Here is a 57,671-nt window from a genome sequence, read left to right as displayed (position 1 = left end):
GCAGCGCACCATCGACCTCGAAGTCCATGCGGATGGGAAGGGAACACCGCTCGGAGACCCCGCTGAGTGCTTCCTTCAGCCCCAGGCTGTCCAGGGCGGAGGGATAGATCCGCCAGGTCGCCTCCCGGAGTTCGGTGATGACCTCCTGGGACTCCTGGTGAGCCTGGTGCAGCAAGGCGTCCACCTGCTCGGGGTTGCGGCCGCGGCTGCGGCGCGCCCGGCCGAGCAGCATGGCGAGTGCCACCAGGCGCTGCTGGATGCCGTCGTGGAGATCGCGCTCGATGCGGCGGCGCTCGGCGTCGACGGCTTGGAGGACCGCGGCCCGGCTGGTGGCCAGCTCGTCGATGCGCTGCCGCAGCAACTCCCGCTCGGACGGCCCGAAGCACTCACGGGCCAGCCGGGCGTCCAGCACCGCGAGAGAGTAGATGCCCTGCACGTCCAGGAACAGCAGCACACCGCCGAGCAGTGCCTGGGTGAGGAGTTCCTGCAGGTCGAGGCGGCCTTGGACCAGTCGCATGGCCAGCACCGCGGCGAGGATGACACCGAACCCCAGCAGACCGACGACGATGGTGCACAGCACCCCCGTATAGCTGCGGATCGCCAGATAGCGCAGGACCTTCTGGTCGGACGACTTGTAGTGCTCGGGGAAACGATCGCCGAAGAATACGAAGCGGCGCGCCCGGTCCAGCCCCGCGAGCCGACGGGCCCCGGAGGCGAGCGTGGCCAGGGCGCCGGGCCGGGTGTGCGGCCATAACAGAAAAGAGGCCATGACCGTGCCGACGATCAGCAAGTAGAGAAATCCGAGCATGGCCGTGCAACAGCCGAGGAGTGCTCCCGGAATCTTGCGCGGCCACGAGGATCCCGCCGCCCCTCTGCCGCCGTCGTTCTGACCGGGCGAGCCGAGAAACAGGTGATGGGTGGCGAAATTCGGCAAATCCCCCTGCACGGGGGCCAAGCGTAGCCCGGCCGCACAGCCCGGGCAAGATCGCCCGGGCTGCGGCGCGAGCGGAGCGGAGGGGCCGGGGTGCGCGCCGTGGCTCATGAAGCGGGGCTCTGCCTGCCGCGACCGCGGAAGCGCACGACCACGTAGACCACGATGGCCACCACAACCGCGACCAGGACCACCTTGGAGAGGACACCGACGTAGGTCTCCACCTCGTCCCACTGATCGCCCAGCCAGTAGCCGGCCATCACCAGCACCGTGTTCCAGACCAGGCTGCCCAGCGTGGTCAGCAGGGCGAAGACCGGCAGCGGCATCCGCTCGACCCCGGCCGGAATGGAGATGAGGCTTCGGAAGATCGGCACCATGCGGCCGATGAAGACCGCCTTGGTGCCGTGCCGCTCGAACCATTGCTCCGTACGATCCAGGTCGGACGCCTTCACCAGCGGCAGCTTCGCCCAGATGGCGTGCATGCGCCGGCGGCCGACGAGCATGCCGATCCAGTACAGCACCAGCGCGCCCACCACCGAACCGAGCGTGGTCCAGAACAGCGCCGAGGCCAGGCTGATCACGCCCTGCCCGGCCGCGAACCCGGTCAGGGGCAGGATCACCTCGCTGGGCAGCGGCGGGAAGAGGTTCTCCAGCGCGATGGCCAGACCGGCTCCCGGCCCGCCCATCGCGTCCACGAGGTCCGCGGCCCAGCCGGCGATGCCGTCCGAGGGCTCCTGGGGCAGAGCCAGGGTCATCAAGTGCATGCGTGGTCTCCAACATGGCGGTCAGGCGCCGGAGCGCTGCGCGGCCCCGACGCCTGTCAATCTAGAAACCGCCGACCAGCGAAGACATGGGGATTGCCGCCCAACCCGGTGGTGTTCCCCGCAGCGCTTGCCCTGCGGGAAACCGCAGATCAGGCTGGTGCCAGGCCATTCGGGCAGACCAGGCGCGCGGCAGCCGGCCCCCGCCGGGCCGGCTCAGAGCGATTGTCGTCGCCGCACCCCCCTTCCCCCGCGCCGGACGCCACGGTCACATCAGGGGACACCGGCAACGCGCGCGGCACCGTACGCCCTGAACCCACCACAACGGCGTCGGAACGCCGCGTCACGGTCCGCGCATAGTGCTTCCACTAGTTGTGCCGACAAAACATCATCTCTTTCCATTCGCGTTGTTAGCGTGTTTGTCCATGGAAGGCTTCCGGTCGGCGGACTCCCATCGGCGCCCAGCGCACCGCCGGATGTACCTGGCCGACATTTAGACCCCGAGGCCTGGGCCGAATTCCCGACTGCGACCACTGGCGGACCCCGAAACCGTGGCCGGCCGGGATCCGTACGCCCCGCCGGACCGGACCTCGCCACGCCCGTTCCTGAAGCCACATCACCCCGAACGACCGCGGTACGCACAACGACAAGACGCACACTCTCTCGACCCTGCCGAGGAAGAGCCATATGAGTGAGCGCCTGCTGCACCCACGCTCGCCTTCTGCGGCTTCCCGGCCGCCGGCTTCCTCGCCCGCGGCCTGACCGAGCACGAAATCCTCGGCATCGCCGGGTCGCGCTGGCTGTTCGTGATCGGCGCGCTCGGCACGGGCGCGGTGTTCCTGTTGCGGCGCACCCCCGAGTCGCACCGGTGGCTGGACTCCGTCGGCCGCACCGGAGAAACCGGACTCTCGTGACCGGGCTCGAAGCCGAGGCCCGCGACGCACGGCTTCGAGATGGAGGACGGGGCCGAGGTCCCCGCCGAGGCCGCCCGCGTCCACATCGAGGCGTTCCAGGGCCAGATGATCGAAACGTGGCCGGGCGTCGACCGCGTTGAGCACGTCATCGGCCTATGACGGACATCCGCGCGATGACCTTCCACCGCAAGCCCATTTTCCGGGCTCATGCGCGTTGCGGGGGCCCGAAGCGAACGGCGACCCCGGGGGCGTACAGCACACTCACCGGCGGGCCCGTCATGGGCGGCAGGCCCCGCGGTGGTGATCAGGCCGTCGTCGAGTTCGAGCAGCTCGGCCCGGTGCAGTGGCCATGGTGCGTGGTCGTTCGGCAGGTGCACCGTGCGGCCGTGCCAGGAGAACGTGCAGCCCCACCGGGCGGTCAGGAACCGTTCCAGCCGTGTGGGCTCCGTGATGGCCCCGCCTATCCTCACCACGGCCCGGCTCGTGCGACCCCGGACCGCAGGGCGCCGTCGCAGGCCGCAGCTGTAGGTGATCACGTTGTTCTCGCGACGCAGCCGCATCGTGGACCATCGATAGGGCAGCCGGACGGTGAGCCGGCCCACCAGCGCGGGGAGCAGCCGGGCCGCGTCGAGGGACTGGAACACCACACCGCGCCGGCCCTGCTCGTCCACCGAGTACAGCCGCACGTTCGTCTCGCAGAACGTGCCCAGTTACGGCAGACCGGGCCCCGGCCCGAAGCCCACCCCGCGCACCAGGAACGGGACCATCCCGACATAGCAGACATCGTCGAGGGTGTCCGGGCGCGTACCGGCGGGCAGCAGCGGGGCCACCCGATCCGGCTCCACCGGCCAGCGCAGGAAGGTGAGTTCATCCCAGCGCTGGACCAGTGTCGGCCGTCGTACGGGCCGTGGCGTGGACAGGGTGATCGGCTCGATCTCCATGCCCGGCGTCCTAGCCCAGGAGTCCCGGCCACCCGTCAGACGGGTCCCGGTTTCCCCGGGCGGGCGGCCGGCTCAGGAGAACTCGGCGCGCACCGCCGCCGTGTGTTCGCCGAGCCCCGGCACCGGCCGCATAGGCGCTCTGCGACCCGCCACCTCCACCGGCGGCAGCAGACCGCGCAGCGGTCCGACCGGGGAGCCGAACTCGCCCCAGCGGTCGCGGGCGTCGAACTGGGGGTGGGTACCGAACTCCGCGATGTCGCGTAGCCGGGCATTGGCGATACCGGCCCCGTCCAGCAGCGCGATCAGCCCCTCGGCGGTGTGGTCCGCGAAGCACGACTCCAACTCAACCGTCAGTTCCTCGTCATGGGTACGGCGCAGGGGATTGTCCGCGAAGCGTGGGTCCCGGATCAGCTCCGGACGGCGGAGCACCCGCTCGCACAGGGCGGCCCATTCACGATCGCTCTGCACACTCAGGAACACCTGGGCGCCGTCCCCGCAGCGGTAGGCGCCGTACGGTGAGATCGACGGATGACGCGAGCCGCTGCGCACGACCCCGGCACCGCCGTACGCCTGGGCGAAATAGGGGTGGCCCATCCACTCGCCCAGCGCGTCGAGCAGGCTCACGCTCAGGTCGGTCCCCGCACCGGTGCGCTCCCGCTCGTAGAGCGCGGTGAGGATGCCGGTGTAGGCGTACATCCCGCCCGCGATATCGGCGATCGAGATCCCGGGGCGGGCCGGGGCCTCAGGGCTGCCGGTGATCGACAGCAGTCCCGCCTCGCACTGGATGAGCAGGTCGTACGCCTTCTTCTCGCGGTACGGGCCGCTGTCCCCGTACCCGGAGATCGCGCAGGTGATCAGGCGGGGATGGGCGGGCCGCAGCGTCCGCGCTCCCAGGCCCAGCCGGTCCACGGCCCCGGGCGCCAGATTGTGCACGAAGACATCGGCGCTGGCGAGCATCGCGTCGAGCAGCGCCCGGTCGGTGTCGTCCTTGACGTCGAGGACGACGCTCTCCTTACCGCGGTTGATCCAGACGAAGTAGGCCGACGCGCCCTTGACCTCGCGGTCGTAGTCACGGGCGAAGTCGCCGCGCCCCGGCCGCTCCACCTTGATGACCCTGGCTCCCAGATCGGCGAGCTGACGGGTGGCGAACGGGGCGGCGACGGCCTGCTCCAGGGCGACGACGGTGATGCCTTCCAACGGCTGCGCGGGCACGGGCGGCTCCTTCGCTTCGATGCGGGTAGCCCCTGTCTACCGTTCCTACGGGCTGAGCGTGAGTTGCACGGGCTCAGCCGGACGCTCCGAACGGTGTTGAGTGTCCTGGTCGCCCGCGTTCGCACCGCACTCAGGGCCTGTGGATCGTGTCCGTGGTCCGGGGCTGCGGGGGCGGGGTTCCTCAGGCCCTCGGGTGCCGCCTTCGGCCTGGGCGGTCCGATGCCCCGCACGATCGCTCGGGTCGTGTGGGGGCGGTGCCGTCCGTCGCCGGATGCGGTGTCCGAGGGCGCGTCGTCCGATCGCGACACTCGCCGCGTCGTGACGGGTGGTCTTGCGTTTGGTGCTGGTGAGGGGCCTCTGCTGCCCGGTCCCCATGGTCCTCGGCGCACTCGGTCCCCTGCTGGCGGCCGGAAACACCGTCGTCGTCAAGCCCTCGGAACGCTCCCCGCTGTCGACCGTACGGCTCTTCGAACTGCTGAACCTGCCGTCGGGGGTGGTGAACCTGGTCCTCGGCGACGCGCGCGCTGGAGTACCCCTGGCCGAGCATGAGCAGATCGAGCTGGTGCACTTCACCGGATCTGTCGAGGCGGGCCGCAAGGTCGGCGCGGGTACCGGTCGGCTGCTGCACCGCGCGGTGCTCGAACTGGGCGGGAAGGACCCCGTCGTCATCGACTCGGGAGTCGACCCCGCCACGACGGCAGCGGCCGTCGCGATGGGCGCCTTCCTCAACACCGGCCAGATCTGCACGTCCATGGAACGCATCTACGTGCATCAGGACATCGCCGACGAGTTCATTGACGCCTTGGTGCAGGCGGCCCAGCCGTACACCGTGGGCGACGGTCACGACGAGGGAGTCATGATGGGCCCACTGGTCGACGAGCGTCAGCGAGACGTCGTTCGCAGGCACGTCGCGGACGCGGTCGCGTGGGGTGCGACGATCCGCGCGGGAGGAGTCGAGCCGGACGGCAAGGGCTCCTTCTACCCGGCCACGGTCCTGGCCGATGTCGACGAGTCGATGCTGGTCATGAACGAGGAGACCTTCGGCCCGCTCGCCCCCGTCGTGGTCGTCTCCTCCTTCGAGGAGGGCCTCGAGCACGCCTCCTGGTCTCGCTTCGGCCTCGCCGCGACGGTCTACACCAACGACCCCGACCACATAGCCGCAGCCGCTCAGATCCCCGCGGGCGTCGTCTGGGTCAACCAGTGGCAGGGCGGTGGTCCCGAACGCCTCTACGAGCCGGCCGGCGACAGTGGCATGGGCGCCACGGGGGCAACCGCGGCCTATGACGCCGCCACCCGCCCGGCCTCCGTGCACATCGCCGCGTGGCCCGCGTCGGGAGGACCCCACCGATGAATCCCAAAAGCATCATCGAGCGGCGGATCCGGACGGCCGAACACGGCCTGGTGGATCTGTCCCACCGGATCCACGCCCACCCGGAACTGGCCTTCCAGGAGATCCGTGCCAGTGACTGGGTCGCCCAGCACCTGAGCGAAGCCGGATTCGAGGTCGAACACGGCTGCTACGGCCTGCCCACCGCGGTCCGCGCCACCGTGGGCTCCGGACCGCTGCACATCGCCGTCTGCGCGGAGTACGACGCGCTGCCGGAGATCGGCCATGCCTGCGGACACAACGTGATCGCCGCCGCCGCGGTGGGTACGGGCCTCGGGTTGGCCGCCCTTGCCGACGACCTCGGAACGAAGGTCACCGTGCTGGGAACTCCGGCCGAGGAAGGCGGCGGCAAGGTTCTGATGCTCGAAGCCGGAGCCTTCGACGGGCTGGACGCCGCCATGATGGTGCATCCCGCGGCCGTCGAGATGGAAGCCATGCCCGGCTCGGCCGTCTCCATGTTCGACGTGTCCTACCGCGGCACACCGGCACACGCCGGCGCCTACTCCGAACGCGGTGTCAACGCCGCCGACGCCATGACCGTCGCCCAGGTGGCCATCGGACTGATGCGCCAGCGGACGACAAGCACGGACCGCATCCAGGGCATCGTCACTGAAGCCGACAGCGCAGCGAACATCATTCCGGGCGCCAGCCGAGGCCGATGGATCGTCCGCTCGGACACCGTGGAGACCCTCCCGCCTCTCGCAGCACGCGTACAGCGCTGCTTCGAAGCCGGGGCACTCGCCACGGGATGCGAGCTGTCGATCGCCCCGCTCGGCCCCGACTACGCCGATATGCGACCCGACGCCCGGCTCCTGGCGCTGTACCGGGCCAACGCCGAGGCCGTCGGCCGAACCTTCCCGGACCTGCCCGGCGGCGCGGCCGTTGGAGCCGCTACTGACATGGGCAACGTGTCCCACGTCGTGCCCACCATCCATCCCATGCTCGGACTGGACTGCGCACCTGCGGTCAACCACCAGCCCGAGTTCACCGCCGCGTGCGTCACACCGGCCGCCGACCGCGCCGTCCTCGACGGCGCCATCGCGATGGCCTGGACCGCCGCCGACCTCGCCGCGCCCCCAGGGGATCGGATCGTGACGAGCGACCGGAAGTCATAACCGCAGCACGCTCAAGGGGCCGAACCGGGAAGGCCGTCGTTTCTCCTGGGTGCGGCCCGGATATGGGTCGCCGACGACGATGACGGCGTCGAGGCCGACCAGCCCGGCGTCGATCCAGGGACTGTTCCCGAGTAGTCACCGAGCAGGGCGCAAACCGTGGCTTCGCCCAGATCAGTGCGGTACGCGGCGTTGGACAGCGTCTGGTTGGTCGTTGCCGAGGTGGTCCGGTCCCACGTGGTAGCCACTCGGCCTCGACGCCGTCGATGTCAACCCTGTGCCGCTCGAAAAGTCATCGCTGCATGCATGCCGCGTATCTGTACTCGTTGATGAGGCCGCCGAGGATCCGGGTGCGCGGGGCTTTGCTGGTGCTGAGGGCATGCGCCGCGACAGGTTGTTCGTGGGCGTCGGGTGGTAGCCGGTTGCGGGCCTGGTGGGTCGGTGCTCGTTGTAGTGCTGCTCGTAGGCTGCGAGGATGCGGCGGGCGTGGGCCTCACCCTCACCCTCGGTGGTGGTGCCTGGTCGCGGGTCTGCGGTAGCGGTGCTGAGGCGCGATCCAGATTCGTCGGAGTTCGGCGGTCTTCGGATGTCGAGAACGTGCCACCGGCTCCGTCCCAGGGACATCAGCGGCCACCACCGGCCGCAGGAGGAAGAAGGAGAAACCGGCATGGCGATTCAGCGGATGGACAACGTCGGCATCGTCGTCGAGGACTTGGATGCCGCCATCGCGTTCTTCGTGGAACTCGGTATGGAGCTGGAGGGCAGGGCGGAGGTCGAGGGCCTCGTCGCCGACCAGTGCACCGGACTCGACGGCGTCCGCTGTGACATCGCGATGGTCCGGACCCCGGACGGTCACAGCCGGCTCGAGCTGGCGAGGTACCGCAGCCCCGCGGTGATCAGCGTCGGGCCGCGCAACCGGCCGCACAACATTCTGGGCACGCACCGCGTCATGTTCGCCGTCGACGACATCGAGGACACCGTTGCCCGCCTGCGCCCTCACGGCGCCGAACTCGTCGGCGAGATCGCCCGGTTCGAGGACAGCTATCTGCTCTGCTACCTCCGGGGCCCGGAGGGCATCATCGTCGGACTGGCCGAGCAACTGCCCTGAGAAGGGGGAACCGGACCATGCAGCCGAACGGATCATCGAGGTTCGGAACCGCCCGATCGGCCAGGAGTTGCTGGCCCGTGACGTGACCCGCCTGGCCTGCGTCGCCAAGGACGGAACCCCGCGCAGCGTACCGATCGCCTTCACCTGGACCGGGTCGCACATCGTCATGTGTACGACATGTGTACGACGGAGAACGCGCCCAAACTCCCGTGGCGACCCTCGCGCACAGGCTCCTGGAACTGAGAGCTCGGATATCGCAGCGTTGAGGGCTCAGCGGGCAATGTTTGGTGGTCGAGGGTGCTTCTGAAGAGTTGAGGTTCCCCCTGGCCGGACCGGCTGTTCCCGGCGCGGCCGCTTGGCCTTCCAGGCGTCGGCGTCACAGGCCGAGCCGACCGTCTATGAAGGATTCCGGCATCAAGGGCGCAGCCACCGCTGAGCGGTGGCCAGCGTTACCTCGATGTCGTCGCTCCAGGAGCAGACCTCCAGCCACGAGAGGTAGCCGCCCTGTGCGAAGACCAGGACCTCGCCGGGGCACTCGCCGTCTTCCGTGAAGATCTGGGCCTCGGCCGCCACCCCAGTGCCCGGGCCGGATGGCGCCGGTTCCACCGCTTGTGCGTCGAGATCGAAGTACGCGGTGCCGCACCCACACGTGCAGCGTTCTCGTACGCGGATGTGCGGCACCTGCCGGCGAAGTGCGAGGTGGACTGGATCGTCCTCGCCGAGAACGGCCTCCAACACGAGGGCTACATCGGCGGGCAGTGTCTCGGTCACCTCGTCACCGTATCCCCTGCCCAGATGCGTTCACATGCGGCCCAGTGAGAATCCGTCAGCATGAACGAGAACCAGTGAGGATCCGCCAGCTCCCAGGCGACAGGACATGCATGTCTCAGTGCCACGTCGGACCCGAGCGGGCAAGCCGGTCAAGCGTGGCGGCAGCCTGCTGGGCGACAGCGGTGAACCGCTGGAAGCGTGGTCGGCGGTCGAGCGGCTGGCCGGCGGGTGAGCCGGCCGGGGCCATGACCCTGTCGGAAGTGCCGCCCCCGGCCGCGTGGCCCCGCCGGGCGCACGGGCTGGCCTGAAACCGCTATCTCGACCGCAGGGGCCTTCGGGTGGTGAGCGTAACGGAGGATAAAGAGCCGTCTGACGCGCTTAAAAGGGAGAAGGTCGCTGGGCGTGAGGCTCCCTTGTGAGGCCCCTGGAATCCATGCTAGAAAACGGTTACAGCTATCGAGCCGCCCGCTGAGAGCCGCCTGGAGGATGCGATGGACTCCCGTACGCAGGGACCGGTCGTCCACATCACCTTCGGACGGCCGGAGAAGCTGCACGCGATGGATGCCATGGGCTGGACCGAGCTGGCCGATATGTTGCGTCGGGCGAGTGTCGATCCACTGGTGCGCGCGGTCGTGCTGCACGGCTCGGACCGTGCCTTCTGCGCCGGCAACGACATCGGTGAGTTTCTCCGGCTGTCCACCGTCCGGGAGGCCCGCGACTACTTCCTCGGCCTGGTGGTTCCCGCGATGGAGGCCATCGTGCACTGCGAAGTGCCGGTCGTCTCCGCGGTCCGCGCGGGTGCCATCGGCGGTGGCGCCGAGATCGTACTCGTCAGCGACCTCGCCGTAGCCGGGACGAGCGCCACCTTCCGGCTCCCCGAAGCCCGGATCGGCGTCTGGCCGACCGTCTTCGCCGCCGCGGCACCCTACACCCTGGCCCACAAGCCGGCCGGGCTGCTCGCTCTGACGACCGTGGAGGCCGACTCCGGGACCGCCCTGCGATGCGGCCTGGTCCACGAGGTCGTCGAGAACGATCTCGTGGACGATGCCGCGCACCGCCTCGCCCTCACGATCGCCGAGGGAAGCCGGGACGCCGTCCGCCGCACGAAGCGGTTCACATCGGCGCGATTGCGCACCGAGGGCATGGCCGCCGTGCGGGCCGCGCTGGCCGAGCTGTGCGATGAGACCCTCCTCGGCCCCGACGCGACCGAGGGCGTCCGTGCCTTCCGGGAGAAGCGCAGGCCCGGCTTCGCGGCCTCCGCCTCGGCCGACTGACCCCAGGAGCCCCTTGTGACTCATACCCTTCATCTCCCGGTATCCGGAGGAACCTCGCCCCATGTCGTCTGACCTCGATGATCCGCGGCTCATTGAGGGAGAGGCGCCTGCCCTCCGGTGATGTCCCCCATGACAGCCCCGGGACCGCAGGAGTCGCGCCCGGTCCCGGGGCGGGCACCGGTCCTGCCCCGCAGTGGTGCGGACGGCGGGACCGGTGCCATCCCCCTCCATGCCCTGAGCGGACTGCGCGTGCGGGACTCATCCGTCTGCTTCACCTTCGTGCCGGGCACCGGGGCGGTGGCGCGCAGCATCCTCGCGGCCCCGTTCGGCGGATGGACGGTATTCCGGCCGGTCCGGGCGCGACCGGGTTCGGTGCGGAATCTGCCCCGGCGGTGAATGGCCGACCCGCTCCCCGGCGGGACGATCGGCCCGAAGTGATCTCGACCCATCAGGAGTTCTCATGAACACCATTCCCTCACGTGTGCTGTCGGACGGCGCATCGATTCCCGCCGTCGGGTTCGGCACCTACCCCCTGTCCGGATCCGATGCGGAGTCGGCGGTGCGGGACGCGATCGCAGCCGGTTACCGCCTGATCGACACCGCCGCCAGCTACGGCAACGAGGCCGAGGTCGGCCGGGCCGTCGCCATGAGCGGTGTGCCGCGTGAGGAGGTGTTCCTCATGACCAAGTTGCGCGGCCGGGACCAGGGGTACGAGCGGACCCTCGCGGCCTTCGAGGAGTCGGCCGCGCGACTCGGTGTCGATTACGTCGACATCTACCTGATCCACTGGCCCCTGCCCCGCCTGGACGCGTATGCCGACTCGTGGCGTGCCATGATCAAGCTCCGCGAGGAGGGGCGGATCCGGTCGATCGGGGTCAGCAACTTCACGCCGGTCCATCTGGACCGGCTGAGCGAGGAGACCGGGGTGGTGCCCTCGGTCAATCAGATCGAACTGCACCCGAACTTCACCCAGCCGGGGCAGCGGGACGCCGACGCCGCACGCTCCATCGCCACCATGAGCTGGGGTCCGCTGGGGCGGGGGAGCGGTATTCTCGGCGACCCCGTCGTGACCGGGCTGGCCGGCGCCCACGGTGTGACACCGGCCCAAGTGGTCCTGCGCTGGCACTTCCAGCTGGGCGCGATCCCCATCGCCAAGTCGGCCACGCCCGAGCGTCAGCGCGCCAATCTGGACGTCTTCGGCTTCGACCTGACCGCGGATGAGGTGGCCGCGCTGAGCGGTCTGGAGCGCGGGCGGCTCGGCGGTGACCCGGACACCTACGAGGAGTTCTGACACCTCGTACAGCAATGCGATGGCGCCGGATCCTGGATCCGGCGCCACCACTCGTATCGGATCAGCGAGCGTCTTCGACGATCATGTCCGAGCCGTACTCGGCGATCATCACGGTCGGCGCCTGGGTGTTGGAGCTGACGATACGAGGCATGATCGAGGAGTCCACCACCCGCAGCCCTTGCAGCCCGTGCACCCGCAGTCGTGGTGAGACAACCGATTCGTCCGAGACCCCCATGGCACAGGTGCCGACGGGATGGTAAGCGGTCCTTCCGTGTCCGCGTACGAAAGCGATGTAGTCGTCCTTGGTGCGCACCGGACGGCCCCCGGCCAGGTGCTCGGCCTTGATGTGGGGCGCCATCGACGGCTGTCCCATGATCTCGCGGCTCTGCCGGACCCCCTCGACCGACATTTCGAGGTCGTAGTCGTCGGCCAGGTAGTTGGGGTCGATCGAGGGCGCCCGGCGCGGGTCGGGTCCCGCCACCCGCACCGTGCCACGGCTGCGCGGCCTGAGGAAGTAGGAGTTCAGGGTGCAGCCGTAGCCGGGGCGCACCGCGGCGATCCCCGCCTCGACCCCCGCGGCCGGGAGGAAGTGGAACTGCAGGTCCGGCGTCGGCTCCCGTTCGTTGCCGTAGGCGAAGCCACCCGCCTCCACGACGGTGGACGCCAGCGGCCCGCGGCGGAAGGCGGCGTACTGCACGGCGGCGGCCGCCGTGGCGGGCAGAGGCCGCTCGTAGCGGTCCATGCTCTGGTAGGAGGTCAGTTCGTAGACGATGTCGAGATCACAGTGGTCCTGGAGGTTTTTGCCCACGCCGGGCAGCGCGTGGACGACCTCGATGCCGGCCCGCTTCAGATCCGCCGGGTCGCCGATGCCCGACAACTGGAGGATCTTCGGGGAGCCGAACGCGCCCGCAGCCACGATCACCTCTCGACGGGCGGTGTAGCGCCGCGTCGTGCCGCCCTCGACGGTCTCGATCCCAGTGGCCCGGCCCTGGTCGGTGACCACGCGCCTGACCAGGACACCCGTCTTGACCACGAGGTTCTCCCGGCGGCGGGCGGGGCGGAGATAGCCCACCGCGGCACTGCACCGGCGGGAGTGGCGGGTGGTCGTCTGGTAGAGCCCGACCCCGTACTGCTCGGCGCCGTTGAAGTCGCTGTTGTAGGGCAGTCCGAACTCCTGACCGGCCCGGACGAACGCCTTGGACAACGGATGCGGATTGACCAGGTCCGACACTGAGAGAGGGCCTTCGGTACCGTGCAGGGGGCCGGACAGCCGCTCGTTGCGCTCGGACCGCACGAAGTACTTCTGCACCTCCTTGGCGGACCAGCCCTCGCATCCGTGGACCTGCGCCCAGTCGTCGTAGTCCTGGGCGACACCACGGGTGAACACCTGGGCGTTGATCGAGCCACCGCCGCCGATGACCTTGCCCTGGGCCAGGGGTATTTCACGTCCGTCACAGTGTTCCTGGGGTTCGCTGACGAACCCCCACTGGTAGGGACCGGCGGTGAGCTTGGCGAAGCCGGCCGGTACATGGATGAAGGGGTGCCGGTCCGGACGCCCCGCCTCGAGGAGCAGTACCCGTACGGACGCGTCCGCGCTGAGCCGGCCGGCCAGCACACACCCCGCCGTCCCCCCGCCCGCGATCACATAGTCGAACGAGCCATCCTGCTGTGCCACAACAACACTCCTGGTTTCGGTCTCCGGTGAGCGGCTGCCCGTGCCTCTACTGGGCGCCGCCACGGAAGAACGGTGTGCGCTTGCCCGACCGGATCTGGACGGTCTTCACCTCGGTGAACTCCTCGAAGCCGGCCTGCCCCATCTCGCGGCCATAGCCGCTGCTCTTGACACCACCGCCCGGCAACTGGGGCGCGCCGTCGATGGTGGTGTTCACCCAGACCGTGCCGCTGCGCAGCCGTCGGCCCAGCGCCAGCGCGGTGTCGATGTTCTTGCTCCACACCGAGTTGGCGAGCCCGTACTCGACGGCGTTGGCGAGTTCCACCGCCTCGTCCTCCGTGCGGAACCGGCTGATGGCCAGAACCGGCCCGAAGACCTCCTCGTTGAACAGGCGGGAGGCGGGCGACACCTGGTCGATGATCGTGGGGGCCATGAAGTACCCCGCGCCGAGGCCGTCCGCGGTGAGCCGGGTGCCTCCGGCCACCACCCGGGCCCCCTCGGCCCGGGCGCTGTCCACGTAGTCGAGGACCTTGTCCAGATGAGCGGCGTGGATCAGGGCCCCGATATCGGCGTCCTCGTCGAGCGGAGCTCCCACCCGCAGCGTGCCCACCCGGTCCACCAGTGCCTGGATGAACTGGTCGGCGACGTCCTGGTGAACCAGCAGGCGCGCCCCCGACACGCAGCACTCGCCCTGGTTGAACAGCACCGCGAAGAGCACGCCGTCGACGGCGTCCTCGAGATCGGCGTCGGGGAAGACCACGCTGGCCGCCTTGCCACCGAGCTCCAGCGAGAGCCTCTTGAGGTTGCCCGCGGACGCCTCGACGACGGAGCGTCCCACCGCGGTACTGCCGGTGAACGACAGCACGTCCACGTCCCTGGACTGTGCCAGATGGTGGCCCACGGTCGATCCGGGTCCGGTGACGACGTTGAACACACCGCGGGGAAGACCCGCCTCGGCCGCGAGCCTCGCGATCTCCAGCGTACTGCCCGAGGTCAGCTCGGACGGCTTGCACACGGTGGTGCACCCGGCCGCCAGGGCGAACGGCAGCTTCTGCATGAGCAGCAGCAGCGGAAAGTTCCAGGGAGTGATCATGGCGACCACTCCGCACGGTTCGCGGGTGACCAACCCGGTGAAGTCCTGCCCGAGATTGGTGTGCACCTGACCGTGGCTGGTCACCGCCAGGGCGGCCGCGTATTCGGTGAGCGCGATGCTGGTGGCGACGTCACCGCGGGCGAGCCGGATGGGCTTGCCCGACTCCTCGGCGTCGATGCGGGCGAGTGTCTCCTGATCGCGGCGCATGAGAGAGGCCAGGGCGCGCAGTACCGCGGCACGCTCCTGCCCCGAGCGGTTCGGCCAGTCGCCCTGGTCGAACGCGCGGCGCGCCGCGGCCACGGCCGCCTGCGCCTGGGCGAGGTCGCCATGGGTGAACCGGGCGACCACCTCCTTGGTGCCGGGGTTCTCGCGCGTGAGGAACTCCGCCGACGGCTGGACTTCCTCACCGTCGATGAAGATGCCGTAGCTGCGGACAGGGCGCCCGGTGACCGGTGCTGTCATAGGGCCCTCCTAGAGAGCGTTTACTCAGATCTTGGTGAGCTGGTCGTCACGCTAACAGCGGCGTAAACTGCTCACAAGAGAAACTGCATCGTCAATCCAGGAAACGTTTTCTCGCTGAGGTCGACAAGACTCACGCCATGTGACGGCCGATGTCCGGACGGCGTCGGCGCATCTCGCGGGCGCGAGCTGGGTCCGCCAGGACCGGGTGTGCCACGATCTTCAGGGAGGAGCCGGCCGGGTCGGCGGAGCGCGGCAGGCTCCCGGAGAGGGAGCGATGGGGAGGCGTAGGTGAAGGAGCGACGTCGCGTCACGATCAGGGACGTAGCGGATGCCGCAGGTGTGTCGGTCGCGACGGTGTCACGGGTCATGAGCGGCTCGCTCACGGTCAATCCGGAGATGGCGGAGCGGGTGCGCCGCGCCACGGACGAACTGGAATACCGGCCCAACGGTGCGGCACAGGGGCTCGCCTCGGGGATGCACCGCAGTGTGGGCGTGGTCCTGCCGGACCTGTCCAACCCCTATTTCCACGGCATCATCAAGGCGACCAACGTGGGTGCGGCCCGCGACCGCTACCGCATGCTCGTCACCGAGTGGCAGGATCCCGGTGAGGAACTGGGCGTCTGCCTCGACGTGCTCTCCCGGGTCGATGGCCTCGTGGTGCTCTCGGCCAGAATGGAGGCCGAGAGCCTGCGGGACCTGGCGGCCCGCAGGGTCCCCACGGTGCTGGTCAACCGCGTCGAACTCGGAGTCGACCTCCCCATGGTCGCGGTGGACAACTTCTCCCCGATGCTCGAGCTGTGTCAGCACCTGGCCTCTTTGGGCCATCGCCGCGTGGTCTATCTGGCCGGTTCGCCGAGCGCATGGCAGAACCGTGAGCGATGGAAGGCGGTGCAGCAGGCACGTATTCTGGGGCTCGACCCGGTCATGGTCGCCTCGGACGGCACTATCGAGGCCGGCTACGAGGCGACCGACGAGGCGCTCAGCCATGACCCGACGGCGCTGATCGCCTTCAATGACCTGGCCGCGCTCGGGGCCATCGCCCGGCTGCGTGAGCTGGGTCTGAGAACACCCGAGGACATCTCGGTGACCGGCTTCGACGATGTGGCCCTGGCCCGGTACGCCGATCCAGCCCTGACGACCATCGTCAGCCCCAAGGCGGCCCTGGGCGAGCAGGCATGGGTGATGCTCGAGGCCAGTCTGCGCGGTGAGCGGCTGGAGCAGCCGCCGTTGCTGTCGGCGACCTTCGTACAGCGTGCTTCCACCGGTCCGGCCAAGGGATCCCGCGCGTGAGTGAGGGCCCTCCGGTGTCCGGAATTCATCAAGCCCCACGAAAACCTCCATGAGGGCCTCAAGGAGGAAGAAGGCGAGGTGAGCGGAGGAGCCCATGGTCGCCGTCGGCACCATGGCCACCTACCCGGAGTTCACCCCGGCCGCCGAAAGCCTGGCCGCGGGCCGGGGAATCATCTACGAGGTGACGGACGCGGCCTTCGACCGCTGGGCGGCCTTCGACCCGCCCAGGGCCGAGCGGGCACGTTTCTACGGGACGCATTCGGTGATGGCGGTGCCGATGCGGGCCCGCGGCGTCACCCTCGGCGTCGTGGTGATCACCCGCCATCGGCGTCCGGAGCCCTTCGGCCCGGACGATCTGCTGCTCGCCGAGGAGATCATCGCCCGGGCGGCCGTCTGTGTGGACAACGCGCGTCGCTACACCCGCGAGCGCGGGACCGCCATCGCTCTCCAGCGCAGCCTGCTGCCCCGGCGGCTGCCGCGCCAGTCGGCGGTCGAGGTCGCCTCCCGCTACCTGCCGGCCGGGGAACTGACCGGCGTGGGTGGCGACTGGTTCGATGTGATCCCGCTCTCGGGTGCCCGCGTGGCACTGGTCGTCGGGGATGTGGTGGGCCACGGCATCCACGCCTCGGCCAGCATGGGCCGGCTGCGGACGGCGGTGCGGACGCTGGCCGACATCGACCTGCCGCCCGATGAGCTGCTCACCCATCTCGACGACCTGGTCACTCGAGTCTCCGACGAATCGGAGGCTGCCGGGGGCACCGATGACGACGGAGGCACCGGCGCCACCTGCCTCTACGCGGTCTACGACCCGATCTCGCGCCGGTGCTGCCTCGCTCGCGCCGGCCATCCGCCACCGGCCGTGGTGGCCGCGGACGGCACCGTCGACTTCATCGATCTTCCCGTCGCCCCGCCCCTCGGACTGGGAGAGCTGCCGTACGAGTCCACCGAGGTGGAACTGCCCGAGGGCAGCCTCCTGGCCCTCTACACCAACGGCCTGCTCGGCGCCCGGAGCCGTGACGTCGACAAGGGGCTCGACGCCCTGCGGGACGCGCTCACCCGGCCCGCCGAACCACTGGAAGACCTTTGCGACACCGTATTGCGGGACCTGGTTTCCGATCGCCCCGCCGATGACGTCGCCCTGCTCATCGCCCGGCCCCGGGCCCTGGACGCCGACCAGGTCGCGTCCTGGGACCTGCCCCCGGACCCCTCGGTCGTCGCCCCGGTGCGCAGGAAGGTCTCGGCCCAGCTCGCCGCCTGGGGCCTGGACGACGCGGTCTTCACCACCGAGCTGGTGGTCAGCGAGCTGGTCACCAATGCCATCCGGCACGCTCGGACCCCCCTCCGGCTGAGGGTGATCCACGACCGCAACCTCATCTGCGAAGTGTCCGACGGCACCATCACCGCCCCCCATCTGCGCCGTGCCCGCGCCTTCGACGAGGGCGGACGCGGCTTGCTCTTGGTCGCCCAGCTCGCCCAGCGCTGGGGGACCCGTTACACCCGCAACGGCAAGACCATCTGGGCAGAGCAATTCCTTCCCGCCGGCTGAGCGCTGCCCCCTCGCGCCTCGGCTCCTCCAGGAAAAGTCTCGCGTTCGGGGTTGACGCGGTTTTCCGGATGGGACTAGAAAACGGTTACAGGCAAATGAACCACCGCTTGGTCGACGCCGTACGGCGACACCGAGTGGGAGTGTGCTGGGGCTTCATCGGATAAGCCCAGGTAGGGCGATGTGGTCGGTCACCTCGGACGTTTCCGTCCGGATGGTTGACGAGCGAGGGGAAGCGCGTCGAGAAAGCGTTTCCTAGGAGGCGGAATGAGTCTGGAAGACAAGGTGTGCGTGGTCACCGGCGGTACCTCGGGGATCGGCCTGGCCACGGTGCGCCTGTTCGCCGGTGAGGGCGCCCGGCAGATCGTGCTGGCCAAGGACGAGCGGGAATGCGACGCCCTCGCTCAGGAGGCCGAGGGCCACGGCTGGCCCATGACCGTCGTGGTCGGTGACGTGGCCAGTCCCGCCGCATGGGATGAGGTGCTCGCACAGCTGGACCGGCTCGGTGGTGTGGATGTCCTGGTCAACAACGCGGGCTACGGCATCCGGGGAACGGTCCTGGACACCGATCCGGCGGACTGGGAGGCCCTGTTCGCCACCAACGTGACCGGTGTCTTCCTCGGCTGCCGGGCGGTCCTGCCACGGATGGTCGCCCAGCGCTCCGGGGCGGTGGTCAATGTCGCCTCGGTGGCCGGGCAGATCGGCATGGCGCGGCGGGCGGCGTACTGCGCCTCCAAATCCGCGGTACTCGGGCTCACCAGGGCCATGGCAGTGGATCACGCGGCCGCGGGCGTGCGCGTCAACGCGGTGGCACCCGGCACCACCGACTCCCCGTACTTCGCGAAGATCGAGGCCGATGTGGCGGACCCCGCGGCCTACCGGGCCTACCTGGAAGGGCGCCAGCTGCTCAACCGGCTCGCCGAACCGAGCGAGATCGCCACGGCCATCGCCTTCCTGGCCGGCGACGCCTCCTCCTTCGCCACCGGATCGGTCGTCACCGTCGACGGAGGGATGAGCGTCGCATGACCGGCACACACGCGGGTCCCGCCATGATGAGCGCCGCCGAGGCCGCGGCCACCGTCCCCGATGGCGCCACGCTCGCCATGACCGGCTCGGGCGGGGGCATCCTGGAGGCCGACGATGTGCTCGCCGCCATCGAGCAGCGGTTCCTCACGACCGGCCACCCCCGGAACCTGACCGTCATCCACGGACTCGGCATCGGGGACGGGCAGAAGACGGGCCTGAACCGGCTGGCCCACGAGGGCCTGGTCCGCCGGGTCATCGGCGGCCACTGGTCCTGGTCCCCGGGCATGCAGGCCCTCGCGGCCTCGGGCGCCATCGAGGCGTACTCGCTGCCCGCCGGGATCATAGCGGCCCTGCTGCGCGAGAGCGGCGCCCGTCGGCCCGGGGTGTTCTCGCAGGTGGGCCTCGGCACCTTCGTCGACCCACGACGGCAGGGCGGACGTCTCAACGACGTCTCGCGCGACGATCTGGTCACGCTTGCCGAGATCGACGGAGTGGAGTACCTGCACTACCGCCCCGTGCACGTCGACATCGGCCTGGTGCGCGGCAGTTCCATGGACGATCTCGGCAACGTCAGCTGTGCCGAGGAGGCCGCTTCCCTGGACAGCCAGGCGGTGGCCGCGGCGGCCCGTGGCTGCGGGGGCCGGATCATCGCGCAGGTCAAGCGCCGGGTCGCGGTCGGTGCCCAGGACCCTCGTATGGTGAGTGTCCCCGGGCCGCTGATCGACATCGGTGTCCTCAGCCCCGGCCAGTGGCAGACCTACGCGGGGGAGTTCGACGCGGCCTTCAGCCAGGCCGCCCCCGCCGACCGGGTACGGCCCGCACCCCGGACCGCCGCTCCGGGACCGCGGGATGTCGTCGCCCGCCGGGCCGCGCTGGAGGTGCCGTCCGGGTGCGTGCTCAATGTGGGCTTCGGCATGAGCGCCGGTGTCGTCGACATCCTCGCCGAACAGAACCGGCTGGACGATGTGCACCTGGTCATCGAACAGGGCGCAGTCGGCGGGGTGCCGGAGACCGGCGAGCTGTTCGGCCTCAGCCGGTACCCGGCCGCGCTGGTCTCCTCGCTCTCGCAGTTCGACTTCTTCGCCACCGGGATGCTCGATGTCGCGGTCCTGGGCATGGCCGAGGCCGACCGGTACGGAAACGTCAATGTCAGCAAGGTGGGCCCATCGGTCGTCGGGCCGGGCGGATTCATCGACATCGCCCACGCCGCGAGCACCGTGGTGTTCTGCGGCACCTTCACCGCGCGGGGGCTGCGCGCGGAGGTGACGCCGGGTGCACTGCTCATCGCCGCCGAGGGGCGGGTGCGCAAGTTCGTCCACGAGGTCTCGCACGTCACCTTCGACGCCGCCACCGCGCGGCGCCGGGGACAGCGCGCCCTCTACGTCACCGAGCGAGCCGTCTTCGAGTTGCGCGACGAAGGCCCCGTACTGATCGAGATCGCACCGGGCATCGACCTGAACCGCGATGTCCTCGACCACATGGACTTCGAGCCCGTGCTCGATCCGTCGCCGCGCCGGATGCCACCCGAAGTCTTCACAGCCTGAGCCACGAGCGAGACCGGCCCCCCCACTCCCTGGAGGACCCCCTCATGTCACCGCGTCAGACCGCCGACACCGCCCCGGAGCGCGACGCTCTCATCGCCATGGTGCGGGACTTTGCGGCGAAGGAGATCACCCCCATCGTCGAGGAACTCGACAGCACCGAGCGCTTCCCCGAGGAGATCTACGCCCGGATGGGCGAACTGGGCCTGATGGGCATCACCGTCCCCGAGCGCGACGGCGGGGCCGGTGGCCTGGTGGCCGACTACATCGCGGTGATGGAGGAACTGTCCTACGGCTACGCCAGCGTCGCCGACCAGTGCGGCCTGGTGGAACTGGTCGGTTCGCTGCTGACCGGCTACGGCACCCAGGAACAGAAGGACCGCTATCTCCCCGCCATCATCAGCGGCCGGACGCGCTGCGCCTACGCGCTGACCGAGCCCGGCGCCGGATCCGACCTCGGAAGCCTGGCCACCCGCGCCCGCCGCGACGGCGCCGACTGGGTTCTGAACGGCGAGAAGATCTACATCCACAACGCACCGGTGGCCGACGTGGCGTTGGTCCTGGCGGTCACCGACCCCGACAAGGGCAAGCGCGGCGGCATGTCGATGTTCCTGGTCGACGTGGACACCCCCGGTGTCGAACGCGGCTACCGCGAGAAGAAGATGGGCCAGAAGGCGTCCCCGGTCGGCGGCTTCGTCTTCACCGACGTCCGGCTCCCCCCGACCGCGCTGCTCGGGGAGGAGGGCAGCGGCTTCGGCGCCGTGCTCTCCGTACTGGAGAAGGGCCGGCTGGGGATCGGCGCGCTGGCCAATGGCATCTCCCGGGCCGCACTCGACACCGCGCGCGAACACGCCGTCAACCGCCACCAGTTCGGCCGCCCGCTGTCCGAGTTCCAGTCCGTGGCGTTTCAGCTCGCCGATATGGCGGTGGACCACCGGGCGGCGGGGCTGCTCCTGGAACACGCGGCCGGACTGCTGGACACCGGCCGTCCGGCGGGCCCCGCCTGCTCGATGGCCAAGTTGTTCGCCTCCGAGGCGAGCGTCCGCAACACCTCCCGGGCCGTTCAGATCCTCGGCGGCGGCGGATACATCCGCGGTGTGCCGGCCGAGCGCCTCTACCGGGACGCCCGCATCACCACGATCTACGAAGGCACCAGCGAGGTGCAACGCCTCATCATCAGCCGCGATCTCGTGCGCCGCCGCGGGTAGCGGGACGCCGCCACGGCCCCTGACGCGCCCGGCGGCTCGTACCAACAGGAGGACGTACCATGCACCATCCCCGATCCGCCGTGATCAGCGGATCCCTGACCGCTCTGCTCGCCATGTCCCTCAGCGCCTGTGGCGCGGTGGACAGCGGATCGGCAGCGGGCGATTCCGGCCGGTGCAAACCGTCGGACGTCACCCTCGTCCAGTCCGGACGGGGACTGGAGAACGAGTACTACGTAGCCGTCAACGCCGGGGCCCGTGCCTTTGCGAAGTCGCACCATCTGCACCGGTACCAGTGGATCGCCAGCAACGGCGACTCATCGAAACAGCTCAGCCAGATCCAGTCGATCCTGGCCAAGGGCGGCAAGTGCGTCGTACTGAACGTCGACCCCAATGAGTCCTCGGTGTTGCCGGCGATCGTCAAGGCGGTCGACAAGTCCGGGGCGTGGCTGGTCACGCAGTGGAACCGGCCCGACGGCCTGGCCCCGGAGAGCGAGTCCCCGCACTGGGTCGCCCATATGTCGGTCGACGGTGTTCCCCAGGGATACGAGACGGCGAAGGCCCTGTTCAGGTCGATGGGAGGAAAAGGCTCGATCGTGGCCCTCCAGGGGATCCTCGACAACGCGCCCGCCCAGGAGCGTTTCCAGGGGCTGAAGAAGGCGCTGAAGGAGTACCCCGGCATCAAGCTGCTCGACGACCAGACCGCGGGATGGGACCGCACCAAGGCACAGAACGTCACCCAGACCTATCTGACGAAGTACGGCCACAAGATCGGCGGGGTCTGGGCCGCCAGCGACTCCATGGGCCTGGGCGCGCTGGGGGCGGTCAAGAACGCGGGCCGGAAGGGGAAGGTCAAGATCGCGTCGATCGACGGTCTGGCCGAAGCGGTGCACGACGTACGGGACCCGTCCACCGGCTACGTCGCCACGACCCCCTCCACCGGAGCGGCCCAGGGCGGCCTCGGGATGTCGATCGGTTACGCGGCCGCCACCGGCAGGATCAACCCCGCCAAGGAACCGCAGGGCCACCGGTCGTTCTATCTCAAGCCGCTGCCCATCATCACCCGGGCCAACGCGTCCTCGGTTCCGTCCCCCACGGACTCCACGAAGCTCGACTTCAAGCATCTGTGGTCACAGAACGGCAGGCCGATCAAGTGAAGCTGACCCTCGCACCCGCCGACCACCACGACCCCCGGGCCCCCGGCCGAACCGCCGGCAAGCCGTCGCGACCGGGGCGGGCCGTGCTCGGCTCGAACACCTTCCCCACGCCGGCCCTGAGCGTGCTCGCGCTCATCGCCGCCGTCATGAGCTTCGTCAATCCCTCGTTCCTCTCCCCGGGAAACCTGGGCGCGGTGGCCGAGCAGAGCGCCGTCCCCGCGGTGCTGGCGGTCGGTCTGACCTTCGTCATCCTCATGGGAGGCATCGACCTCTCGCTCGAGGGCACGATGGCGGCGGCATCCTTGACCACCGCCCTTCTGGTCGCCAACGACCGCAATACGATGGACCTCGGCCCATGGTCCATCGCCGCCGGATGCGCGGTCGGAGCGGCGATCGGGCTGGTCGCCGGCGCCACCGTGGGACTGCTGCGCGTCCCGTCCTTCATCGTCACCATCGGCACCTGGCAGATCGGCCTGGGCATAGCCCAACTACTGTTCGGAGACACTCCGCCCCGGGTGACCGACGAGTCCTTCCGCGCGCTCGCGGAGCACAAGACGGTCGGTCTCCCCGGCATCGTGTGGATCGCCCTGCTGGTCGTGGCCGTCGGGTGGACGCTGCAGCGCTATACGCGCTTCGGCCGCTACGCCTACGTCATCGGCGGCAGCGAGGAGACCGCGCTGCTCTCCGGAATCCCGGTACGCGCCTACCGGGCGGCCGCCTTCGTCCTCGCGGGTGCCACCGCGGGACTGGCCTCGGCGATGGCCACCGCCCGGTCCGGTGTCGGCGACGTCGGCATCGGGACCGGTCTGCTGTTCACCACCATCGCCGGTGTGGTCATCGGCGGGACCCTGCTGACCGGTGGCCGTGGCGGAGTACTGCACTCACTTGTCGGGGTGGTCGTGATGGTGGCCATCGCCAATGCCATGGTCCTGGCCGGTGTCAGCTCGTACATCCAGCAAACCGTCCAGGGAGCCGTCGTGGTGACCGCGGCGAGCCTCACCCTGTGGCGCGCCCGGCAACGTCTGAGGGTGATCAAGTGAGTGACACACCGGTCATGGAACTGCGCGGGGCGACGAAGTCGTTTCCCGGTGTCCGTGCCCTGAGCGACGTCCATGTGGAGATCCGACAGCACGAGGTGCTGGGCCTGATCGGGGAGAACGGCGCGGGCAAGTCGACGCTGCTGAAGGTCCTGTGCGGTCTTCAGCGACTCGACTCGGGCTCCCTGCTGCTGCGCGGCTCGGAGGCCGCCCTCCAGGGAGTGGCCGACGCGAACCGGAAAGGTGTCGCGATGGTGTTCCAGGAGCAGTCCCTGCTGGAGAACATCACGGTCGCCGAGAACGTCCTGCTCGGCAACGAGGGATCGTCGGTGCGGTTCGGGCTCTACCGGTGGTCGGATCTGAACCGGCGGGCCCAGCGCTATCTGGACCTGGTGGGCGGCTCCCTGCGCGCCGCCACCCCCACCAGCCGCCTGTCCTTCGCCAAGCGGCAGATGGTCGAGGTGGCCAAGGCGCTCGCCTCGGGCGAGCGAGGCGACCATGAACCGGTCATCCTCCTCGATGAGCCGACCTCGGTCCTGGAGCACTCCGAGATAGAGACCCTCTTCTCCATCGTCCGTGAGCTGCGCGAGCGCGCCAGCGTCGTCTTCGTGTCCCACCGCATGGAGGAGGTGCTGGCGATCTGCGACCGGGTCTACGTCATGCGGGACGGCGGCGTGGTCGGCGAGTGCCGCCCGGCCGATGTCACCACCGACCAGCTCTTCTCGATGATGGTCGGGCAGGATCTCAGCGCCGGCTACTACCACGAGTCGGACCAGCGGCCCGCACAGTCCCGGCCGCGGCTCGAGCTGAGCAACCTCACCGGCACGACCTTCCGCGACGTCTCCCTCACCATCGCGCGCGGCGAGGTGGTGAGCCTGATGGGCGTCCAGGAGAGTGGCCGGGAGGACGTGGCCCGCGCCATCTTCGGGGCCGTCCCGACGAAGTCGGGCACGATCACGCTCGACGGACGGCGCATCAGGCCCAGGTCTCCGGCGCACGCGGTGCGGGCGGGCATCGGCTATGTGCCCTCCGAGCGCAAGGTGGATGGCGCGGTGCTCGGCATGGACGTCCGCGAGAACCTCACGCTCGCCCATCCCGGGCAGGTGAGCCGGGGCCCGCTCCTGGACCCGGCCCGCGAGCGGCGCACGGTCCAGGAGTGGATCGGGGACCTGCGGGTGCGCACCCCCTCCCAGCACACCCCGCTGCGCGATCTGTCGGGTGGCAACCAGCAGAAGGTCGTGCTCGCCAAGTGGCTCCTCGACCCCGATCTGCGGGTGCTGGTCCTCGACACCCCCACCCGAGGGCTCGACGTCGGCGCCAAGGCGGATGTGTACGCGCTGATCCGGCGGCTCGCCGCGCGCGGCCTCGCCGTCCTGCTGCTCGCGGACACCCTCGACGAGGGGATAGCGATGAGCCACCGGGTTCTGACGATGAAGGACGGCCGCATCACGGACGAGTTCACCTCCGGTGTGGGCTCCCGTCCGCAGCGCACCGATGTCCTCGAAAGGATGGTCTGAGATGGCCACCACCTCACAGGCGCCGCCGGAGGCACGGACCCCCGACACGGCGGGGAGCTCGCGGCTCAAGCGGCTCCACGAAGCCGGTGCCGCCCCCTTCTTCGTCCTCGCGGTGCTGGTCATCGCCGTCGGCGCGTACGACTCCTCGTTCTTCCAGGCTCCGAGCCTGATCTCGCTGCTGGAACAGGCCGTGCCGCTGACCCTGCTCGCGATCGGCGAGGCCCTGGTGGTGCTCACCGGACGTATCGATCTGTCGAACGCCGGACTCGCGAGCCTCGCCGGTGTCGTCCTTGCCCACGGACTGGGCAGCTGGGGCCCTGCTGCGGTGGCCGTCGTCGTGGTCGGCGCGGCGCTGTGCGGCACGCTCATCGGCGTCATCCACATCACCACCCAGGTGCCCTCCTTCATCATCACCCTCGGCTTCCTGGGCATCTTCGCCGGTCTTTCGCTGACCACCTCACGGGCCGACTCGATCCTCGCCACGGACGGCTACGGCTCCATCGAGTGGATCTTCTACCGGATCTTCGGCCTGCCCATCTCCTACCTCCTGGTGCTGCTGGTCGCCCTCGCGCTGATGGCCTGGATGAAGGCGCTGCCGATCGGCCGCCGCATCCGCGCCATCGGGCTCAACGAGCGGGCCGCGGCCCACAGCGGCATCCGTACCCGCGGCATTGTCATCGCGGTCTTCACCGCCTCCGCCGCCCTGGCGGGGCTGGCCGCGGTCTTCCAGGTGGCCCGGCTGCAATCCGCCGGTGCCACCACCTCCGACGCACTGCTGCTCCCCGCCATCGCGGCGGTCATCGTGGGCGGCACGGCCATCTCCGGGGGGATCGGCGGGGTGGGGCGCACCCTGTGCGGCGCGCTGGTCATCGCGCTGCTCCGGGTCGGCCTGGACCTCGTCGGCATCAACGCGGCGTTCCAGCCCATCCTCTACGGCGGGATCGTGATCATGGCGATCGCGGCGACCGCGAACCGACGACGGGGAGCCTCGGTCGCATGACCGCTCATCGACGCGTGGCCGGACCCCCGGGAGAGACAAGGAGCCATCGACAGTGAACATCGTCGTCTGTGTGAAGTATGTGCCCGCCACCGCCGACCGGACGTTCAGCGCGGCCGACAACACCGTGGACCGGGCCGATGTGGACGGAATGCTCTGTGAACTCGACGAGCACGCCATCGAGGAGGCGCTGAGGATCACGGAGGCCGACGGGGGCGAGGTGACGGTGGTGACCGTCGGGCCCGAGGAAGCGGCCGATGCCATCGCCCGCGGCCTGCAGATGGGGGCGCACCGTGGTGTGCACATCGTCGACGACGCCCTGCACGGCTCCGACGCGGCGGCTACCTCGCTGGTGCTGGCAGCGGCGGTCGGGAAGACCGGCTACGACATCGTGCTGTGCGGGATGGCATCCACCGACGGTGGCATGGGCGTGGTGCCCGCGATGCTGGCCGAGCGGCTGGGCGTGCCGCAGCTGACCCTGGCGTCGCAGGTCACCGTCGAGGGCGGCACCGTCACCATCCGCCGTGAATCCGACAGCGCCACCGAACACATCGAGGCGTCCGGGCCGCTGGTGCTGAGCGTGACCGACCGGAGCAACGAACCGCGTTACCCCTCGTTCAAGGGGATCATGGCGGCCAAGAAGAAACCGGTGGAAACGTGGTCACTCGCGGACCTCGGCATCGCGTCGGAGGTCGGCCTGGAGGCCGCCGGGACGAAGGTCTCGGCGTTCGCCGCCCGCCCGCCGCGCACGGGGGGACAGATCGTGTCCGACGAGGGCGAGGGCGGAGTGCGGCTCGCCGAATACCTCGTCGCGCAGCAGCTCGTCTGAGCTGTCCGCAGCCCCAACCGGAAGGTCCACAAGCGCTATGAGCGAGATTCTCGTCGTCGTCGACCACACCGACGGCGCCATCCGCACGACCACGGCCGAGCTGCTGACCTGCGCGCGCCGCCTCGGCGAGCCGTCCGCGGTGTTCTTCGGAGCCGAGGCGGACCTCATCCCCGGACACCTGGCCGAGTACGGGGCCACGAAGGTCTACGTCCTCGACGACGACGCCTACCGTGACTGCCTGGTGGCGCCCAAGGCCGAGGCGCTCGCCCACCTGGTCGACGACAGGCGGCCTGCTGCCGTGCTGATCCCCTCGACCCTGGAGGGCAAGGAGGTCGCCGCCCGTCTGTCGATCAAGACGGATTCGGGTCTGGTGACCGACGCGAGCGACATCGCGTGGGGCGACGACGGGGCTGTCCACACGACCCAGTCCGTGTTCGGGGGCGCCTTCACCACAACGGCGAGCATCACCAAGGGCACACCGATCGTGACACTGAAGCCGAACTCCCTCACCCCGGAGAACGCCGAAGCCGCCGCCCCGATCGAGGTCGAGACGGTGGACGTGGCGGTGTCCGACGCCGCGAGAGCGGCACGGATCATCAGCCGTGAGCCCCGCGAGAACATCAGCCGCCCCGATCTCGCCGCCGCCTCGATCGTGGTCTCGGGAGGCCGTGGCACGGGCGGTGACTTCGACGCCGTCGAGGCGTTCGCCGACTGTCTCGGAGCCGCAGTGGGCGCCTCACGTGCCGCGGTGGACGCCGGGTGGTATCCGCACGCGCTCCAGGTCGGACAGACCGGTGTGACGGTCTCCCCGCAGCTGTATGTGGCATCGGGTATCTCCGGGGCCATCCAGCACATCGCCGGGATGCGCTCGTCCAAGATCATCGTCGCGGTCAACAAGGACGCCGAGGCACCGATCTTCGGTCTCGCCGACTTCGGTGTCGTCGGCGATCTGAGGTCGGTCCTCGCCCAGGCCACCACCGAGATCGACAACCGCCGGGCAGCCGGCGCCTGACCACCCCTTCAGGAGGTCCTCATGCGGGTCAACGAACCCCGTCCGCTGGGGCGGACATCCGTCCGCACCACCGCCATGTCCTTCGGTGCGGCCCCCATCGGCAATTTCCTGCGCCCCTTCAGTGAGTCCATGGCCATGGACATGGTGTCCCAAGCGTGGGATCTGGGGATGCGCCACTTCGACACCGCTCCGCTGTACGGCCATGGGCTCAGCGAGCACCGTCTCGGTCACGCGCTGCGCGGCTACCCGCGTGACCAGTACGTCATCTCCACCAAGGTCGGCCGGCGGCTCAAGCCGGCGGCGCTCGGCACCTTCGACTCCGGCCTGTGGGTGGAGCCGGCGCCCTTCGCCGCCCATTACGACTATTCCTACGACGGGATCATGCGTTCGGTGGAGGAGAGCCTCCAGCGCATGCTCACCGATCACCGTCGACATTGTGCTGATGCACGACGTGGATCACTACACCCACGGCGACGCCCAGCCGGAGATGTTCCGCCAGGCGGTCGAGGAGGGATTTCCCGCCCTGGTCCGGCTGCGTGAGGAAGGAGTGGTGTCGGCCATCGGGTTCGGCGTCAACGAGACGGACGTGTGTCTGGAGGCCGTCCGGCGGACCGATACCGACTGCGTGCTGCTGGCCGGCCGGTACACCCTGCTGGAGCAGGATCCGCTGGACGAACTGCTGCCCCTGTGCGAGAAGCGGGGTGTCAGCGTGATCCTGGGCGGGGTCTACAACAGCGGTGTGCTGGCCACCGGCGCCATCGAAGGGGCGAAGTTCAACTACGCCCCCGCGCCCCCGGAGATCCTGCGGCGGACGGCGCGGATCCACGCCATCTGCCGCGCACACGACGTGGCTCTGCCCGCCGCCGCACTGGGGTTCGCCGCGGCCCACCCGGCCGTGGCGAGCGTCTGTGTCGGCTCACGCACCCCCGAGCAGCAGAGCGGAAGCGCAGCGCTGTTCGGAACCCAGATCCCCCGGCAACTGTGGGACGACCTGCGGGACGCGGGTCTTCTGCGCCCCGACGCCCCGACGCCGTAGCACGGCGTCCACCCGAGCCGGAACGGAAACCGGACAGGCACCGAACGAACAGGCAGGAGACGAATGAGGGCCGCTCGATTCCATGGACGAGGCGACATACGCATCGAGGAGATCCCGGAACCGGTCGTACGGCCGGGCACAGTGAAGATCAAGGTCGACTGGTGCGGCATCTGCGGCACCGACCTGCACGAATATGTGGACGGCCCCATCTTCTGCCCGACCCCCGAGGAGCCCCATCCGATGACCGGGGAGACCGCACCGGTCGTCCTGGGCCACGAGTTCGCGGGCACGGTCGCCGAACTGGGGGCGGATATCGACGACCTGAGCATGGGTGAGCGCGTGACCGTCGAGCCCAGGCTGGTGTGCCGGTCCTGTCCTCCGTGTCTGGCCGGTCACCACAACAGTTGCGACCGGGCGGCCACCATCGGACTTGCGGGCGGCGGCGGGGGCCTGGCCGAGTACATCGTCGTCGACCGCGAGCTGGTGTTCTCCCTCGGCGAGGTGACGACCGAGGCCGGTGCGCTGATCGAGCCGCTGGCGGTCGCCCACCACGCCGTCGGCAGGGCGGAGATCGCTCCGGGCGCCAGTGCCGCCGTGTTCGGCGCCGGGCCGATCGGGCTGCTGATCGTGACGGTGCTGAAGGCGACCGGCGCCGGGCACATCAGCGTGGTGGAACCGTCCGCCGGGCGTCGGCGCCGAGCGCTCGACGCGGGGGCCGACGCGGTCATCGACCCGCTCGTGGAGAAGGCGGACGAGCGCATCAGGGAGCTCACGGGCGGCGCCGGGGCCGAAGTGGCCTTCGAGTGCGCGGGAGTCGACTCCGTGCTGGCCGGATGCGTCGCAGCGGTCAAGGCCCGCGGGACCGTCGTCAACGTCGCCATACGGAGCCATCCGGCGACGCTGGACATGATTCCGCTCGTGCTCAAGGAGGTGCGACTGGTGGGCACCATCTGCTACGCGGGAGACCACCAGCCCGTCATCGACCTTCTGAACGCGGGCAAGCTTTCGGTGGACCGGTTCATCACCAGGCGCATCGACCTGGACGACTTGGTCGAGGGTGGTTTCCAGGCTCTCCTCGACGGCACCGGAGACGACATCAAGATCCTGGTGCGGCCCTAGGAACCGGAAGACCCCGATCGCGCAGGGCGTCCAGGGGGCGCAGGTTCAAATCCTGTCGTCCCGACCAGCGTTTTCGCAGGTCGACGGCCGTTTCCGCAGAGATGCGGGGGCGGCCTTTCCGGTGTTTTGCGGTGTGTGATCGCAGGCGGTGTCCCAACGCGGTGTTCCGGCTCGGCGGGGCGGGGGATGAGGGCGGGCCGCCTCGACGCAACCGGGGGTAGTTCCAGTGCCCCGTGTCGGGCGGCGGTCGAACGCCGCCCGACACGCCGGTTCAGCCCAGCAGCTCCCGCAGAAAGCCGATCTGCTCGGCCTGCTGATGCGTGCCCCCGCCCTCGTGGCCGTTGAAGGGCCACACCTTGAGGTCCTTCTCACCGGCGTAGTGGTGATGGGCGGCGAAGCCGCAGGAGGTCGGGGTGATCTCATCGCGCAGCGCGGTCGAGAACAGCGCCGGCGCGTTGGCGCGGGCCGCGAAGTTGAGCCCGTCGAAGTGGTCGAGCGTGGCGAACACCCGCTCGGCCAGATGGCGCTGTCCGGCGCAGAACCGGGCCAGTTCCCCATACGGGTCCGCGTCGGTGATCTCGACCGCGCGCCGGATGTGGGTCATGAACGGCACATCCACCAGGGCCGCCGTCAGATCCGGCACCAGCCCGGCCGCCGCCAGAGCCAGCGCACCGCCCTGACTGCCGCCGCTGACCACGATCCGCGCGGGATCCACCAGCGGATGCTCACGGGCGGCCTCCACCGCCCGTACCGCGTCCGTGTACAGCCGTCGGTAGTAGTAGTCGTCCGGCGAGAGGACGCCCTGGGTCATCTTGCCCGGTGTCTCGGGCCCGGTGCCGCCGACCGGATCGGGGGTGACGCCGGGGGAGTGCTGGACCCACCCCTGGCCGCGGCTGTCCATCACGAAGACCGCGTAGCCCACCGACGGCCACAGCAGCCAGTTGTGCGGCAGCCCCCGGCCGCCGTTGTAGCCGAGGTACTGCACCACGCACGGCAGCGGGCCCGCCACATCCCGCGGGGCCAGCAGCCAGCCGCGTATCCGGTGCCCGCCGAAGCCGGAGAACTCCACGTCGTAGGTCTGCACTCGGGTGAGTCCGGTGTCCTCCTCGGTGAACACCGCGTTCAGCTCGCAGGCGCGGGCCTCGGTGAGGGTCCGCGTCCAGAAGGCGTCGAAGCCGTCCGGCTCGGGCAGCGGGGGCTGGTAGGCGCGCAGCTGCTCAAGGGGCAGGTCGATGAACACGGTGGGCGGACCTCCGTAGCGATCGGTGCGGCGACGAACTGGGGCGATATGGGTGGGCGGCGCGGATGGGCGGCGTGGATGGGCGGTGCGGTGAAGGATGGCATATCAGGTGTGAGGGATGGGATTGGTGATACGGGCCCGTCCGGACAGCCGTGCAGCGTTCGAGCCCTCGGTCATAAGAGAGCGCGAAGTGGGGGAGCGGTACTGGACCGGACCATGACCCGGGTGGACAGCTCGGTCCGGATCGCCTCCGGTATCTCGCCGGTCATCAGCCGCAGCAGCTTGCGCAGCGCCGCGGCCGCCATCTCCGACAGCGGCTGACGGACCGTCGTCAGCGCGGGCGTGATCCAGCGGGCCTGCGGCAGATCGTCGAAGCCCACGACGCTGATGTCCCGCGGCACCCTCAGCCCCCGTTCCCCGGCCGCCTGGTACACACCCGGCACCATCTGATCGGAGCAGACGAAGACGGCCGTGGGCGGCTCGTGCAGATCCAGCAGCTCGGCCATCCGGTGGCGCGCCCCGGCCTCGCTGATGTCGCCGTAGCGCACATACGCGGACGGCACCGGCAAAGCGGCCGCCGCCATCGCCGACCGGTACCCGGCGACCCGGCCACCGTCGCGCACCGCCCGCCCCAGGCCGCCGATCACCGCGATCCGGCGGTGCCCCAGCCCGATGAGGTGCTCGGTCGCGGCCATCCCGCCCTGCCAGTTGGCGGCCGCCACGGACGGCACCCCGGGCGGCGGGTCGTGCGCGGGGTCGATCAGCACAAACGGGATCCGGTGCTCATCCAGCCAGGCGTACTGGGCGGGCGCGAGCTCCGTGAGATGGAACAGCACGCCTGAGCTGCCCCGGGCGTACAGCTTGTCCGGCCAGCCGCGCTCGCTCGAGCCGCCCCGGCCACGGGTGGCCGCGGCCGAGACCACCAGCTCGAGTCCCGCCTCGTGCGCCGCCTCCGCCGCGCCGTGCAGCACCGCCCCCGACCACGCGTTGTCGAGTGAGTGCACCACCAGGTCGACCATTGCGGCCGGTTTGGGCGTCTCGCAGCGCGGCCTGCGGATGTACCCCAGGCGGTCCAGGACCTCGGTGACCCGGCGACGGGTCTCGGGGGCCACGTCCTCCCGGCCGTTGACCACCTTCGAAGCGGTCGGTACCGACACACCCGCCTCACGGGCGACGACCGCCAGCGTGGGCCCCGTCGATCCCGAGGAACGAGCCATCGAGACTCCCTTCCCTAACCGCCCACGTGGAACCCTGACCGGGCAGCAATCGGTTTCTACCCTAAGGCCGCCTCAAGTCGCCGGGAAGACCCGGGAGTCGAGGGGGGACGCCCACGCCTCCTTGTCGCCGCCGCCCGCCGAAACGTTGCCTGCCACCCGCCGAAACCCTGCCCGCCGAAACCTTGCCCGCTCCCCGCGCCATCTCCTGTTGGCCGCGTTGGTCCTCGCCCTCCTGCCGCTGCAGGGGCCCGCCTGGGCCGCCACCTCCCACCCGGGCCCCGCCCCCGTCCCCCGGCCATGTCTGGACCGGCACCTGGGAGGCCGCGGCGTCCGGGACCGTCGCCGCCCTGCCCGGTCAGTCGATCCGCAATGTGATGCACACCAGCGTCGGCGGCCACGCCGTCCGCGTACGGGTGACCAACCGCCTCGGCAGGGCGCCCCTCCAACTCACCTGCGTGGCCGCCGCCTTGCAGGAGAGCGGAGCGCCCAAGGGCGCGGGCGCCCGTGCCGGGACCATGCGCACGGCCACCTTCCGCCATACGGCCTCGGTCACGGTTGCGGCCGGTCAGGACGTGGTCGGCGATCCGGTGCAGCCGCGGGTGGCCCCGGACTCCAACCCGCTGATCACCCTCTGCACACCGGTCGGCTCGGGCCCGGCGACGTACCACCACTCGGCCCCGCAGACCTCGTTCCTGGCGCCGGACGGCGACCACACCGCGCAGGAGAGCGGCGCCGCGTATACCGCCACCACCAGCTCCTGGTACTACGTGACGGGTGTGGACGTGCTCGGCGCACCCCGCCCTGGGCAGTGTGGTCGCGCTCGGCGACTCCATCACCGACGGCTCCGGATCGACGTCGAGCGCCAACCGCCGCCGGCCGGACCGGCTCGCGGCCCGGCCGCGCGCGCTGCCCCCGCAGCGCTGCCTCGGGGGCTGAACGCCGGGATCGCGGGCAACCGCGTTCTCGCGGGACCGCAGGCCATGGCCGACGCGATCGACCTGCGCGACCTGTGTCCGGCCCGCTGACACGGACCCGCGCCCGTACGAAGCTCAGCCGCTCGCACGAGGAGCCGCCCGCACGGAGCTCAGCGGTCGATCCGCGCTCCGTGCGGGCCCGTGTCCGGCACCTCCCCGACCCGCGCCGCGGCCGGGTTGAGCACCCGGGTGAGAAAGGCCCGGGTGCGGGGATGGACCGGATCGGACACGACCTGCTCCGGTCCGCCCTCCTCCACGATCACCCCGTCGTCCATGAACACGACCCGGTCGGCGACCTCCCGCGCGAAGCTCATCTCATGGGTGACGACCAGCATGGTCATCCCCTCGTCCGCGAGGGCGCGCATCACGGCGAGCACATCGCCGACCAGCTCCGGATCGAGCGCCGAGGTCGGCTCGTCGAAGAGCATCAACTCCGGTTCCATGGACAGCGCCCGGGCGATGGCCACCCGCTGTTGCTGGCCACCCGACAGCTGCGCCGGATAGGCCGACTCCTTGTCGCTCAGGCCGACCCGCCGCAGAGTGTCCCGCCCGATCCGTACCGCCTCCGCCTTGTCGCGGCGCAGTACGCGCCGCTGGGCGATGGTGAGGTTCTCCAGGGCGGTCAGATGCGGAAAGAGGTTGAACGCCTGGAACACCATGCCGATCCGCCGCCGCACCCGGTCGATGTCCACGTCCGGGTCGGTGACCTCGGTGCCCGCCACGGTGACCGAGCCCGAGGTCGGCTCCTCCAGGAGGTTCACACAGCGCAGCAGCGTCGACTTGCCGGATCCCGACGGGCCGATGACACAGACCACCTCGCCCCGCCGGACGGTGAGGTCGATGCCCTTGAGCACCTCCAGCGCGCCGAAGGACTTGTGCAGACCCGCCACGTGGATGGCGATGCCGTCCGCATCGCCGGTCTCCTTCACCACCGTCGTCTCCTTCATACCGGTCACCTCGCCTTCGCCGAACGGGCCTCGAGCCGGCGCACCAGATGGCCGAGCGGAACGGTGATGATCAGGTAGCACACCCCGGCGACCAGGATCGGGGTGAGGCTGCGGTGCTGATTCAGCGCGTCCCGGCCGAACTTGGACAGTTCGTACTGGTCCAGGGACAGCCCCAGCAGATAGACCAGGGACGAGTCCTTGGTCAGCAGCACGAGTTCATTGGTGAGCGGCGGCAGGACGATGCGGAACGCCTGCGGGATGATGATCGAGGCCATCGCCCGGCTGTGGGACATGCCCAGCGAACGCGCCGCCTCCATCTGCCCCTTGGGCACCGCCTGGATGCCCGCCCGCATCGTCTCCGCGATGTAGGCGGCTCCGACGAGCCCCAGCGCCAGCATCACCGTGACGTGCCGGTCCAGCGCCACCTGGAAGGCGAGCGGCACCCCGAAGCCCAGCGCGATGAACACCAGCAGCGCGGGCACCCCGCGGAAGAACTCGATGTAGGCGACCGCCAGCCAGCGGTACGGCGGCACCTGCGAGAGCCGCATCAGCGCCAGCACCACCCCCAGGACAAGGCCGAAGCCGAACCCGAGCAGGGTGTAGACGACCGTGTTGACCAGGGCGGTGGTGATGATGTCGGGGAACAGGGACCGGGCGACCTCGGCGTCGAAGAAGGCGCGCCGCAGTTCACCCCAGTCCGCGGCCAGGACGATGGCGAGCAGCAGGGCGATGAGCACGGCGTACTGCACCGCTCGTATCGCCCGCGCCCGCTGCCGGCGGGTCATTGCCATAAGTGTGCGGACTCCTCAGCTCCGATGGCCGTCAGCGGGTGTCACTTCTTGGGCGCGGTGCCGAACCACTTCTTGTAGATCCGGTCGTAAGAGCCGTCCGCCCGGGCGTCCTTCAGCACCGCGTCGATCTTCTTGCGCAGCGCGTCATTGCCGGTCCGCACGGCGATGCCGTACTGCTCGCCGGTGTCGAACTCGGCCGTCACCGTGGTGTCGGCGTTGTCCTTGACGTAGTCGTAGAGCACACCGTTGTCGTTGATGCCCGCGTCGGTCTGCCCGGTCTTGACGGCGGTCAGCAGCAGCGCGAGATCCTCGAACTGGACCAGCTTGGCACCCTTGGCGTGCTTCTGGGCGTAGCTCTCACCGGTGGTCCCCTGCTGGACCGCGAGCTTCTTGCCCTTGAGGTCGGCGAGGGACTTGTAGGGCTTGCCCTTGGTGGTGAGCAGCGCCTGCGTGGCCTCGAAATACGGAGCGGAGAAGTCGAGGTTCTTCTCGCGTACGTCGGTGATGGTCATCCCGGCGGCGGCCACGTCGCACTGGTTGGTATTGAGGTCCTCCCCGGACTGGATGCCCTCGAAGGGCGTATCCACGATCTCCTGCTTCACATCGAGCGCCGAGGCCACGAGGTCGACCATGTCCACATCGAAGCCGACGATCTTCTTGCCCTGCTTGGACTGGAAGGGCGGATAGGGCAGATGCGTGCAGGTCGTGAGCTTCCCGGAATTCACCAGGCTGATGTCGTCGCCGCCGGACCCGGACGACTTGGTGCTGGTGCACCCGGCCAGGAGGGCGGATACGGCGGCGACGGCTATGACGGGCAACGCGGAGCGAGCGGACACGGCACCTCCGGGACAGGGTCGGCGGACGACCGCGGACCTCATGATCAGTGAGTCGGGCCGAATCCTCCCACCGGATATGCCGCGGTGTCTTTACGCGCGCAATTGCGACCGGATAACGGAGAGGCGAGGTCAGCGCCGTCGGCGCCGCTTGCGGCGCTTGCTCCAGAACCAGCCGGCCGGCGGCTCGTCCGCCCGCCAGGGCTGGGGCTCGGGCGCGCCGCGCCGCCACCGCGCGGTCAGCATCCGGGTGCGCGCGGCGGGCTCGGCGACCTCGGCGTCCCGTATGAAGTCCTCGTCGAGGGTGACGTCGTCCCAGCCGTCCGCGTCATCGTCCCCGCGGGGCGTGGATCCGGTGCTCAAGGGGCACCTCCCGTTGCCATGGTGCCGCTCGGGCACAAGAGCGTGTTCCTCGAGCGGTGAACGCATGGGGTGTCCGCCGAGTTCCGGTGGACACCGCGCGGGACATGCCCGGGTCCGGTGGAGATCAGCCGCTCCGGGCGTGAATAGAAGACCAGCAGTTCAGGGGCCTGGATCGGTCCTGCGAAGGTCAGCCGGCCAGGGTCTGGAGCGGGGTCCACACCCGCATCGCGCCGGGCTCGCGGTTCGCCCACGCGTAGTACGGGATCGCGGTCACCGGGACCGGATCGAGGGCTTCCGTGCCGCCCGCGTCCCCGCCGGGGCGCCCGCCGCCGCCCGACCCCACGCCGCCGTCGCGGTATGGCCACCACCCGTCGCGCGCGACGGCATGGCGCAGGGCCAGGGAGGTGATCACGGTCACCCCGCCCAGCAGGTCCGGCCGGTGCTCCGCGCTCAGCGCGGCATCCGGATCGAGGGCGATGTCGTCCAGCCGCAGCCCGGCGGGCTGGTCGGGCTGCTCCAGGCAGTACACCAGCGGGCCGCGCTCGATCGCGGCGCAGCCGCGCACCCCGTCGGCCCGCGGATCGGGCCGGGTGAGCCGGGCGTCCAGGGACAGGCTCAGCACCACCGTCTCGCCGGGCCGCCAGCGCCGCCGCAGCCGCAGCCAGCCGTTCTCGGCCCGCTCGGCCACCGGCTCCCCGCCAACCGTCGCCTCGTACGCCGTCGCCCAGTGCGGGATGCGCAGCGACAGCGTCCAGTCCGTGTCCTGCGGGGCCGCGTCCACGACCACCGCGATCCGCCCCTCCCAGGGGTAGCCGGTCCCCACCCGTACCGCCCCGTCGCCCGCCTCGTACGAGCCGGACGCGTACTGGTGCAGCTGCAGTCCCTGGGCGTCGCCGCTCGCCATGTAGTGCGGCAGCGAGGCCAGCAGCCGCATCACGTTGGGCGGGCAGCAGGCACAGCGGAACCACGGCGTCCGGTAAGCGCTCTGGTCACCGGTGGCATCCTTACGGCTCTCATCGTCCTGGCGGACCTGCAGCGGATTCACATAGAGCCAGCGCTCACCGTCGATCGACACCCCCGACGCGAAGCCGTTGAACAGGGTCCGCTCCACCAGATCGCTGTAGCGGGCCTCCCCGGTCAGCAGCGCCATCCGCCATCCGAAGTGGATGGCGGCGATGGCCGCGCAGGTCTCCGCGTACGCCCGGTCCGGCGGCAGCTCGTACGCGTCCCCGAAGGACTCCAGCTCGTGCCGGGACCCCACCCCGCCCGTCAGATAGGTCTTCGTCGTGGCCATGTCCTCCCACAGCCGCACCAGGGCGTCCCGCAGCCCCGCGTCGCCGGTCTCCGCCGCCACATCCGCGGCCCCGGCCAGGAGATACAGCTGGCGCACCGCATGCCCGGCGACCGCCGTCGCCTCCCGCACCGGGGTGTGGTCCTGCCAGTAGGGTGCCCCGGGCCGGGGGCCGGGCGAGCCCTCCGCCGGGCCGTCGCCCAGGCTCCCCTGCCCGCGCCGGTCCACGAAGTACCCGGCCAGATCGAGATAGCGCCGCTCACCGGTCTCCCGGTACAGCTCCACCAACGCCGTCTCTATCTCCGGATGTCCGCACACCGTCTCGTTCCTGCCGGGCCCGAACGTGGCGTCGACGAGATCGGCGCAGCGCACCGCCACATCGAGCAGCCCGTGCGCGCCGGTGGCCCGGTGGTGCGCGACCGCGGCCTGGATGAGGTGGCCCGCGCAGTACAGCTCGTGCCCCCAGTGCGGTTCCGCCCACCGCCGGGCGTCCGGCCCCAGCTGGTAGTACGTCTGCAGATAGCCGTCCTCGGCCTGCGCGGCCGCGACCAGCCCGGCGAGCCGCTCCACCTGCCGGGCCAGCTCCTCCTCGGCCGGCCCCTCGCCGCCGTCCGCCAGCTGCCAGGACGCCGCCTCGAGCCACTTGTGTACATCGGAGTCCTGGAACGGGAAGTCACCCCGGAAACCGGACTCCGCCGGCGCCGCCCCCGCGGCGGCCCGCAGATTGGCGAGATTGCCCGCCCGCTCCAGCCGGTCCGGCCCCTGGGGAACGCTCACTTCGGCGTTGACACGGCGTCTGGCGGCCCAGAAGCCTCCGGTGATCCGCGCCGCGGTGGCCGGGCGGAGCGCGGTGTGCGCTCCCCGGGAGAGCCGGATCGGACCTGCGGACATGCCCTGCCCCTTACGCCGCGCCGCCGGCCATGCCTGTCTCCCGGCCGGCAGGAGTGGAAAGCGATTTCCGCCGCGAGCATAAGGAGGCGTTCTTCCGGCCGACAAGCCTTTGCGCACACCATTCATCAACGTTCAACAAGCGGTCACGGTGGGCGGGTGAGACGGGCAGGCGGCGGCTTTACGCCGAGGTCAGCGTCCTCCGCTCGGCCACATGGGCCACCACACACGTGACGTTGTCGGGCCCGCCCGCGCGGTTGGCGAGGGCGACCAACTGCCGTGCGGCCGTGCCCGGGTCGTCCTCCGAGGCGAGCGCCCGCCGGATCTCCCCGGCGGGCACGACCCCCGTCAGCCCGTCCGAGCACAGCAGATAGCGGTCCTCGGCGCGGGCGTCCCGCAGGGCGAAGTCCGGCTCGAACGCCGAACCGCCGCCCACGGCGCGCAGCAGCAGCGCCCGCTGGGGGTGCGAGGCGGCCTCCTCGGGGGTGATCCGCCCCTCGTCGAGCAGCGACTGGACCACGGTGTGGTCATGGGTGATCTGGAACAGCTCGCCGTCGCGCAGCAGATAGGCGCGCGAGTCGCCGATATGGACCAGGCCCAGCCGGGAGCCCGACCACACCATCGCGGTGAGCGTCGTGCCGACATCCCGCAGCGCGGGGTCGGACGCGGCCAGCGCCGAGACCGACTCCCGGGCCCGGTGCGCCGCCTCCTCCAGGGCGCTCAGCAACTCCCCGCCCGGGACGCCCGCATCCAGCGGTTTGAGCGCCTCGATCGCCGCCTCGCCGGCGTGCCGTCCGCCGCCGAATCCGTCAGCCACGGCCAGCAGGCGCGGACCGGCGTACCCGGCGTCGTCATTGCTCTCCCGGACCGAGCCGGTGTCGGAGAGCACGGCGTAGCGGATTCCCAGGGTGGTGTGGTCGGAAGACATCGTGGTGTCCCTCCCGGACAGATGGTCGACGAGGAAGGCGGCCAGGTCCCTCCTGGCCGCGGTGTCGGCCTCGACCCGCGCCCAGTACGCGCGCACCTCCCGCGCGGCCGCCTCCGGGTCCAGCTCGCACACCGCCCGGATCTCGGCGAGCGGCATGCCGAGCCGCCTCAGCCACGCCACCAGACGGGCCCGCTCCAGCTGTGCCGGATCGTAGAGCCGGTAGCCGGAGTGCGGATCGACGCGGGCGGGCGGCAGCAGCCCGAGCTCGTCGTACAGGCGCAGCGCCTTGGGGGACAGCCGCGACGCCCTCGCGAACGCACCGATGGTCAGCAGCCCCATGTTCGCCCTCCTCGCCGCCGGGCACCTCGCCCGGCGACCACGATGCTCGGGCTTCCCCCTTGGGGAAGGTCAACGGCGGGTCCGCGATCAGAATCTCTCCTCTCACGCGATGAATTTCCACAGCAAGCGAGCGTATTTAATCTGATATCAGTCCCTCATAACAATGAATCGGTCATATCCATACATCTTCCCTTCTTCGGGTATCCGCCATGCTTTCCCCGGGAATTGACGGTGTATCCGTGCAGTCTCGTGGCTTCACGAGAAGAGGGAGGTCCTCTCATGACCGTTTCCACCACCCCCGGCACCGTCTGGGGCACCTGGATCAACCTGCAGGGCGGCATCCACTCCGAGCCCGCCCCGGTCGCGTTCGCCGACGACCGGGTGCAGGTCTTCATCCGGGGCGGGTCCAACGTCCTGTGGAGCAGGGTGGAGGCCCGCGACGGCAGTTGGGGTCCGTGGCAGCAGTACGCGGGCCTGTCCGTCGACGGCATCCCCGCGCCGATCCGGGGCAAGGACGGCAAGGTCCGGGTCTTCTACCGCACCCCGGGCAACAATCTGGAGGTCATCACCCAGACCTCCATCAACTCCGGGTACGGACCGCCCCAGATCCTGGCCACCGGCATCGGGGACGACCCGGCCGCCGCGCTCGGCGCCGATGGCCGCATCTATGTGTTCTTCCCCGGCGCCGACGACGCCCTGTGGTACCTCCGCAACCAGGATCTGCAGTACGAGACCTACACCGCCGCCACATCGCTGGGCGGTGGCATCTTCGCCACGCCGTCGCCCATCCTCGACGGCGGAGGGCGGATCGTGGTGGCGGTCAAGGGTGCGGGCGAGACGCTGTACACCATCCAGCAGCAGACCGAGAACTCCACCGTCTGGGAGCCCTTCTCCCTCGATGCCTCCAACGTGACCAGCCGCCCCTCGGTATGCCTCGACGCGGCGGGCCGGGTGCAGATCTTCTACCGGGGTTCCGACGGGACCGTCCGGCGCGTCGGGCAGAGCGACGACTACACCACGTTCGGCGCCCCCGTGAGTCTCGGCGCGCAGATCGTCTGGCGGCCCACCTGCGCCCTGGCCCAGGACGGCCGGGTCAACGTGTTCATCAAGGCCACCGACAACGCCCTGTGGGTCGCCGTGCAGACCACGGAGAACGGCGCGACCTACAGTGGCTTCCAGTCCCTGGGCGGGGTCGTCGGCTCCGCGGGCGTCGGCGTCCCCATCCTCAACGAGGAGAATCTGCTCTACGTCTTCATTCAGGGCAGCGGAACCGCCAGGGACCTCTGGCTGCAGCGCCAGACGTTCGTCTGATCCGCCCCTCGCCGCATCGCTGATCCGCTCGGCTCACCGCACCACCTCATCGCGCGTCTTCCAGGGCTCCCCGGTTTTCGAAACTTTCGCACCCTCTCCAGGGGCTGTCGGAAGTCATCAGAACCCTTAATCTCCGAACAAATTCGATCACTTCGGATCGCAGGAGCCCTCTGATGCCCCCGCATGCCACCCGACCCTGGAGAGCGCCGGCAGCGCTGCTCGCGCTGCTGGCCGCCCTCGCTCTCGTGGTTCCCCTCACCGCGAGCCGTGTGCACGCCGCGGAGCACGACCGGAGCCACGGGAGCGGACGTGCCGTGCAGCAGTCCACCACGGTCTCGCGCTATCTGTTCACCGCCTTCACGAACAGCAGCGAGAGCAACATGTATGTCTACGGGTCCGACGACGCGCGCGACTTCTGGTCGGTCCAGGACAAGGCGTACACCCCGCCCGCCGGTCTCGTCCGCGACCCCAGCGTCATCCACCGCGGTGGCCGCTACTACGTCGCGTACACCACCGGATGGACCGGCACCACCTTCGGTCTCGCCGTCAGCGACGACCGCCGCACCTGGACCCATCTCGCCGACATCGACCACGGCGTGGCCGCCAACAACACCTGGGCACCGGAGTTCTTCACCGACGCGCCCGACGGCAAGGTCCGTATCGTCGTCTCGCTGTCCACCGGGCCCACCGCCTACCGGCACTTCCAGCCCCACGTCCTCACCGCGCTCGACGACACGCTCACCCGGTGGAGCGAGCCCCAGCCGCTCGAGGGCGTCTCGCCGAGCGAGAGCGACTACAACGGCTATATCGACACCTTCGTGGTCCGCAAGGGCGCCACCTACCACGCGTTCACCAAGAACGCCACGGGCGAACTCATCGAGCACGCCGTCGCCGACCGCATCACCGGTCCGTACCGCTTCACCGGCAAGGGCGACTGGGCGGGATGGGGCAGCCTGCTGGAGGGCCAGACCATCGTCGCCCTCCCCGGCGGCGGCTATCGCATGTTCATGGACGGCTACACCGTCAAGAAGTACTACTACAGCGACAGCGCCGACCTGGAGCACTGGACGCCCAAACAGGAGCTGTCCGGCCTGTCGGGCGTGGTGCGCCACGGCACCGTCATCCGGGAGACCGCCACCGTGCGGCCCGGCGATGCCAACCCCGCCCTGCCCGGCTACCACGCCGACCCCGATGTGATCTACGCCGAGGGCCGGTACTGGATCTATCCCACCGAGGACGGCCACCCCGGCTGGAGCGGCACCCGCTTCAACGGCTTCTCCTCACCCGACCTCGTCCACTGGACCGACCACGGCCCCGCCCTCGACCTCGCCGATGTCTCCTGGTGCCAGGAGAACGCCTGGGCCCCCTCGGTGGTCAGGAAGGGCGACACCTACTGGATGTACTTCAGCGCCTGCCAGTCCATCGGTGTCGCCAAGTCCGCAGGCCCTGGGGGACCGTTCACCGACGCGCTCGGCAAACCGCTGGTCGCCAAGGGGCAGTTCGGCCACCAGTCGATCGACCCGGACGCCTTCGTGGACGACGACGGCACCCCCTACCTCTACTTCGGGCAGGGCGCCTTCGAGGCGGCCCGGCTGAACGACGACATGGTCTCCTTCGCCACCCAGCCGGTGAAGATCACCCCGCCCGGCTACAACGAGGCGCCGACCGTCTTCCAGCGCGCGGGCCGCTACTACGCGATGTGGTCGGAGGACGACACCCGCAGCCCCGACTACCGCGTGGCCTACGGAGTCTCCGACTCACCGCTCGGCCCCTTCACCAAGGCGGCGGGCAACCCGGTCCTGGCCAAGGACACCGGCGATCAGATCCTCGGCACCGGCCACAACTCCGTCATCCAGGTCCCGGGCCGCGACGAGTGGTACATCGTCTACCACCGCTTCGCCCGCCCCGGCGGCGACGGCACCCATCGCGAAGTCGCCATCGACCGGATGCGGTTCAACCCCGACGGCACCATCCAGCCGATCCGCCCGACGCAGGCCGGCATCACGCCCGTCCGGCCTCAGGCGCATCACCAGCCAGAGCAGGAGAGAACCGCATGAGCCGCAGCGAAGAACACCAGCCCAGCCGCAGGCGCGTGGTGATGGGCGCCCTCGCCCTGGGGGCGGCCGCCGGAACACCCGGGATCGCGCAGGCCGCCACCCCCAGCGCGCCGCGGGCCGCCGCCAAGGCCGCCTCGTACGCCAATCCGCTGGTCCGCCGCCGCGCCGATCCGCATATCCTCAAGCACACCGACGGCTACTACTACTTCACGGCCACCGTCCCCGAGTACGACCGCATCGTCCTGCGGCGCTCCAGGACCATCGGCGGCCTGGCCACCGCCGCCGAGTCGGTGATCTGGAAGAAGCACACCAGCGGCGACATGGGCGCCCACATATGGGCCCCGGAAATCCACTTCATCGACGGCAAGTGGTACATCTACTTCGCCTCGGCCCCCGCGGACGACGTCTGGAAGATCCGGATGTGGGTGCTGGAGAACGCGAGCGCCAACCCCCTCGCCGGGACCTGGACCGAGAAGGGCCGCATCGTCACACCCATCGACTCCTTCTCCCTGGACGCCTCCACCTTCACCCACCAGGGCACCCGCTATCTCGTCTGGGCGCAGAGCAACCCGGACGTCGGCAACAACTCGAGCATCTACCTCGCCCGGATGGCGAACCCATGGAGCATCACCGGCCCCCAGGTGGAGATCTCCCGGCCGACGTACGACTGGGAGACCCGTGGCTTCAAGGTCAACGAGGGCCCCTCGGTCCTGCAGCGGAACGGCCGTGTCTTCCTCACCTACTCCGCCAGTGCCACCGACGCCAACTACTGCATGGGGCTGCTGACCGCCTCCGCCGGCAGCGACCTGCTCGCCGCCGCGTCCTGGAAGAAGAGCCCGCAGCCGGTCTTCACCAGCAATGACACCACCAAGCAGTACGGTCCCGGCCACAACTCCTTCACCGTCGCCGAGGACGGCCGCACCGACCTCCTCGTCTACCACGCCCGCCAGTACAAGGACATCACCGGGGACCCGCTGAACGACCCCAACCGGCACACCCGCGTCCAGGCCCTCGGCTGGAAGGCCGACGGCACCCCGGACTTCGGCGTGCCCGTGGCCGACACGCCCGCACGGGACACCGCGGCCGCCACCCGCTACACCATGACGGCGTTCACCAACAGCAGCGAGTCGAACATGTACGTCTACCAGTCGTCCGACGCGACGACGTACACGCTGCTCAAGGGACCCGCCTACACCCCGCCGTCCGGGCTCATCCGCGACCCCAGCGTCATCAAGCACACCGACGGCTACTACTACATCGTCTACACGACCGACTGGACCGGGAACACCATCGGTTTCGCGCGCAGCCGCGACCGCCTCACCTGGACCTTCGTCCGCAATCACACCCTGCCGGTGTCCGGGCTGGAGCGCACCTGGGCGCCGGAGTTCTTCGTGGACGACGGCGGCAGCGTCAACATCATCGTCTCGCTGGACACCGCCTCCACCCCCGATTACATCTTCCGGCCGCATCTGCTCACCGCCACCGACGCGTCGCTGTCGTCATGGACCACGCCGACACCGCTCAGGGGTCTGGACACCGCCAACTACATCGACACCTTCGTCGTCCGCCACGCCGGGCAGTACCACGCCTTCACCAAGCAGGAGACGACCAAGTACATCGAGCACGCGACGGCGAACAGCCTCGGCGGGCCGTACACCCTCAGCGGCACCGGCGACTGGGCGGGCTGGGGAAGCTGGCGCGAGGGACCGGCGCTGGCGCGCCTGGACAACGGCGGCTGGCGGATCTACTTCGACGGCTACACCGAGCAGAAGTACTACTACAGCGACAGCCTCGACGGCTTCCGGACCTGGACCCCGATCCGGGAGCTGCCCGGGCTCACCGGATTCGCCCGCCACTTCACCGTCCTGAAGGAGACCGTGTGAGGCGCGGCCGTCTGTGGACCCTGGCCGTGGCCGCCGTCCTCGGGCTCCTGGCCCCGCCGGCGGGGGTCCGCCCACGGCTCGCAGACCGCGTACGTCCGGCCCGTGCAGGCCAGCCGCACCCCCTCCTCCCTCTACCTGGGCGACAGCTGGGGGAACTGTTTCGGCGGTCCGTACGCCACGCTGGGGGCCCGGCACAGCGGCACATGACGGCTACGTCCGGTTCACCGCCCGCTCCGGCGGCAAGTGCCTGGACGTCGCCGACGAGTCCACGGTGGACAAGGCCGCACTCCTCCGGCGGAGCTGCACCGGCGGCGCCAACCAGCAGTGGCAGCGCGGCTGACCGCACCCGCACCGCCGGTGCCTGAGGGCTGTTGACTTGCCCAGGAGGGCCGGTACCTTCACGGTGCACATGATGTCGGACATCGTTCGTAATTTCGAACCTCAGTGAGGGCAGTCATGAGCGAACCAGTCGACAGACGGCACTTCATCACCACCACCGCCACCGGGGCCGCGGCCGTGGCGCTCACCGTCGCGGCCGGATCCACCGCCGCGGCGGCGCCTCCGGGCGCCACCCAGGCCGCGACCCACCGGGAGCCCCAGGCGCTGACCGGCGTCCAGCCCTTTCCGCTCACCGCCGTGACCCTGCTCCCTGGTGCCTTCAAGGACAACCAGTCCCGCAACACCGCCTATCTGCGCTTCGTGGACATCGACCGGCTGTTGCACACCTTCCGCCTCAACGTCGGCCTCCCCAGCGCCGCCCAGCCCTGCGGCGGCTGGGAGAGCCCCACCACGGAACTGCGCGGCCACAGCACCGGCCACCTGCTGTCCGGACTGGCCCTCACCTACGCGGCCACCGGTGACACCGCGCTGCGCGACAAGGGCCGCACACTGGTCTCGGCGCTCGCCGCCTGCCAGGCCAGGTCCCCGGCCGCGGGCTACGGCCAGGGCTACCTCTCGGCGTTCCCCGAGAGCTTCTTCGACCGGCTGGAGGCCGGTACCGGAGTGTGGGCCCCGTACTACACCATTCACAAGATCATGGCCGGGCTCGTCGACCAGTACCGGCTCGCGGGCAACGCCGAGGCCCTTCAGACCGTGCTGCGCCAGGCCGCCTGGGTCGACACCCGCACCGGGAGGCTGAGCTACGACCAGATGCAGCGGGTGCTGCAGACCGAGTTCGGCGGCATGAACGACGTCTTCGCCGATCTGCACGAGATCACCGACGACAGCCGCTGGCTGAAGGTCGCCGAACGCTTCACCCACGCCCGCGTCTTCGACCCGCTCGCCCGGAACGAGGACCGGCTCGCCGGGCTGCACGCGAATACCCAGATCCCCAAGATGGTGGGCGCCATGCGGCTGTGGGAGGAGGGGCTCGACAGCCGCTACCGCACCATCGGCGAGAACTTCTGGAAGATCGTCACCGATCATCACACCTACGTCATCGGCGGGAACAGCAACGGGGAGGCGTTCCACGAGCCCGACGCCATCGCCGCCCAGCTCTCCAACAACGCTTGCGAGAACTGCAACAGCTACAACATGCTCAAGCTCACCCGGCTGATCCACTTCCACGCGCCGGAGCGCACGGATCTGCTCGACTACTACGAGCGCACCCTGCTCAACCAGATGCTGGGCGAGCAGGACCCGGACTCGGCCCACGGCTTCAACATCTACTACACCGGTCTCGCCCCCGGCTCCTTCAAACAGCAGCCGTCCTTCATGGGCACCGACCCCAACCAGTACTCCACCGACTACGACAACTTCTCCTGCGACCACGGCAGCGGCATGGAGACCCAGGCCAAGTTCGCCGACACCATCTACACCTACGCCGACCGCAGCCTGCTGGTGAACCTCTTCATCCCCTCCGAGCTGCGCTGGCAGGACAAGGGCATCACCTGGCGCCAGACCACCGGCTTCCCCGACCAGCAGACCACCACCCTCACCGTCACCTCCGGCGGTGCCTCCCTCGAACTGCGCGTCCGCATCCCCTCCTGGGCGGCGGGAGCCCGCGCCACGCTCAACGGCACCACCCTCGCCGACCGGCCGGCCCCCGGCAGCCGGCTGATCATCGACCGCCAGTGGAAGACCGGCGACCGGGTCGAGGTGACCCTGCCGATGAAGCTGACGTTCGACCCCACCCCCGACGACCCCGACGTCCAGGCCGCGCTCTACGGGCCCGTCGTGCTCGCCGGAGCGTACGGCGGCCGCACCGGAATGACCATGCCGCGCCTGGACAAGGGAACCGTGGCCCAGAGCGCCACGAGCCCCATGCGGTTCAGCGCCACGGCCAGTGGCGAGAGCGTGACCCTGCTGCCGGTCGCCCGCGTCCACCACCAGCACTACAACGTGTACTGGCTGACCGGGCAGCCGCCCACCCCGCCGCCCGCCTTCGCCGCCTGGCACCGCTTCGACGAGACCTCCGGCACCACCGCCGCCGACGCCACCGGCCGGGCGAAGACCGCCCGGCTCACCGGTGGGGCCTCCTGGACGGCGGGCAGGACCGGCGGAGCCCTCGCCCTGAACGGCACGGACGGGCATGTCGTCCTCGCCGACGACCTCCTGGCCGGCGCCCGGGCGTACACCCTGGCCACCTGGGTCCGGCTGGACGGCACCCCCACCGCCTGGGCCCGGATCTTCGACATCGGCACCGGGGTGACCGCCAATATGTTCCTCACCCCCGTCGCCGACTCCGGGAAGCTGCGCTTCGCCATCACCGCGGGCGGCGGCGGAGCCGAGCAGCGCATCGAGGCCGCCCCGCTGCCCACCGACCAGTGGGTCCATGTCGCCGTCGCCTACGGCACCGGCACCGCCGTCCTCTACGTAGGCGGGCGCGAGGTGGGACGCAACACCGCCATCACCGTCGAGCCCGTCCACTTCGGCAACCACATCCGGGCCGGCTACCTCGGCAAGTCGCAGTACCCGGACCCGTACCTCAAGGCCGCGTTCGACGACTTCCGCGTGTACGGCAGAACACTCAGCGGGAATGAGGTCGCCACTTTGGCCCAAAGCTGACAAGCTCAGGCGGGCGGGTCGTCCCCACGGCCTGCCCGCTCCCAATCGCACCGTATGGACAAGGACGACGCGCATGGTCCACCTCGCCGCCGAGAACCGCTACGACTCCATGCAGTACCAGCGCTGCGGGCGCAGTGGTGTGCTGCTCCCGAAGGTCTCGCTCGGCCTGTGGCACAACTTCGGCGACACCCACCCCCTGGAGACCCAGCGCGCTGTGCTGCGCCGCGCCTTCGACCTCGGTGTCACCCATATCGATCTGGCCAACAACTACGGTCCGCCGCCCGGCAGCGCCGAGACCAACTTCGGCTCGATCTTCGCCCAGGACTTCCGCCCTTATCGCGATGAGCTCTTCATCGCCAGCAAGGCCGGACACCTCATGTGGCCGGGGCCGTACGGCGAGTGGGGCTCGCGCAAATACGTCCTGGCCAGCCTCGACCAGTCGCTGTCCCGGATGGGGCTGGACTACGTCGATGTCTTCTACTCCCACCGCTTCGACCCGGACACCCCGCTCGAGGAGACGATGGGCGCCCTCGACAGCGCGGTGCGCCAGGGCAAGGCGCTCTACGCGGGCCTGTCCAACTACCCGCCGGAGGCGATCGCCGAGGCCGCCGCGATCCTGAAGGACCTGCGCACCCCGTATCTGATCAACCAGTATCCGTACTCGATCCTCCAGCGCGGGGTCGAGGGCGGGGTGCTGCAGGCGTCCGCCGAGGCGGGCGTGGGGGTCATCGCCTTCTCGCCGCTGGCGCAGGGACAGCTCACCGACCGGTATCTCCACGGGGTGCCGGCCGATTCGCGCATGGCGCTCGGCCACTTCCTCAAGCGCGAGACGCTCACCGAGGAGCGGCTGTCCCTGCTGCACGCCCTCAACAAGCTCGCGGAGGGGCGCGGCCAGACCCTCGCCCAGCTGGCGCTCGCGTGGGTGCTGCGCGACCCCCGGGTGGTCTCGGTGCTGATCGGCGCGAGCAGCGTCGCCCAGCTGGAGCAGAACGTCTCGGTGCTGGACTCGCCCGCCTTCAGCGACGCCGAGCTGGCCGAGATCGACCGCCTCTCGGCCGAGGCGGGCATCGAGATTCCCTGACGGGGTTCGCTGACGTCCGCGGGCCGGGGATCGGCCCGGCCCGCGGACGGATAGCATGAGCGGTCACCCGAGACCGCCACGAACCGCCGCACGGAGACGCAACCTTGGCCACACAACGGATTCCGGTCATTCTCGTCACGGGTTTTCTGGGCTCCGGGAAAACGACGATGCTCAACCATCTGATGCGGGACAGCGCGGACACCCGCATCGGCGTCATCGTCAATGACTTCGGATCGATCAACATCGACGCCATGGCCGTCGCCGGACAGGTCGATTCGATGATCCCGATCGAGAACGGCTGTCTGTGCTGCGCGGCGGACGCCTCCGAGATGGACGAGATGCTCGACCGGCTCACCGATCCGGAGCTGCGCATCGATGTCGTGGTGATCGAGGCCAGCGGCCTCGCCGAGCCGCAGAGCATGATCCGTACGCTGCTGTCCAGCACCAACGAGCGGATCGTCTACGGCGGCCTGGTGGAGGTCGTGGACGCCGCGGAGTTCCCGGACACCCGCGTCCGCCACCCCGAGCTCGACCGCCATGTCCGCGCCGCGGACCTCATCGTGCTCAACAAGACCGACCGCGTCGCCGAGGACGAGCGCCGGGATCTTGTGGAGACCATCCAGGAGATCGCCCCCGGCGCGCCGGTCCTGGCCGCCGCGCACGGGCGCGTCGACCCCGCGCTCCTCTTCGACCACCGGCCCCGCGAGACCTCCGAGGAAGGCTTCCGGCAGCTCTCGTTCGCCGATGTGTGGGGCGACGACGTGGGTGCCGAGGACGAGTGCGGCGACGGCCACGACCACGACCACCACCTCCACGCCGCCTACGAGAGCATGGAATTCACCGCGGCCGAGCCGCTGCATCCGCGCCGGCTGATGGCGTTCCTCGACAGCCTCCCGGCGGGGCTCTACCGCGCCAAGGGTTTCCTCCACTTCGCGGGCGCGGGCCGGGAGCGGAAGTTCACCCTGCACGCGGTCGGCTCGTATCTCCGCTTCCAGCCGTCGCCCTGGGAGCCCGGTGAGCCCCGCACCACCCAGCTGGTGATGATCGGCACCGGGATCGACGCCGACACCCTCACCAAGCGGCTGGGCGAGTGCGTGGCGGCACCCGCGGAAGAGGTCGAGGACACGCACATGATGGGCGTGCTCCGCCATGTGGACGAGGCGGACTAGGGAAATCCATGGGAACGGCGGTGCAACCCTGAGACGGCGTCACGGGTCCTGGTGGGTGTACATGAGGTAAACGCTCATCAACGAGCAGGAGGATCTGTGCGCTCCCGTTCCCTCACCACCGTCGTGCGCTGCGCGACAGTGGTGGCACTTGTGACCACCCCCGCTTTACTCGCCCTGCCCTCGGCGGGCGCCGCCGAGTCCCGCACCGCCGCGGCCGCCGCCCCCAAGGTCGACTTCAACAAGGACGGACGCGCCGACCTCGCCGTCTCCGCCCCCGCCGGCACGGTGGACGGCAAGGCCAAGGCGGGCTACGTCGCCGTGGTCTACGGCTCCGCCTCCGGTGCGGACACCGCCCACCGCCAGGTCATCAGCCAGGCCACCGAGGGTGTCCCCGGTGACCCCGCCGCGTCGGCGTACTTCGGGGCCCATTCGGTCGCCCGCGACCTGGACGGCGACGGCTACACCGATCTGGCGGTCCAGGCCGGTGACTCCCCGGCCATCACGGTCCTGTGGGGTTCGGCGAACGGCCTGACCGGTGGCACCCAGCTGCCCGCCGGCAACGGCGACCACTGGGGCTCCAGCGACATCGTGGGCGGTGACTTCAACGGCGACGGCAAGGCCGACCTGGTCGATGTGGTCACCGTCGACGAGGGCTCGGAGGACGAGAAGACCGGCCTGCGCGTCCGTCTCGGCCCGTTCACCCGCGACGGCAAGGACGCGGGCAGCTCGTTCTCCGACACCGGCAGGTTCGACGGGCCGACCAGTCTGACCGCGGGCGACATCACCGGCGACGGCAAGGACGACCTCGTCTCCACCCACGCCTTCGAGGAGATGTCCGAGTCCAGCCTGTTCTTCAAGGGGGACGACAAGGGCCTGTCGCCGAAGGTCAAGGACCTCACCGACGCCGCCTCCGCGACCATCGGCGACGTCGACAAGGACGGCCACGGCGATCTGGTGCTGCGCACGGTCCCGGGGAACGTCGTCGAGGACCTGCCGTACGACCACGGCACCCTGAAGGTCCTCTACGGCACCGCCTCGGGGCCGAGCACCACCCGCACCACGACCATCGACCAGAACACCGCGGGCGTCCCCGGCGTCAACGAGGACGGCGACCAGTTCGGCTACTCGCTCAGCTCCGGCGACGTCAACGGCGACGGCTACGCGGACATCGCCGTCGGCATCCCGTACGAGGCCCTCGAAGCCGGCCAGAAGGAGGCGGGCAGCGTCGTCCAGCTCTACGGCGGCCGGGGCGGGCTGTCCGGCACCGGAGCCCAGGCGTTCACCCAGGACACCGCCGGTGTCCCCGGCGCCGCGGAGGCGGGCGACCACTTCGCCATGGCGGTCCGGCTCGCCGACACCGACGGCGACGGCAAGGACGACCTGGCGGTGGGCGCCCCCGACGAGGACGGCGCCCAGTCCACCAGCGGTGCGGCATGGGTGCTGCGCGGCCAGTCCGGCGGCCTCACCACGGGCGGGGTCGTCTCCTTCGGGCCCGACTCCCTCGGGGCGCCGGAGGCCGGTGCGGCCCTGGGCGCGGGATTCCAGCAGTAGCCGGATTCCAGCGGTAGCCATATCCCCTGCAGGCACGAACTCGGTTCTGTGCATGAGTAGTTGACGATCCCTCAGATCTACTGGACGGTAGGTCCATGCCGACTCATGAGACGCGAGGGATACGGATCGGCCGCCCCCGACCGGGTCGCACCCGGTTGCTCGGGGTGGCCGCTGCGTTGCTGGTGGCGGCCGCGGCCCCGGGCACTCCGGCGGCCGCGGCCGAGGCGCCCTGGTTCGACGGCCGGGCGGCGGACCAGATGACCGTGGACGGCACCCGGTTCGCCGACGGACACGGCCGCGAGGTCGTGCTGCGCGGCTTCAATGTGTCCGGCGAGACCAAACTGGAGGAGAACGGCGGGCTCCCGTTCGCCTCCACCGCCGACGCCAGGACATCCGCCGCCGCCATGCGGAACCTGGCCGGAGCCAACGCGGTGCGCTTCCTGCTGTCCTGGGCCCACGCCGAGCCCGAGCCCGGCCAGGTGGACACCGCCTATCTGGAGAAGGCCACCGCGCAGATGACGGCGTTCCTGGACGCCGGAATCCGGGTCTTCCCCGACTTCCACCAGGACCTGTACTCCGGCCGTCTCTTCGACAAGGACAGCTGGTACAGCGGTGACGGCGCGCCGAAATGGGTCATCGACGCGGGCGGATACCCCAAGGAGTCCTGCGGCATCTGCGTGCACTGGGGCCAGAACATCACCCAGAACCAGGCGGTCATGAACGCCACCCGCGACTTCTGGCGCAACCGCGCCCTGACCACCGGCGCGGGCACCGTCCGGGTCCAGGACGCCTTCCTGGCCACCGCCGAGACGACCATGACCTACCTCGCCCGGCACCTCACCGACGAGCAGTTCACCCGCGTCGCCGGCTTCGATCCGCTCAACGAGCCGTACGCGGGCGCGTACGACGACGGCCAGAACAGCCGCACCTGGGAGAAGAGCGTGCTGTGGCCCTTCTACGAGAAGTTCCGCGCCGGTATGGACGCCGCGGGCTGGCAGGACAAGCCCGCCTTCGTGGAGCCCAATATGTTCTGGAACTCCAACCTGGACTTCCAGCGCCAGGAGGGCGGACTCCTCGACGCCGGAAAGCCCGGCCCCGACTACGTCTTCAACACCCACTACTACGACCAGAAGGCCATCTCCGGGATCTTCATGCCCGGCAAGGCGGCCGACGGCCAGTACGCGGGCGACTTCGGCGCCCTGCGCGACCGCTCCACCGCCCTGGACCTTCCGGCCGTCATGAGCGAGTTCGGCCATCCGCTGACCGGCTTCACCTCCGACAAGGCCCCCACCGTCGTCAAGGGCATGTACCAGGCACTGGACTCCCGGCTCCCCGGCGCCACCTGGTGGACCCGGCCGGCCGCCTCCGGTGCCGTGCTCTCCTCCACCCAGTGGCAGTGGGACATCTACAGCGGCCGCCACCACGAGGCCATGAACGGCAACACCGGCAAGGTCCTCACCGAGGGCGACGCCTGGAACGGCGAGGACCTCTCGGCCGTCCGCCTCGACGACTCCGGCAACGCCGTGCTGCGCCAGGACGCACGGCTGCTCGACCGGCTCTATCCGCGCGCCGTCGCGGGCCGCACCCTCGCCTTCACCTTCGAGGACCGCTCACGCGACGGCTCCACCACGCTCAGCTGGAACCGCATCCCCAGCAGCCTGCCGAACGTGGCCGAGCTGACCGGCGCCGGCCGCTACGGCATGCTGGTATGGCGCTCCGACGACGGCACCGAAGCGCCCACCGAACTGCGTCTGCCCCGCGACTTCGACCCCGCCCGGACCACCGTCGTCTCCGATCTGGGCACCGTCACCGGGCCGCCCGCGTACACCGCGCACGGCCACACCGCCGACCACCCCATCGCCACCGCCGCGGAGCCCGGCGGCACCGACGCGCGCCGGCTGGTGCTCTCCGCCCCGGCCGACGCGGGCACCGGCACCGTGCACTACGCGCTGATCGCCGACGGCACGGTCGCACCCTCGGCGGAGCTGCGCGCCGCCGCCCAGCGCGAACTGACGGCGTGGGCGGCGAACGCAGGCTTCTGAGCCCCTCGGGCCACCGCTACCAGCGAGGGTGCACCCGGGGCCGGAGCCGCCGGTCGTACAGGTCGCCGACGGCGTCCAGCGTGGCGCCGGGCAGCGGGGGCAGCCCCGCCGCGTCCGCGTTCGCCCGAGCCTGCTCGGGCGAACGCGCCCCCGGGATGACCGAGGTGACGCCCGGCTGCTGGACGATCCACCGCAGCGCGGTCTGCGCGGGGGTGGCTCCCTCAGGCGCCAGCTCCGCGAACTCCACCGCCGCCTCCAGACCCTCCTCGAAGCCCACGCCGGAGAAGGTCTCGCCCTGGTCGAACATCTCGCCGTGCCGGTTGAAGGTGCGGTGGTCGTTCTCGGCGAAGACGGTGTCCCTGGTGTACTTCCCCGACAGCAGACCGGACGCCAGCGGCACCCGCGCGATGATCCCCACACCGGCCTCCCGCGCCGCCGGCACCACCTCCTCCAGCGGCTTGAGCCGGAACGGGTTGAGGATGATCTGCACGCTCGCCGTTCCAGGCCGCGCGATCGCCGCCAGCGCCTCCGCACACGTCTCGACGCTCACCCCGTACGCCGCCACACGCTCCTCCGCCACCAGCGTGTCCAGCGCGTCGAAGACCGCTTCCGAGGAGTGCACCGAGGACGGCGGGCAGTGCAGCTGCACCAGATCCAGGGTGTCCACCCCGAGATTGGCCCGCGACCGGTCGGTCCAGGCGCGGAAATTGTCCAGGGTGTAGTTCTCCTCGAGCTGCGGCAGCCGCCGCCCCATCTTGGTCGCCACGAAGATCCCGGCGTCCGGCCGCTCCCGCAGATACCGCCCGATGAGCTGCTCGCTGCGCCCGTCCCCGTACACATCGGCGGTGTCGAAGAACGTCACGCCCGCTTCGACGGCCGCCTCCAGCACGGCCAGGGCGTCCTGCTCGCCGACCTCGCCCCAGTCCGCGCCCAGCTGCCAGGTTCCCAGGCCCACGACCGAGACCTTCCGGCCGAGCCGGCCGAACTCACGCTGCTCCATGCTCCCTCTTCTCTCCTGCTGCGACGCTCACCGTACCCCCGCTCACCAGTCGTGCACCGTGCCGTCCGCCAGCCGGTTCACCGGCAGATAGGCGGGCTGGTACGGGAAGCGTCCGGCGGCCTCGGTGTCCAGCTCGACGCCCAGGCCCGGGGTGTCGGACGGGTGCAGCAGCCCGTCCTCGAAGCGGAAGGAGGTGCGGAAGACCTCCAGGGTGTCGGCGGTGTGCGGCATGTACTCCTGTATGCCGAAGTTGTGGATGGCCAGATCCAGATGGAGCGCCGCGGCCATGCCCACGGGGGAGATGTCGGTCGGGCCGTGGATGCCGGACTTGATTCCGTAGACCGCGGCCAGGTCCAGCAGTTTGCGCATGGCGGTGACCCCGCCGGTGTGGGTCACCGCCGAGCGCACGTAGTCGATCAGCCGCTCGTTCAGCAGGGTGGTGTAGTCGTGGACGTGGTTGAAGACCTCGCCGATGGCCAGCGGGGTGGTGGTGTGCTGCCGGATGAGCCGCAGCGCCGCCTGGTCCTCGCCGGGCGTGGCGTCCTCCAGCCAGAACAGGTCGTACGGCTCCAGCGCCTTGCCGAGCCGGGCCGCCTGGATGGGTGTCATCCGGTGGTGGCCGTCGTGCAGCAGCGGCAGCTCCGGGCCGAACTCCTGCCGTACGGCCTCGAACACCGTCGGCACATGGCGCAGGTAGGCCCGGGTGTCCCAGCTCTCCTCGGCGGGCAGCACGCGGGGCCCCGACCCCCGGCGCGCGGGTTCGTAGTCGTATCGCTCCCCGCCGCCCGCGCTGGAGGAGGCCACCCCGTAGACCGAGGCCAGCCCCGGGATGCCGGTCTGCACGCGGATCGCGCGATAGCCCTGCTCCAGATGGGCGCGGATGGAGTCGAGCAACTCGGGGACGTCCCGGCCGGAGGCGTGTCCGTAGGCCAGCGCCCCGCTGCGCGAGGCCCCGCCCAGCAGCTGGTACAGCGGCATCCCGGCGGCCTTTGCCTTGATGTCCCACAGCGCCGTGTCGACGGCCGCGATGGCGGCCATGGTCACCGGACCGCGCCGCCAGTACGCCCCGCGGTACAGATACTGCCAGGTGTCCTCGATGCGCGAGGCGTCCCGGTCGAGCAGCAGCGGCACCACGTGGTCCCGCAGATACGAGGCGACGGCCAGCTCACGGCCGTTGAGCGTGGCGTCCCCCAGGCCCGTGACCCCGTCCTCGGTGACGATGCGCAAGGTGACGAAATTGCGACCCGGACTGGTGATGACGACCTCGGCCGACTCGATCCTCACCGCATACCCCATTCCCTTGTTCTGCTTGATCGGTCCCTTTCGGCGATCACGCCGTACGGGCAGCTCTACCCGCTTCCCGCCGCCGGGATCCGGGGGCGACGGCCCGCCTCCCGCCCCCTCGTCAACTCCCCCGCCCGCGGGTAGCGTGGCGGCATGCTGTGACACCCACCCCGCCCTCGGGGGCCGCCCGGACACCTCCTTCGCACCGTCCGCACGTCGTCAGATACCGAAGGAGGCATCCGTCATGACCACCCTCACCGTCGCACTGCTTCAACTCGCCCCGCCCGGAACCGAGTTGTCCGTGAACCTCGCCCTCGGCGAGGCGGCCTGCCGCCGGGCCGGGGCCATGGGCGCGGACATCGCGCTCTTCCCAGAGATGTGGAGCAATGGCTACAGCTGCTCCGTCCCGGACGGCTTCGCCCGCGGCGATCGCTACCGCCATCCGTCGCTGTGGGACGGGGCCGCGACGGCGCCGCGGCCCCGGGGGGTCTGGCTCGGCGAGCCGATCACCCGCGACTCGCCCTTCGTCACCCGCTTCCGTGAGCTGGCCGCCGAACTGGAGATGGCCATCGCGCTCACCTATCTGGAGCGCTGGGACGGAGCGCCGCGCAACACCCTGTCCCTCATCGACCGGCACGGCCGTCTGGTCCTGACCTACGCCAAGGTGCACACCTGCGTCTTCGACCTGCCCGAGGCCGCGCTGACCCCGGGGGAGGGGTTCGAGGTGTGCGCGCTGGACACGGCGGTGGGCGAGGTGATGACCGGGGCGATGATCTGTTACGACCGCGAGTTCCCGGAGAGCGCCCGCGCCCTGATGCTCGCCGGAGCCGAGATCGTCCTCACTCCGAACGCGTGTGAGCTGGAGATCAACCGGCTCTCCCAGTTCCGCTCCCGCGCGGGGGAGAACATGACCGGTATGGCCATGGCCAACTACGCCGGTCCCGGCTGGGGTCACTCCGTCGCCCACGACGGCATCGCCTTCGCCGGCGGGCGGTCGCGGGACACCCTGGTGGTCGAGGCGGGCGAGGCCGAGGGGGTCTATCCGGCGGCCTTCGACCTCGACGCGCTGCGCGACTACCGGCGCCGGGAGACCTGGGGGGACGCCTTCCGCCGCCCCGCCGCCTACCGGAGCCTGACGGGCCGTGAGGTGCGCGAACCATTTGTCCGGCTGGGACCCGAGGGCGGACCGGTCCCCGGACGCAGCCTCCCGTAATGGCGGAAATGGTTTGTCAAGTACC

At 70.2% G+C, this 57,671-nt stretch carries 45 protein-coding genes and 3 pseudogenes (1 of these 48 only partly in view); 30 read left to right on the top strand and 18 right to left on the bottom strand.

Annotated elements, in window-relative coordinates; all coding sequences use genetic code 11:
• The 5 genes and pseudogenes from ACFYOY_RS29045 to ACFYOY_RS29025 all read right to left on the bottom strand — a co-directional run.
• Positions 1-808, bottom strand: partial view of a sensor histidine kinase gene (locus ACFYOY_RS29045; protein WP_351890840.1) — the 5' portion only. 275 nt of this gene lie to the left of the window's left edge; 808 of the gene's 1,083 nt are visible here — the first part of the coding sequence; the start codon lies at positions 806-808; its stop codon lies off the left edge, out of view.
• A 230-nt stretch (positions 809-1,038) separates the two neighbouring features.
• Positions 1,039-1,695 carry a DedA family protein gene (locus ACFYOY_RS29040; protein ID WP_351890835.1) on the bottom strand — a complete coding sequence of 219 codons (657 nt, stop codon included), beginning with the start codon at positions 1,693-1,695 and terminating at the stop codon, positions 1,039-1,041.
• A 1,116-nt stretch (positions 1,696-2,811) separates the two neighbouring features.
• A pseudogene (locus ACFYOY_RS29035) lies at positions 2,812-3,547 on the bottom strand (YqjF family protein).
• Between the two features lie 72 nt (positions 3,548-3,619).
• On the bottom strand, positions 3,620-4,759 hold the full coding sequence (locus ACFYOY_RS29030) for a CaiB/BaiF CoA transferase family protein (RefSeq protein WP_388590470.1): 1,140 nt from the start codon (positions 4,757-4,759) through the stop codon (positions 3,620-3,622).
• A gap of 45 nt (positions 4,760-4,804) precedes the next feature.
• Positions 4,805-5,119, bottom strand: a pseudogene (locus ACFYOY_RS29025) (IS200/IS605 family accessory protein TnpB-related protein); the annotation flags it as partial.
• A gap of 13 nt (positions 5,120-5,132) precedes the next feature.
• Here ACFYOY_RS29025 and ACFYOY_RS29020 point away from each other — a divergent pair.
• From ACFYOY_RS29020 to ACFYOY_RS29010, 3 genes are all read left to right on the top strand, one after another.
• Positions 5,133-6,110, top strand: coding sequence for an aldehyde dehydrogenase family protein (locus ACFYOY_RS29020; RefSeq protein WP_388590468.1), 978 nt, complete (start codon positions 5,133-5,135; stop codon positions 6,108-6,110).
• Positions 6,107-7,261, top strand: a complete 1,155-nt coding sequence (locus ACFYOY_RS29015; protein ID WP_388590466.1) for a M20 family metallopeptidase — start codon at positions 6,107-6,109, stop codon at positions 7,259-7,261. Before ACFYOY_RS29020 ends, ACFYOY_RS29015 begins: the two co-directional genes overlap by 4 nt.
• A gap of 664 nt (positions 7,262-7,925) precedes the next feature.
• On the top strand, positions 7,926-8,366 hold the full coding sequence (locus ACFYOY_RS29010; RefSeq protein ID WP_351890819.1) for a VOC family protein: 441 nt from the start codon (positions 7,926-7,928) through the stop codon (positions 8,364-8,366).
• Positions 8,367-8,780: 414 nt separating this feature from the next.
• On the opposite strand, the gene ACFYOY_RS29005 is transcribed toward ACFYOY_RS29010, so the two are convergent.
• Complete coding sequence (locus ACFYOY_RS29005) at positions 8,781-9,137, bottom strand: hypothetical protein (RefSeq protein WP_351890814.1); 357 nt, start codon at positions 9,135-9,137, stop codon at positions 8,781-8,783.
• Positions 9,138-9,628: 491 nt separating this feature from the next.
• On the opposite strand from ACFYOY_RS29005, the gene ACFYOY_RS29000 reads away from it, so the two are divergent.
• Positions 9,629-10,411 carry an enoyl-CoA hydratase/isomerase family protein gene (locus ACFYOY_RS29000; protein ID WP_351890808.1) on the top strand — a complete coding sequence of 261 codons (783 nt, stop codon included), beginning with the start codon at positions 9,629-9,631 and terminating at the stop codon, positions 10,409-10,411.
• 460 nt (positions 10,412-10,871) lie between these two features.
• Positions 10,872-11,702 (top strand): aldo/keto reductase, encoded by an 831-nt coding sequence (locus ACFYOY_RS28995; RefSeq protein ID WP_351890797.1) that lies wholly within the window; start codon positions 10,872-10,874, stop codon positions 11,700-11,702.
• A 61-nt stretch (positions 11,703-11,763) separates the two neighbouring features.
• Here ACFYOY_RS28995 and ACFYOY_RS28990 read toward each other — a convergent pair whose 3' ends face one another.
• Both ACFYOY_RS28990 and ACFYOY_RS28985 read right to left on the bottom strand, forming a co-directional pair.
• Entirely contained in the window at positions 11,764-13,377 is a 1,614-nt protein-coding gene (locus tag ACFYOY_RS28990; RefSeq protein ID WP_351890790.1) for a GMC family oxidoreductase N-terminal domain-containing protein, read from the bottom strand.
• Positions 13,378-13,423: 46 nt separating this feature from the next.
• Positions 13,424-14,929 carry an aldehyde dehydrogenase family protein gene (locus ACFYOY_RS28985; RefSeq protein WP_351890783.1) on the bottom strand — a complete coding sequence of 502 codons (1,506 nt, stop codon included), beginning with the start codon at positions 14,927-14,929 and terminating at the stop codon, positions 13,424-13,426.
• A 288-nt stretch (positions 14,930-15,217) separates the two neighbouring features.
• Between ACFYOY_RS28985 and ACFYOY_RS28980 the strand changes: the two genes are divergently transcribed.
• From ACFYOY_RS28980 to ACFYOY_RS28915, 14 genes and pseudogenes are all read left to right on the top strand, one after another.
• A complete protein-coding gene (locus ACFYOY_RS28980) occupies positions 15,218-16,219 on the top strand; it encodes a LacI family DNA-binding transcriptional regulator (protein ID WP_351890776.1) in 1,002 nt (333 codons plus the stop codon).
• 88 nt (positions 16,220-16,307) lie between these two features.
• Positions 16,308-17,765: pseudogene (locus ACFYOY_RS28975) on the top strand (SpoIIE family protein phosphatase); the annotation flags it as partial.
• 264 nt (positions 17,766-18,029) lie between these two features.
• Entirely contained in the window at positions 18,030-18,788 is a 759-nt protein-coding gene (locus ACFYOY_RS28970; RefSeq protein ID WP_351890770.1) for an SDR family NAD(P)-dependent oxidoreductase, read from the top strand.
• Entirely contained in the window at positions 18,785-20,332 is a 1,548-nt protein-coding gene (locus tag ACFYOY_RS28965; protein WP_388590461.1) for an acyl CoA:acetate/3-ketoacid CoA transferase, read from the top strand. Before ACFYOY_RS28970 ends, ACFYOY_RS28965 begins: the two co-directional genes overlap by 4 nt.
• A 44-nt stretch (positions 20,333-20,376) precedes the next feature.
• A complete protein-coding gene (locus ACFYOY_RS28960; RefSeq protein WP_351890758.1) occupies positions 20,377-21,537 on the top strand; it encodes an acyl-CoA dehydrogenase family protein in 1,161 nt (386 codons plus the stop codon).
• 59 nt (positions 21,538-21,596) lie between these two features.
• Positions 21,597-22,691 (top strand): sugar ABC transporter substrate-binding protein, encoded by a 1,095-nt coding sequence (locus ACFYOY_RS28955; RefSeq protein ID WP_351890755.1) that lies wholly within the window; start codon positions 21,597-21,599, stop codon positions 22,689-22,691.
• Positions 22,688-23,731, top strand: a complete 1,044-nt coding sequence (locus tag ACFYOY_RS28950) for an ABC transporter permease (RefSeq protein ID WP_351890749.1) — start codon at positions 22,688-22,690, stop codon at positions 23,729-23,731. Before ACFYOY_RS28955 ends, ACFYOY_RS28950 begins: the two co-directional genes overlap by 4 nt.
• Positions 23,728-25,245: a sugar ABC transporter ATP-binding protein gene (locus ACFYOY_RS28945; protein ID WP_388590460.1), complete on the top strand. Its 1,518-nt coding sequence runs from the start codon at positions 23,728-23,730 to the stop codon at positions 25,243-25,245. Before ACFYOY_RS28950 ends, ACFYOY_RS28945 begins: the two co-directional genes overlap by 4 nt.
• Before the next feature lies 1 nt (position 25,246).
• On the top strand, positions 25,247-26,245 hold the full coding sequence (locus tag ACFYOY_RS28940; protein ID WP_388590458.1) for an ABC transporter permease: 999 nt from the start codon (positions 25,247-25,249) through the stop codon (positions 26,243-26,245).
• 52 nt (positions 26,246-26,297) lie between these two features.
• Positions 26,298-27,071, top strand: coding sequence for an electron transfer flavoprotein subunit beta/FixA family protein (locus tag ACFYOY_RS28935; protein WP_388590456.1), 774 nt, complete (start codon positions 26,298-26,300; stop codon positions 27,069-27,071).
• A 37-nt stretch (positions 27,072-27,108) separates the two neighbouring features.
• Positions 27,109-28,083 carry an electron transfer flavoprotein subunit alpha/FixB family protein gene (locus tag ACFYOY_RS28930; RefSeq protein WP_351890727.1) on the top strand — a complete coding sequence of 325 codons (975 nt, stop codon included), beginning with the start codon at positions 27,109-27,111 and terminating at the stop codon, positions 28,081-28,083.
• Positions 28,084-28,104: 21 nt separating this feature from the next.
• Positions 28,105-28,623, top strand: coding sequence for an aldo/keto reductase (locus ACFYOY_RS28925; protein ID WP_388590454.1), 519 nt, complete (start codon positions 28,105-28,107; stop codon positions 28,621-28,623).
• A complete protein-coding gene (locus tag ACFYOY_RS28920; RefSeq protein WP_388590452.1) occupies positions 28,526-29,119 on the top strand; it encodes an aldo/keto reductase in 594 nt (197 codons plus the stop codon). The genes ACFYOY_RS28925 and ACFYOY_RS28920 overlap by 98 nt, the downstream gene beginning before the upstream one ends.
• Before the next feature lie 63 nt (positions 29,120-29,182).
• The gene (locus tag ACFYOY_RS28915; RefSeq protein WP_351890716.1) at positions 29,183-30,238 is read left to right on the top strand and encodes a 2,3-butanediol dehydrogenase; all 1,056 of its coding nucleotides are present in this window, start codon (positions 29,183-29,185) and stop codon (positions 30,236-30,238) included.
• Positions 30,239-30,509: 271 nt separating this feature from the next.
• Here the strand turns inward: ACFYOY_RS28915 and ACFYOY_RS28910 are convergent, their stop codons facing one another.
• Positions 30,510-31,478: an acetylxylan esterase gene (locus ACFYOY_RS28910; RefSeq protein ID WP_351890711.1), complete on the bottom strand. Its 969-nt coding sequence runs from the start codon at positions 31,476-31,478 to the stop codon at positions 30,510-30,512.
• Positions 31,479-31,651: 173 nt separating this feature from the next.
• Entirely contained in the window at positions 31,652-32,695 is a 1,044-nt protein-coding gene (locus tag ACFYOY_RS28905) for a LacI family DNA-binding transcriptional regulator (protein WP_388590449.1), read from the bottom strand.
• 371 nt (positions 32,696-33,066) lie between these two features.
• Here ACFYOY_RS28905 and ACFYOY_RS28900 point away from each other — a divergent pair, with 371 nt between their 5' ends.
• Positions 33,067-33,720, top strand: coding sequence for a hypothetical protein (locus ACFYOY_RS28900; RefSeq protein ID WP_388590447.1), 654 nt, complete (start codon positions 33,067-33,069; stop codon positions 33,718-33,720).
• A 59-nt stretch (positions 33,721-33,779) separates the two neighbouring features.
• Here ACFYOY_RS28900 and ACFYOY_RS28895 read toward each other — a convergent pair whose 3' ends face one another.
• From ACFYOY_RS28895 to ACFYOY_RS28870, 6 genes are all read right to left on the bottom strand, one after another.
• Complete coding sequence (locus tag ACFYOY_RS28895) at positions 33,780-34,616, bottom strand: amino acid ABC transporter ATP-binding protein (protein WP_351890694.1); 837 nt, start codon at positions 34,614-34,616, stop codon at positions 33,780-33,782.
• 5 nt (positions 34,617-34,621) lie between these two features.
• Positions 34,622-35,407, bottom strand: a complete 786-nt coding sequence (locus ACFYOY_RS28890) for an amino acid ABC transporter permease (protein ID WP_059146648.1) — start codon at positions 35,405-35,407, stop codon at positions 34,622-34,624.
• Between the two features lie 41 nt (positions 35,408-35,448).
• On the bottom strand, positions 35,449-36,243 hold the full coding sequence (locus ACFYOY_RS28885; RefSeq protein WP_351890686.1) for an ABC transporter substrate-binding protein: 795 nt from the start codon (positions 36,241-36,243) through the stop codon (positions 35,449-35,451).
• Between the two features lie 129 nt (positions 36,244-36,372).
• Complete coding sequence (locus tag ACFYOY_RS28880) at positions 36,373-36,603, bottom strand: hypothetical protein (RefSeq protein ID WP_078646228.1); 231 nt, start codon at positions 36,601-36,603, stop codon at positions 36,373-36,375.
• 187 nt (positions 36,604-36,790) lie between these two features.
• Entirely contained in the window at positions 36,791-38,785 is a 1,995-nt protein-coding gene (locus ACFYOY_RS28875) for a beta-L-arabinofuranosidase domain-containing protein (protein WP_351890675.1), read from the bottom strand.
• A gap of 178 nt (positions 38,786-38,963) precedes the next feature.
• A complete protein-coding gene (locus ACFYOY_RS28870) occupies positions 38,964-40,049 on the bottom strand; it encodes a MerR family transcriptional regulator (protein ID WP_351890668.1) in 1,086 nt (361 codons plus the stop codon).
• A gap of 279 nt (positions 40,050-40,328) precedes the next feature.
• On the opposite strand from ACFYOY_RS28870, the gene ACFYOY_RS28865 reads away from it, so the two are divergent.
• From ACFYOY_RS28865 to ACFYOY_RS28825, 9 genes are all read left to right on the top strand, one after another.
• On the top strand, positions 40,329-41,360 hold the full coding sequence (locus tag ACFYOY_RS28865; RefSeq protein WP_351890663.1) for a hypothetical protein: 1,032 nt from the start codon (positions 40,329-40,331) through the stop codon (positions 41,358-41,360).
• A gap of 173 nt (positions 41,361-41,533) precedes the next feature.
• Positions 41,534-43,417 (top strand): family 43 glycosylhydrolase, encoded by a 1,884-nt coding sequence (locus ACFYOY_RS28860; protein ID WP_351890657.1) that lies wholly within the window; start codon positions 41,534-41,536, stop codon positions 43,415-43,417.
• The gene (locus tag ACFYOY_RS28855) at positions 43,414-45,300 is read left to right on the top strand and encodes a family 43 glycosylhydrolase (RefSeq protein WP_351890651.1); all 1,887 of its coding nucleotides are present in this window, start codon (positions 43,414-43,416) and stop codon (positions 45,298-45,300) included. Before ACFYOY_RS28860 ends, ACFYOY_RS28855 begins: the two co-directional genes overlap by 4 nt.
• 13 nt (positions 45,301-45,313) lie before the next feature.
• Positions 45,314-45,640 (top strand): RICIN domain-containing protein, encoded by a 327-nt coding sequence (locus tag ACFYOY_RS28850; RefSeq protein WP_351890645.1) that lies wholly within the window; start codon positions 45,314-45,316, stop codon positions 45,638-45,640.
• A gap of 116 nt (positions 45,641-45,756) precedes the next feature.
• Positions 45,757-48,306 carry a beta-L-arabinofuranosidase domain-containing protein gene (locus tag ACFYOY_RS28845; RefSeq protein WP_388590442.1) on the top strand — a complete coding sequence of 850 codons (2,550 nt, stop codon included), beginning with the start codon at positions 45,757-45,759 and terminating at the stop codon, positions 48,304-48,306.
• A 73-nt stretch (positions 48,307-48,379) separates the two neighbouring features.
• Complete coding sequence (locus ACFYOY_RS28840; protein WP_351890635.1) at positions 48,380-49,387, top strand: aldo/keto reductase; 1,008 nt, start codon at positions 48,380-48,382, stop codon at positions 49,385-49,387.
• 104 nt (positions 49,388-49,491) lie between these two features.
• Positions 49,492-50,556: a CobW family GTP-binding protein gene (locus tag ACFYOY_RS28835; protein ID WP_351890628.1), complete on the top strand. Its 1,065-nt coding sequence runs from the start codon at positions 49,492-49,494 to the stop codon at positions 50,554-50,556.
• Positions 50,557-50,652: 96 nt separating this feature from the next.
• Complete coding sequence (locus ACFYOY_RS28830; RefSeq protein WP_351890622.1) at positions 50,653-52,107, top strand: FG-GAP and VCBS repeat-containing protein; 1,455 nt, start codon at positions 50,653-50,655, stop codon at positions 52,105-52,107.
• 95 nt (positions 52,108-52,202) lie between these two features.
• Positions 52,203-54,149 carry a cellulase family glycosylhydrolase gene (locus ACFYOY_RS28825; protein ID WP_351890616.1) on the top strand — a complete coding sequence of 649 codons (1,947 nt, stop codon included), beginning with the start codon at positions 52,203-52,205 and terminating at the stop codon, positions 54,147-54,149.
• A gap of 16 nt (positions 54,150-54,165) precedes the next feature.
• Here ACFYOY_RS28825 and ACFYOY_RS28820 read toward each other — a convergent pair whose 3' ends face one another.
• Positions 54,166-55,149 (bottom strand): aldo/keto reductase, encoded by a 984-nt coding sequence (locus tag ACFYOY_RS28820; protein WP_351890612.1) that lies wholly within the window; start codon positions 55,147-55,149, stop codon positions 54,166-54,168.
• A 42-nt stretch (positions 55,150-55,191) separates the two neighbouring features.
• Positions 55,192-56,433, bottom strand: a complete 1,242-nt coding sequence (gene manD, locus ACFYOY_RS28815; protein ID WP_351890607.1) for a D-mannonate dehydratase ManD — start codon at positions 56,431-56,433, stop codon at positions 55,192-55,194.
• Between the two features lie 244 nt (positions 56,434-56,677).
• Between manD and ACFYOY_RS28810 the strand changes: the two genes are divergently transcribed.
• Positions 56,678-57,646, top strand: a complete 969-nt coding sequence (locus ACFYOY_RS28810) for a carbon-nitrogen hydrolase family protein (protein ID WP_351890600.1) — start codon at positions 56,678-56,680, stop codon at positions 57,644-57,646.
• Positions 57,647-57,671: the final 25 nt, after the last annotated feature.

Source organism: Streptomyces sp. NPDC007875, assembly GCF_042868035.1.
GTDB classification, from domain to species: domain Bacteria; phylum Actinomycetota; class Actinomycetes; order Streptomycetales; family Streptomycetaceae; genus Streptomyces; species Streptomyces antimycoticus.
This window is presented reverse-complemented; position numbering and strand designations above follow the sequence as displayed.

What these genes read in the sequence shown, in the direction of transcription:
- ACFYOY_RS28905 (WP_388590449.1), bottom strand. Translation starts at nt 32,695, where the DNA reads ATGGCTCGTTCCTCGGGATCGACGGGGCCCACGCTGGCGGTCGTCGCC.
- ACFYOY_RS28810 (WP_351890600.1), top strand. Translation starts at nt 56,678, where the DNA reads ATGACCACCCTCACCGTCGCACTGCTTCAACTCGCCCCGCCCGGAACC.
- ACFYOY_RS28895 (WP_351890694.1), bottom strand. Translation starts at nt 34,616, where the DNA reads ATGAAGGAGACGACGGTGGTGAAGGAGACCGGCGATGCGGACGGCATC.
- ACFYOY_RS28855 (WP_351890651.1), top strand. Translation starts at nt 43,414, where the DNA reads ATGAGCCGCAGCGAAGAACACCAGCCCAGCCGCAGGCGCGTGGTGATG.
- ACFYOY_RS28865 (WP_351890663.1), top strand. Translation starts at nt 40,329, where the DNA reads ATGACCGTTTCCACCACCCCCGGCACCGTCTGGGGCACCTGGATCAAC.
- ACFYOY_RS28955 (WP_351890755.1), top strand. Translation starts at nt 21,597, where the DNA reads ATGCACCATCCCCGATCCGCCGTGATCAGCGGATCCCTGACCGCTCTG.
- ACFYOY_RS28930 (WP_351890727.1), top strand. Translation starts at nt 27,109, where the DNA reads ATGAGCGAGATTCTCGTCGTCGTCGACCACACCGACGGCGCCATCCGC.
- ACFYOY_RS28860 (WP_351890657.1), top strand. Translation starts at nt 41,534, where the DNA reads ATGCCCCCGCATGCCACCCGACCCTGGAGAGCGCCGGCAGCGCTGCTC.
- ACFYOY_RS28985 (WP_351890783.1), bottom strand. Translation starts at nt 14,929, where the DNA reads ATGACAGCACCGGTCACCGGGCGCCCTGTCCGCAGCTACGGCATCTTC.
- ACFYOY_RS28970 (WP_351890770.1), top strand. Translation starts at nt 18,030, where the DNA reads ATGAGTCTGGAAGACAAGGTGTGCGTGGTCACCGGCGGTACCTCGGGG.
- ACFYOY_RS29010 (WP_351890819.1), top strand. Translation starts at nt 7,926, where the DNA reads ATGGCGATTCAGCGGATGGACAACGTCGGCATCGTCGTCGAGGACTTG.
- ACFYOY_RS28920 (WP_388590452.1), top strand. Translation starts at nt 28,526, where the DNA reads ATGCACGACGTGGATCACTACACCCACGGCGACGCCCAGCCGGAGATG.
- ACFYOY_RS29040 (WP_351890835.1), bottom strand. Translation starts at nt 1,695, where the DNA reads ATGCACTTGATGACCCTGGCTCTGCCCCAGGAGCCCTCGGACGGCATC.
- ACFYOY_RS28960 (WP_351890758.1), top strand. Translation starts at nt 20,377, where the DNA reads ATGTCACCGCGTCAGACCGCCGACACCGCCCCGGAGCGCGACGCTCTC.
- ACFYOY_RS28995 (WP_351890797.1), top strand. Translation starts at nt 10,872, where the DNA reads ATGAACACCATTCCCTCACGTGTGCTGTCGGACGGCGCATCGATTCCC.
- ACFYOY_RS28965 (WP_388590461.1), top strand. Translation starts at nt 18,785, where the DNA reads ATGACCGGCACACACGCGGGTCCCGCCATGATGAGCGCCGCCGAGGCC.
- ACFYOY_RS28890 (WP_059146648.1), bottom strand. Translation starts at nt 35,407, where the DNA reads ATGGCAATGACCCGCCGGCAGCGGGCGCGGGCGATACGAGCGGTGCAG.
- ACFYOY_RS28845 (WP_388590442.1), top strand. Translation starts at nt 45,757, where the DNA reads ATGAGCGAACCAGTCGACAGACGGCACTTCATCACCACCACCGCCACC.
- ACFYOY_RS28825 (WP_351890616.1), top strand. Translation starts at nt 52,203, where the DNA reads ATGCCGACTCATGAGACGCGAGGGATACGGATCGGCCGCCCCCGACCG.
- ACFYOY_RS28940 (WP_388590458.1), top strand. Translation starts at nt 25,247, where the DNA reads ATGGCCACCACCTCACAGGCGCCGCCGGAGGCACGGACCCCCGACACG.
- ACFYOY_RS29000 (WP_351890808.1), top strand. Translation starts at nt 9,629, where the DNA reads ATGGACTCCCGTACGCAGGGACCGGTCGTCCACATCACCTTCGGACGG.
- ACFYOY_RS28820 (WP_351890612.1), bottom strand. Translation starts at nt 55,149, where the DNA reads ATGGAGCAGCGTGAGTTCGGCCGGCTCGGCCGGAAGGTCTCGGTCGTG.
- ACFYOY_RS28925 (WP_388590454.1), top strand. Translation starts at nt 28,105, where the DNA reads ATGCGGGTCAACGAACCCCGTCCGCTGGGGCGGACATCCGTCCGCACC.
- ACFYOY_RS28870 (WP_351890668.1), bottom strand. Translation starts at nt 40,049, where the DNA reads ATGGGGCTGCTGACCATCGGTGCGTTCGCGAGGGCGTCGCGGCTGTCC.
- ACFYOY_RS28915 (WP_351890716.1), top strand. Translation starts at nt 29,183, where the DNA reads ATGAGGGCCGCTCGATTCCATGGACGAGGCGACATACGCATCGAGGAG.
- ACFYOY_RS29020 (WP_388590468.1), top strand. Translation starts at nt 5,133, where the DNA reads ATGGTCCTCGGCGCACTCGGTCCCCTGCTGGCGGCCGGAAACACCGTC.
- ACFYOY_RS29015 (WP_388590466.1), top strand. Translation starts at nt 6,107, where the DNA reads ATGAATCCCAAAAGCATCATCGAGCGGCGGATCCGGACGGCCGAACAC.
- ACFYOY_RS28875 (WP_351890675.1), bottom strand. Translation starts at nt 38,785, where the DNA reads ATGTCCGCAGGTCCGATCCGGCTCTCCCGGGGAGCGCACACCGCGCTC.
- ACFYOY_RS28840 (WP_351890635.1), top strand. Translation starts at nt 48,380, where the DNA reads ATGGTCCACCTCGCCGCCGAGAACCGCTACGACTCCATGCAGTACCAG.